Genomic DNA, 52,893 nt, shown 5'->3' with positions numbered 1-52,893 from the left:
AATGCCAGAGCAATTTCTTTTTACCAAAGAGAAGGGTTCATTATTCAATGTGAAGATTTGGATGAAGATACTGGTGAAAAAGAGTACACTATGCTATGGAAACGAAAATAGAAATCGGAAGTTGGAGGGATAATGAAATGAATATAAAAGATTTTAAGTGGACGAGAGAACCTGATGATTACACGCTGACAGATGACAAAATTGAGATTATTACACAGCCTGGAACTGATTTGTGGCAAAGAACTTACTATCATTTCCGCAATGATAATGCTCCGGTTTTGCAGATAGAAACAGAGGAAAAGTTTTTTTCATTTATGGTGAAAACAGATTTTAAGGAAAGCCATCATCGCTTTGATCAGTGCGGTGTGGTTATGTATCTTGACAGTGAGAATTGGTTGAAAGGTTCTATAGAATATGAGAATGACAATTTTCAGCACCTGGGAAGTGTTGTGACAAACAATGGATATTCAGATTGGGCAACTACGGAAATTGATGCAGAGATTAAATCTATGTGGTATCGTCTCAGTAGACGTGAAGATGATTATTGCATTGAATGTTCTGAGGATGGCATACGGTTTAAGCAAATGAGGATTTGTCATATGTGGGCTGGTGCAGGAAAAATCAAATTTGGAATTTATGCATGCAGTCCGGAAGATTCATCGTTTAAAGCGGTATTTACAGATATGAAATTGACGGAGTGTCAATGGAAAGCCCACGACGGTCAAAAACCGGATGAGATGTAGCAGAATGTATTTGATAAAAAAACCAATATGAAAATAGTTAAAGTTTTTCAGTTTGTGTAACTGAGAAAAATGAAAATTGCGGAGGTGGATTTGTTGAAGGAAAGTACATATCAAACTCCTTGCGGAACAATTCACTATTGGTCAAGTATTCTGAGTTTGGATACAACGACGCTTGTATTTCTTGCGGGGCTGACTGCTGACCATAGACTGTTTGATAAACAGGTTGCGTACTTCGATGGAAAATATAATATTATTGTATGGGATGCACCGGCTCATGCCTTTTAATCATAAAACCAATTATAATCGGTCAATCAATGGGAGGATATGTAGGCCAGGCTTATGCACAATTGTATCCTGACCGGCTGGCAGGTTTTATTTCCATTGATTCAGCACCGCTCCAGAGAAACTATGTGACAGCAGTGGAGATCTGGCTTCTGAAAAGAATGGAACCAGTATATGCACATTACCCATGGAAGTTGCTTTTGAAATCCGGAACAAAGGGAGTTGCAACTTCTAATTATGGCAGAAACCTGATGAAGGAAATGATGCTGGTCTATGATGGTGATCAGCATCGTTATGCACAAATTGCCGGGCATGGATTTCGTATTCTGGCAGAGGCAATGGAAAAGGATCTGCCTTATGAAATCAAATGTCCTTCCCTGTTGATATGTGGTACAAAGGATCATGCCGGTTCATGCATAAGGTATAACAGAGAATGGCATCGAAAAACGAAAATTCCTTTAAAGTGGATTGAAGGGGCCGGTCATAATTCTAATACAGATAAACCGGAGATGATCAATAGTTTACTAGAAGAGTTCTTCTCGAATATTTTATGACAGGCAACCTAAAGTTATTTGAATTGAAAAAGTTGGAGGATACACGCATGAAAATTGTAATCATTAATGGAAGTGCCAGAAAAGGAAACACGCTGACAGCAATCAATGCATTTATAAAAGGAGCGTCAAAAAAGAATGAAATTGAAATCATTGAACCCGACAAACTCAACATTGCACCATGCAAGGGATGTGGTGTCTGTCAATGCTCTAAGGGATGCGTCGATAAGGATGATACAAATCCTACAATTGATAAAATTGCTGCCACAGATATGATTCTTTTTGCTACGCCAGTTTATTGGTGGGGAATGTCAGCACAATTGAAATTAGTCATTGATAAGTGCTACTGCCGTGGATTGCAGTTAAAAAATAAAAAAGTGGGCACGATTGTTGTAGGTGGTTCTCCCGTAGACAGTATCCAGTATGAGCTGATTGATAAGCAGTTTGACTGTATGGCAAAATATCTTTCATGGGACATGCTTTTCAATAAATCATATTATGCAACAGCCAGAGATGAACTTGAAAAAAATAAGAATTCCATGAACGAACTTGAGGGAATCGGAAAAAATTTATAAAGTACACTCCAAATTCAAGTTTGTAACGAAGGTATTTGCGATGAAAGGAATTAAGATTGAGTTATTGGGGATTGCAATAATACCTTTAGGAATTGCTGTGACAACAAATAATTTTTGGGGATATGTCCTAGGTGTTCTTGGATTTGGCGTCGCTGTAGTTGGCTGTTTTCTAAAAGATAATCACTGATAACTTCTTGTTTGAAAAATTGAGAAAACGTAATATTGAACAAAAAGAAATGCACAGTTCTTAGCTTATCGTGAACTGTGCATTTTTGTAAATAAATACTTTTAATTAGCCGATTACGGCATCCTCTGCTGTAAAATGTTCCAGAGAGTTTTCTTTTACCTGAATGCAGATATAAGTAATTCCAGAAATATCGGATGCAAAAAACTGACGCTTTGCAGTAGGTGTGATTTTTAGCCAGTCTCCAGTTGAAAGGCTAATTTCTTCTTCATCAATTATGGCTTTGCCGTTACCTGAAAGAATTCCATAGATTTCTTCATTTTCTTTATGAGAATGAACAAATGGGACATTTGCTCCTGCAGGTAGTTCGTTTAAACTGATTTCTGCACCTGTTAAAGATAACTTTTCATGCAGCTCAATTCGGTTTTCCTTTCCAATAGTTGTTTTTGTGTAATTTGCCATAATAACCTCCATAGTTAATTTGTAGTTTCTGGTTGCTTGGTATTAGTATAGTGTGAGACACATACAAAAACAAGTACGCACCTTTTTGTAACTGTACACTCAAAAATGAATGTGTTACAATAGACTCGGAGGTGAGAATTATGCGAGCAAAAGAAGAATTACCGGAATGCCCAGTTGCAACAGCAGTATCTCTTATCGGAGGAAAATGGAAACTGCTGATTTTGCGTAACTTAAAAGAGCGTCCATGGAGATTCAATGAGCTACAACGAAGTATAGATGGTATTTCACAAAAGGTTTTGACAGATAGTTTAAGACAAATGATGAGTGATGGGCTGGCATATCGCCACGATTACCATGAGCAGCCACCGAAAGTTGAATACGGCTTAACGGAACTCGGAACAAAAATGCTTCCAATTGTTAATTCACTTGCTGACTTTGGTAACTACTATAAATCAATTATTGAACAGAATTAAGGACGTTAGTATTTGAAAAGCTTGAACAATTACAGTTGATATTTCACATATTTTAGGAAATTTAATAACTGTTATATTTGATTATCAAATTCTTCGCAAACCCTTGAAAATACTAAGTTTGTAGCAAGTGAACTTTCCCTTACTCTTTCCCTTGTGTTACATTCTCCCATTGGTTTTTATGAACCTTAATATGGGAAAAATTAAGGGAAAGAAAATTTCATAACACAATATAACATATAACAATAACGACATGGTGAACTGATTGAAATGTTTTCGATATTTAACTTTATAACTGATTATCAAAAGAAAATGGAGATAAGATACGATGAGAACAATTTATGCAGAATACAACATAAACCACGATAGTATTGATGTTTACACAAGTGCCGGATATATGCTTCGCATTGATTGCTGGGAAGCTGAAAAAAATTTAAAAACCACATATGGATCAGAATGTGCGCTTACTTCATTGGCTGTGGATGAGCCTTTGGAATATGCAAGATTATATCTTGATGGCAATTTACAGATGTGGGTGGATGCAGAAGATTCATTAGAACTTTATTAAGCAAGAAGTGAAATATTGTTGTAGATCTATCTCATTTCTTGAGGGTTCTTAAGATGCAAGATGATTGCTAATACGCATTTTACAATAGAGTTTAATTTTTAAAACTGTATGGTGGAAAGCAAGTCTGAAATGGCTTGCTTTTTGCTTTACAACGAGGGTGGTTACTGTATAATGAAATATGAAGTAAAAAGCAGTAATTTGATATGAAGCAATAAAGGAAATACATGATGGAAAAATATAAAATTCTAATAGTTGAAGATGATGTTGATTTGAGAGAGGGACTTTCCTTCTCCTTTTCTGGTGATGGATATGATGTGACAGAGACAGGGACAAAAAAGGATGGTTTACAAGAAATCGCAAACGGTGGTTATGATATTGTATTTTTGGATTGTAACCTGCCGGACGGAACGGGCTTTGAACTCTGTAAAGAAGTTCGTAGCTACAGCAATATCCCAATCATTATGCTGACTGCTCGTGATACAGAAATGGATGAGATAAAGGCTTTAGAATTAGGGGTAAATGATTACTTGTCAAAACCATTTTCTCTGGGTGTATTAAAAGCAAGAATGAAGCGGATACTTCAAGAAAAATCTGAAAGTACAAAGATTGTTACAGGTTCATTAAGCATAGACCAGAGTACTTGTAAAGTATATAAAAGAGGTTCAGAAATCTCTCTTAGCAAATTGGAATACCGTCTGTTGGTGTATTTGATTGAAAATAAGAATCATATCCTTTCTAAGGAGCAGATTTTAGAGAAGATATGGGATAGTGATGGAAAATATGTAGATAACAATACGGTGTCTGTGAATATCAGCAGGCTTCGTACAAAGATAGAGGATGATGTATCGAAACCAAAATGGATTCAAACAGTTCATGGAATCGGATATATCTGGAAGGAATAAAGAGATGTGGATTACGATACTTTTAGCAGTGCTTTTGTGTTTGTCGATTGGATATAGCATATATCAAAAAAGAAAAACATATCGCCTGATTGACCGTTTGCTGGACAGTGTGTTAAATCGGGAAATGATTGCAGCTTCTGATGTGGAAGAAGGAGAATATTCTGCCCTTGTCAGTAAAATCAAGCAGATACAGGAAGTGCTTGATAATCACGTGAATAGTGCCGAACAAGAAAAAGAGCAGGTGAAAAGTCTGGTATCTAATATGTCTCATCAATTAAAAACGCCCTTAGCGAATATTTCTCTCTATGCAGAAATCTTAAGTAAAGAGGAAATTACATCAGAACGGAAAACATTGTTTTCTGAAAAAATGCAACGACAGATTGACAAGCTGAGTTGGATTGTGGAGTCTTTATCGAAGATGGTAAAATTGGAGCAAAATATTGATGGCTTTGAAGGAAAAGCAATAGGGATCAAGCAGACGATTTTAGACGCAGTAGATACGCTTTATGAGAAACTGGAAAAAAAGGAAATCAACTTTACATTGGAACCATTTGAGGACAGATTACTGTATCATAATCGAAAATGGACAGCAGAAGTATTTGTAAATTTGTTGGAAAATGCTGTTAAGTACACCGATAGAGGAGGAACTATTTCCATTTGTGTAAAAAGTTATGATTTATACACAGAGATTCAGATTGCAGATAATGGGCGTGGTATCCGGCAGGAGGAAATGACCGATATATTCAAACGATTTTATAGAAGCCCAGAAGTTGAGAATATGGAAGGTTCTGGGATTGGTTTGTATCTTTCTAATCTGATTTTGGAAAAAGAAAAAGGATATATGACGGTAGATTCCGAGTATGGAAAGGGAAGCTGTTTTTCTGTGTTCTTACAAAACTGTAAGAACTAATCATCCGTTTGTAAAGAAATTGCAAGATACGGCAGTTATACTGGATGTATCAAGAAAAGAGGAGTGATGACGGATGAGTATTTTAGAATTACGAAATGTTGAGAAAATATATGGAGAAAAAGATAATCAGGTAAAGGCACTACGGAATATCAATCTAAAAGTAGAAGAAGGCGAGTTTGTTGCCATTGTAGGCACATCTGGTTCAGGTGGTCATGTTAAAATAAGACTAAGTTAGCAGATTCCTTATAAAATAAGGGCTCACGCCAATTTAGTCTTTTTTCTATTATACCATAAAGGGTAGAAAATTCATAGACCGGGAATGAATTTCTCATAGTAGAAATGAGAAGGCAGGGGCTCTTAAAGATAGAAACCTATTGCTACTGGTCCTGTCAAAATTATATCCATTCTCACAGGCGGTCAAGTTTGTGAAAAACCATTCGGTTGCAATACATTGTAAAAAAATATGTTAAGGACTAGGTTAGTTAAAAGATTCTGTTAGCTGGCTTGGTCCTTTTTTCTTGGGAGGACGGAGCGATGATAAAAGTGATTATGATTGTTGTAACAGCTATTTTCCTTAGTTCCTGGTATGCGTGCCTGGTGGCAGGCAAAAGAGCAGATGAAGAAATAAGTGCTTTGTTTGAAAAAGAAAAGAAGCAGGGAAGTGAGGAATAAACGAATGAATGGAGGTATCTATAGCACTGGAAATGAAATCGTAGATGAAAATGCAAAACTGAATATATCTGGAAATATCATTCCGCAGGTGTGGTATCGGACAATCATCAGAGAAAGTGGAAAGCCAAATCTAACAGCTATTATTATACTGGCAGATATTGTGTACTGGTATAAGCCTACAGAAATCAGAGATGAAGGAACCGGACAGGTTATTGGGGTAAGAAAGAAATTTAAGTCAGACCTTCTTCAGAGAAGTTACCAGCAGATCAGCGAACAGTTTGGGATTTCTAAAAAAGAAGCGACAAATGCAGTGGTATTTTTAGAGAAGCTGGGTGTGGTAAAACGGGTATTTAGAACCATTTCCATGAATGGGATTGTTGTAAATAATGTTCTGTATCTGGAATTGATCGTAGACCGGTTAAAAGAATTGACTTATCCAGAAGAAACAGGAGCAGATCCGGTTTCTTTTGAAAAAGGCAAAGGGAAATCCAAAGCAGAGAAAATCAGTTCCCATACAGCCATAGAGGAAGAGATACATTTTGTAGAAGAGAGGGCTGTCCCTTTCCAAAGGGAGAGGGTATCACCATTCAAAGAGGGAGCATACCTTGACAGGGAAACAGAGCTCTGGATACCCAAAGAGGGACCTCAGACTGATAGCGGGCATACAAATACAGAGATTACTACAAAGACTACAGCAGAAAGTACCCAAAAGAATACAACAGAAATAGGGAATGGGTATAGAGATAATCCTATCTTATCCTATCAGGCAGCAGAAGAACAGTTCAAAGATCAGATTGATTATGATGCGATATGGATAGACAGACCTTTTGACAGAAAACTGCTCAATGAGATTGTAGGGCTTGCAGTAGATGTTTTGACGTCCAATGCAAAGACCATAAGGGTAAATCAGGAAGAACGACCTCTTGGCATTGTACAGGGAATGTATAAAAAGCTGGATAAGTTTACCGTAGAGTATGTGATAGACTCAATTAAGCAGTGTACAAGGAAAGCTAATAATATCCGGGCAGTGCTGCTTACCGCTTTATACAATGCCACATTGACAGCAAACAGCTATATATCCAATCTGTTTGCTTATCAGGAAGCTATCCCTCAGACGTAAGGAGCGTGATAGAAAGTAACAAAATTAAGAAAATTCAGGACAGCTCATGGATATACACAGAGAGAACTTGCGGCTGTCTTGGGTATCAGTCTTCGGACGTATCAGAGGATTGAATACGGACAGCAAAAGCCAAATGTCTATGTAGTTGTCCTGCTTCAGCGGCTATTTCAAAAAGATATTAGTGAGATTATGGAGGAATATACAGAATGAGGGAAGAAAGGTTTCGTATTCAGTGCCCCAAACATTTTCTGGTTGGAGATTCAGAGCATTTTGAAAAATCTTCACAGGAAAAGGATTCGGATTTTGTAGTAGATTATGCTCCACCGGAAATATTTGAAGCCGGGATTGTTTTACAGGAGATGGGGACGGAAGGAGAGACCTATTGCACAATGTATGTCTATTTTGCCCCAGAGGAACACATGCCGGTTTATATGGACAGCATGAAATACGACTTACAAAAAGTATCCATTCGGAAAATCTTTGTTGATACCGAAGAATATCTCATAAAAGTAAATGAGAAGACAAAAAAGTTTTGTGCAGGTGAGGACGGTTGTTGGGGTTCCTATACAGAACTTTACCGGAGAGAGAACGGGGAACGTCAGACGGATGCAGTGATTGTTTTTCTGTGTATGCCAGATGAAATGAAGTTTCAGGAAATGGAAGCGGTGATGGGGGAACTGTTTGACAAACTTCCTGTGATAAACAAAGAAAAGAAAGAAGCAGGTCAAGAACCAAAGAGAACAAGATAAAATACAAACTATAACTTTCAGGAGGATAAGAACGTGGAAACTAAAATGATTATTGGAATTGATCATGGAAACCGTAACATGAAAACTGCAAATACTGTATTTTCAGCAGCAATCCAGCCTTTGCAGGCAAGGCCGGACAGCCTGGAACACATTCTGGAATACCAGAACCAGTTTTATTATGTGGGTGGGAAAGTACCGGAAAAGGAATGCGTAGATAAGACAGAGAATGAAAACTATTATCTTCTTACCCTTGCAGCACTGGCGCAGGAAATGCGCTGCCGGGGACTGACAGACGCTTCCGTAAAAATGGGAGCTGCCCTGCCACCCAGAAGATTTCAGCAGCAGAAAGAAAATTTTAAGAAATATCTGTTAAAGACAAAGGAACTGCATTTCCGCTATGAAGGAGTACATTATCATGTGTCTTTGGAAAATGTGTTTGTTTTTATGCAGGGGCATGTGGTGATCCATACGCTTTTAGAAGCGGTTCCCGGTTATTGCCTTTTAGTAGATATTGGTGGAGGGACTACCGACCTGGTAGAGTTTGTTGACGGAATGCCGGACGGGAAGTATTCGATTTCGGATAAGGCAGCTTTGTATTGTATCGGAAAAGTCAATGAGGAAGCCATTGCAAAAACAGGGGCAGGGGTACCGGCATACATTACAGAAGCATTTATGAGGACAGGAAGCTATGACTGCCCGAAGCAGTATCAGGAAGTGATTATAAACTGTTTGAAATCCTATGCAGAGGAAATTTATGGTATCATACAGGCAAATCATTATAATCTGGACCTGACCAAAATGGTATTCATGGGAGGTGGTTCTTCCATTGTGGAGCATTTTGGAGCTAATGAGGGAAAAGATGTACAGTTTGTGACGGATATACATGCCAATGCAAGGGGCTGTGAAGAAGCAGTGAAAAGTATTATCCGGGCAAAACAGAGGAAAATGCGGACGGCATGATAGGAAGTGAATGCTTATGGATACGGAAAAAGTATATACTACTTCACTGCGGCTGTATAAAAACAGGCCGGTACATCATCAGGCATACCGATATCTGAAGGAGTATAACAAAGATATTTTCAAGACGAAAGACGATTTCATAGCAGAAGCAATCGTTTATTTTGCAAAATACCTGCAGCAGGAAGAAGATGTACAGCAGATGAAACTATTAAATACCCTTCTGGAGAACCAGAAAGAACAATTTTGTAAAATCGTAAAAGAAGCGGTTTCAAAGGCACAGGAAGAAGCCTTTGAGAAGCGGGGTGTGCTGGAAAAGACCGTTCAGGGAGAACTTTCTGACGGTGGAACGATAGCAGAGAACAGGGAAAAGGAAGAAGCCTGTATGGAAAAAGATTTACGGTTTGCGGAATTTTATGGGGCATTTGAAGAATAAGGAGGAAAAAGATATGGCAGTAGGAAGAAGTGTATGGGAAGTTGTAAAAGGGATTTTCATTGCAGTGGGGAAACTGCTGTATCTGACAGGGAAACTGGTGATATGTTTGTTTCTGCTGGTTCTGCAGCTTGTTTTGGCAGTGTTCCATGCAGGAAGCAGGGAATAGAAAGGGGATTGACGGGTGCATTGGATACGGGACAGACCGTATACAAAAGATAGAAAAAAGAAGATAGAAAATGGAAAGCAGGCTTGTGTGGCCTGCTTTTTTTGACGAAAAAATGAAAAGGAGCAAAGCTATGATGAAAGGAAAAAAGAAAAGGCTGCTGGCTGGGACGCTGGCACTTCTTCTTAGTTGTTCTACGTTACTCAATACAGGGATCACCGCACTGGCTTCTGAACAGTCTGAGGAACATGCACAGATACAGGAAGTAAAACAGGAGGAGGCTGCTTCAGAAACATTACCGGAGTTGGAAGAGGTAAAGGAGCAACTAACAGAAGAAGAACTGGTGTATGCAGAGGATCTTACCATAAAAGCAGGAGAGTCCTTTGACCTGGAAACAGATTACAGGGGTTTTCAGAAAAATGATGAAAAAGTAAAGGTAACGTTTCTGAAAGCAGAAGGGGACTCCGGCAATTCTTTTGATTTCAATACCCCAGGTTCTTACCAGGCATTTTATCGTGTTGATCCGTTAAGCGGAAACCCTTCCTATCAGATTATGAGAAGAATTGTGGTAGAAGCAAGGGAAAACAGTACACAGGAACCCCAGGGAGAAGTAAGCCAGCATACCGAAGATGGCTCCGGTGAGGACGGTGAGGCGGACCCTGACCCGGAGATACCGGAGGTACTGACGGAAGAACCGGAAATGCCAGATGCAGGGGCAGAGTTGATTGATCTGACACCAAAAGAGGATAAGGGAATGTTCTTATCGGTTGTTCCGGCAGCAATGGAGCAGCAAAAAGGAAGCAATGTACATCTGGTACAGGGAGAGAAAATCCCATACCCTTCTAACGTGGGGAACTATTCTACTTCCTATTTCACCGTAAATGGCCATGTGGCATATTGTCTGGAGTCTATGAAGGCTTCCCCGCCGACCTCGGATTATGTAGCCAATGAATTTGAAAGCAACCCGGAATTACAGAAAGTCCTTTATTATGGATATGGCGGTCCCGGGGACATTACTGGGGAGTATATGCCCTCTTTTGACTGGAAGACAAAGTATATTTTTACGCATTTAGCTGCCGCTTATTCTTATTGTGGCATGGACGGTTTTTATGGCTGTACCTTTGAAGATATTAAGGCAAGCGGTGTGTGGGGATATATCCAGCATATTTACAGCCTGGAAGCACCTCCGACAGCAGCAATCACGTTGTCCCCAAAGGAAGCAAAGGGTTATGAAAGTGGAAAGGAACAGCGTACCGGAGAATTTACTTTAAAAGGTGACCATAGAAACTATATTACTTTAAAAATGCCAGAGAATGTGACTTATCACAGTGGAAGTACAAAACAGACAGGAACCGTAAAGATCAATGGAAATACCACATTCTATTTCAGTGCTCCCAAAACTGTAACTGGTACATGGAACAGTGGTAAGCTGAAAGGACAAATGGGAACTCAGTGGAAGACCTTAGTATTGTCTACGGGTTCTGGTTCTCAGGATATTGGGTATGGGGCATTTTTTGAAGAAGAAAGTGCTTCTGTGGAATTTACGGTGAAGTGGCTAGACCTGGCAAGGGTAAAGGTAACAAAAAAAGATAAGAACAGTAAAGTAAATCTGTCCGGCGCTGTTTTTGGTATTTATTCAGACAGTGCATGTAAAAACCTTCTTGTACAGATGCCGGCCACAGACAGCAATGGTACTTCTGAGGTGGAACTTCCGAAAACCCAGGATACGGTATATTTAAAAGAAATTTCTGTTCCAGAAGGATATAAGCTGAATACAGAGTCTTTTAACGTGAAGCTGGAAACAGGAAAAACAACTTCTGTTGCAGTGACGAATGAGGAACAGAAAGGAAAAATCACAATCCGTAAAAAAGGTGAGGTTCTGACCGGAGTAACCGGAGAAGAGGGAAACCTGACTTTTGTATATGGAAATGCGGACTTTGCAGGGGCAGAATATAACATTTATGCGGCAGAGGATATTTACAGCCAGGATAAAGTGACGAAGGTGCATAAAGCAGGGGATCTGGTAGAAAGTCTGACAACAGGGGAAGATGGAAGCGCTGTTTCCAAAGAATTGTATCTTGGAAAATATAAGGTTGTAGAACAGAAAGCACCGGAAAATCTGGTGATTGGGAAAACAGAACAGGAACGTACCCAGTTTGTAACCTTGTCCTATGCAGGACAGAATGTAGAGCTATCCCAGGGGGAAACCGTTTTTACCAATGCAAGACCGGAGATTTCCGTAAATGTAGTGAAAAAATCGAAACATGATGATGTTACCCTGGAAGGTGCGACGTTTGGCTTGTATGTAGAAGAAGACCTGACAGCAGCAGACGGAAAGGTCCTTGTAGAAAAAGGAAGCCTGGTGGAACGTGCTGTTTCCGACAGGGAAGGAATGGCTGTGTTCCATGCAGATATTCCTTTGAATTTCCATTACAGTGTAAAGGAAATCCAGGCACCGGATAAGTACTATATGACAGATGAGGTGTATCGTTTCTTCTATGAATATAAAGACGACAGCACCTACACATATACTTTTTCCCATGATTTTAAAAATGAGGAAGTACGGGGAGAAGTTCATGTAAGTAAGATTGACCAGGATTCCCAGGGATTTATTTCCCAGGGTGACGCAACCTTAGTAGGGGCAAAATACGGATTATATGCTGCACAAGATATTGAACACCCAAATAAGAAAGATGGGATTGTCCATAAAAAAGGGGAACTTGTAGCGCAGGGTACGATTTCCAGTGAAGGAACCGTAGATTTCAAAAACCTGTATCTTGGAAATTATTTCGTAAAAGAAATAGAGCCGGCAGAAGGGTATCTGTTAGATGAAACAGAGTATCCCGTAGAGGTTTCGTATGAGGGACAGGAAGTACAGATTGTACACCGGGAGGTGACTGTAAAGGAAACTGTAAAGAAACAGGCCTTTCAGCTTATCAAGATCTCAGAAGACGGGGAGCAGACAGAAACAGAACTGGTAGAAGGAGCTGGATTTAAGGTATTCCTCATCAGTGAGCTGTCTGGTGTAAAAGACGGAAGTTTGAAGCCGGGAAATGGTTCTTATTATACCCCGGAAGATTTTATCACCTATGATTACAGCAAAGACGAAACAGCTTCTTATTGGGAGAATGGTAAAAAGATTACGGTACCAGAGCTGTTTACGGATAAGAAAGGATATTTAAAGAGTCCAGAACTTCCTTATGGAACCTATGTGGTGTTTGAGTCTACGGTTCCGGAAAATTTAAAAGGGATTCGTCCATTTATTGTACAGATTTCGGAAGACAGCCGGGAACCCCAGGTATGGCGTGTGTTTGATGACCGTCCTTTGCAGTATTACTTCAAGATTGTGAAAAAAGATGCCCAGACGCAGAAGCCGGTGCTGGATAACAGTGCAGCTTATAAGATTTATGATGTGGAAGCAGAAAAATATGTGGAAATGATCGTAAGATATCCAAAAAAAGAAGTGGTATCTGTGTTCAGGACCAACGAAGAGGGATACCTGATTACACCGGAGCAGTTAAAATGTGGCACTTACCGGATTGAAGAAGTGGAAGCACCGGAAAATTATGTACAGGTAGGATTTGAAAATGTCCTCTTAAAAGACGGGAAGGAAGTTCCGCTGAATGAAGTTGCAGACGGGGGAGCTTACCAGGAGGCAAAGAAAGCGCCGATCACCATTACCGTAGATTCTGATACCGTACACCAGGTAGAGGAGGAAACTGGTAAATTTATTGTTGTCATTGAACAGTATAATGATGAAGCAGTAGGAAGTCTTACAATCCATAAAAAAGGAGAAAAACTTTCTGGTGCTTCTAAAGTAGAAGAAAAGTTCCTGACAAAGATGAAAAACGGTGTAGCAGGTTTCGTAAATCAGGTAAGCAGTTTCTTCACTGGGGAAGAGGTCATGGAAAAAGAGAAAGGTTATGAATTTGACTATGAAGAGGGAAATATGGAAGGTGCAGAATTTGCCATTCATGCAAAGGAAACCATTTATACCCCGGACGGACAGAAAGACGAAGCAGGAAACCGCATTGTAAAATATGAAAAAGATGCCCTGGTAGCTCGTATGGTGACAGATAAAGAAGGAAAGGCAGTCCTGAATAATCTTCCTATCGGAAAATACTATGTAGTGGAAGAAAAAGCAGGTCAGAACTGCGTGCTTGACTCGGAAGCAAAAGAATTTGAAATTGCATATAAGGGACAGGAAGTAGCAGTGGATTATGTAACAATGGAACTTACCAATCAGCGACAGAAAGTTTCCCTGAGTCTTCTGAAGAAAGACGCAGAAACCGGAAAACCGCTGGAAGGAGTGGTATTCGGGCTGTATGCGCAGGAGGATATCAAAAATGCTGCCGGGGAAGTAGTTGTAGAAAAAGATGCCCTGATTGAACTGGGAACAACAGATGAAGAGGGCAAGCTGGTATTTCAGGCAGATCTTCCTCATGGAAAATACTATATTCAGGAAGTAGAGCATAAGCCGGGATACCTGCCAAATGATGAGGTGTATTCCTTTGATGCGTCTTATACAGACCAGACCCTTGAACTGCTCGCTTTTTCAGAAGAAATTTCTAATCAGCCTACCATTACGGAATTTACAAAAGTAGATTTAACCGGTGGACAGGAAATTGAAGGTGCAAAAATGCAGATTTTAGATCAGGACGGAAAGGTGGTAGAAGAGTGGGTATCTAAGAAAGAACCCCATGTAGTCTATGCACTGGAACCAGGAGAATATGTACTGCATGAAGAGCAAGCGCCTACGGAACAGGGATATGTCCGGGCAGAAGATGTGAAATTTGTTGTGGAAGAAACAGGGGACATACAAAAAGTGAAAATGGAGGACGACCATACCAAAGTTTCAATTTCCAAAACAGATATTACAGATGGAAAAGAAATTGAGGGAGCGAAGCTGCAGATTCTGGATCAGGACGGGGAAGTGGTAGAGTCCTGGACCACAGGAGAGGAACACCTGATTGAGTACCTTCCGATAGGTACTTATACTCTGCATGAAGAAGCGGCAGTTGACGGATATATTGTGGCCAATGACGTGGAGTTTACAGTAGAAGAAACGGGAGAAATCCAGAAAGTAAAGATGGAAGATGAGCGTGCTATGGGACAACTGGTTATCGTAAAAACGGATGCAGACAGCAAAGCGGCTCTGGAAGGAGTAGAATTTGTTCTGCTGGAAAAGGAAACCGGAAAAGAAGTAGGACGTTTGAAGACTGGAAAAGATGGAAAAGCAGTTTCAGAACTACTTCCAATTGGAACTTATGAAAATGGTGTTTTCAAAGAACCGATCACCTATGTGCTGAAAGAAACTGCCACCTTAAAGGGATATGAGAAGACGGAAGAAGAGTGGGAAATCGTATTTACCTATCAGAATGATAAAACACCAGTCATTGAAGTGGTAAAAGAGATCCAGAATAAAAAAATACCAGAAACACCAGGTACCGTAAAACCAGGACCAAAAACGGGTGATGATACAAACTGGTTCCTGCCTTTGCTGGCTCTTGGTGTAAGTGCAGGTATGGTAGCAGGCCTACTTTATTACAGAAAAAGACATAAAAAGGCATAGAAAATAAAAATCAGTTTTTAAACTTGGGAAAGGGCGGCTGCGGCTGTCCTTTCTTTGGCAATATGAGGTGAGAAGCATGGAAGAGAAAAAAAGAATACGGTTTATTGACAGCCATTATCATACCCTGTTCAGCATAGCAGACGGGGACTCCATAGAGATTGTATATCCAGATGGAAAAAGGGAAGAACGGGTTTGTACCTATATTGATGAATACCACACACAGGTAGGGGCAAGGGTGTTCCATATTTGTGAATTTGCAGAAATCATGGAAGCAAATGGAAAATCATATTGCCCGGCAGAATGCAAGGAAAAGGAAGAAAGAAAAGAGGCAGTCAAAGGGGAGAAGAAAACCGGAACTATCCGTATGGAAAGGAGCAGGCGTTGAGGATAGGGATTATAGATGCAGATCTTTTATACCGGAAAAGACACCGGTTTCCTAACTTGGCATGTATGAAACTTTCCGCTTATTGGAAGGAGCAGGGATTTGAAACAGAGCTTCTTTTGGATTACAGCCAGGCAGGGGAATATGACCGGCTCTATGTATCAAAAGTGTTTACGGATACCTTTGTGCCGGAACATATTTTGACGAGGGAAACAACCGTTTATGGAGGGACTGGATTTTTTTACGATAAAGCACCGGTACTTCCAGAAGCGATTGAACACCATACACCGGACTATCATTTGTATGACCAGATGGTAAAAGAACATAGCGAAGGAGAGAAAAAGAAGAAAGAGTTCCAATTTTATACGGAGTATTCCATTGGTTTCCTCACCAGGGGGTGTTTTCGGAAGTGCAGTTTCTGTGTAAACAAAAACAGCACCGGTGCAGCACCAGCAAGCCCATTGGAAGAATTTTATGACCCGTCCAGAAAGAAGTTATGCTTTTTGGACGATAACTTTTTTGCCTGTGCAGGGTGGGAAAAAATCTTTTCCAGTGTCCTGGAAACAGGCAGGCGGTTTCAATTCCGGCAGGGGCTGGATCTGAGGATTATGCAGAAAAGGCAGATGGAACTTCTGGCATCTGGAAAATTGGATAATGGTATGATTTTTGCCTTTGACCATATCAAAGATCAGGAACTTATTGTAAGAAAATTGGAACTTTTGCGGGAAGTGATCCCAGTTTCTTACCAGAAAATTAAGCTGTATGTACTGTGCGGTTATGACTGGGAAGGGACCTGGAAAGCAGATTTTTGGGCAAAGGATATTCGGGACGTTTTCATACGGATTGAGATTTTGATGCGGTATAAGTGCCTGGCTTATCTGATGCGCTATGCAGCATGGGAACAGGCACCGGAGGTTTATAAGGGAATGTATATCAACCTAAGTCGTTGGTGTAACCAGCCGGCCCAGTATTCGAAAAAGAGCCTACGGGAATTTTGTACCGGACAGGGAGAGTATAGTTCCTGTTTCCGCTACCTGACTGCTTTTGAAGCTCTGCACCCGGAAATGGCACATTATCTGGATATGAAATATGAAGAGGTGCAGTATGGGAAAATTTACGGCTGAAGAAATTCAGATTGCAAAGGCAGTGGATTTAGTGGATTTGGCGGAGCAGATAGGGATTCCATTGAAAAGGAAAGGCAGGTTCTATCAGGCAGTGGGTATGGACTCTGTGATGATCTTCAACCGGTCTTCCTGGTGCCGGTTTAGCCAAGGGGTAGGTGGCAGCACCATTGACTTTCTGGAATATTTCAGAAACATGGATTTTGTGGAGGCAGTCAAATATCTGCTGGAGTTTGCCGGATATATCCGTACTGAAACCATGCAAAAATTTCAACCGGAAAGACAGACTGAAAAAATAGAAGAAACAAAACAGAGAAAAGACATACCGAAAGAACCTTTTGTACTTCCTTCAAAATCAGAAACCAGCCGCCGGTTATATGGCTATCTGATAAAACAGCGGAAGCTGTCAAAGCAGATGATTGATTTTTGGGTAAAAAAGGGGATTTTGTATGAGAGCGGAACGTACCATAACCTGGTTTTTGTGGGAAAAGATACGGAAGGTATCCCACGTTTTGCCAGCCAGAGGGGAACCCTGGATAAATATGGAAAACCCTTTAAAGGAGATGTTACGGGGAATGACAAAACTTATGGGGTTAATCTGGTAGACCAAAACAGTGATACGCTCTATGTATATGAGGCGGCCATTGATGCCATGTCCGATATGGAACTGCGGGAAGACTATCAGAACAATATCCTGGTACTTGGAATGCTTTCCGATGGTCCTTTGGAAAAGTTCTTAAAAGATTATCCTCATATCAGGAAGATACAGTTCTGTTTGGATAATGACCTGCCGGGAAGACAAGCGGCAAAAAAATTGGCAAGAAAATATACCCTTATGGAGTATGAGGTTTTTGTACGTCTTCCACCTATGGGAAAAGACTATAATGCTTTTTTGCAGTATAAAAAGGAAAACCAAGAGCTTTCCAGCCTGGTAGAAAAGGAAAGGCCGCTTCTTACTGAAACAAAAGGGACAAACATACAAAAGATAGAAAAAATGGTAGGACACAGGAACATAGTACCATACCAGATAGCACAGGCAAGATAGGAGGGTATTCTTTTGGAAAATAGCTATGATGAGGAATGTTTCAAAAAATGGGAGATCGACGAATGCGAAGCGGAGATGGAAAAAGTAGTGCAGTGGATAGGAAAGAGGAAACTGCATGGACGTGTACGGGTTGCGTTTATCGAAGAGAGCTATGAGCGGCAGGGATACCGCATGGGGATACCCAAGCAGGCGTATGTGTCCAGGGTGCTGGCAAACATCAGGAAAGAAGAGCGGTGAGAAAGAAATAACCAATCCGAAAGTGGGGGTGTTAGGAAAGGAGGTGGTGCAGACCAACAGAATTTTTGACAGAAGGATAAACTCTGGATACGGGAAGGGGTGATTCTATGATTGTAAGGTAATGCCAGATGGATATTTCGTTTGTAGCTGTGGATTTCTCATGAAGACTATAAAAAATTTAGGAGACAGGAGGAAATAAGTGAGTAATCCTAGGTAAAATGTGTAGCTACACCTCATGAAATATGAGGAATGAAATATAGTTTGGTGAATTTTTGTGAGTTTGATAAATATGCAGCAAAGAGTTATTGTGCGATTCATGGTACAAGTGAAACATTGAATCTGGGAGATATTACAAAAGTGGACGAAAGGGAGATTGAACCGTTTAACATGATTTGTGGCGGAAGCCCCTGTCAGGATTTTTCCCTGGCAGGCAAGCAGGCAGGCGCAGTTTGGAAATGCCGAAGCTGCGGGTATGAGTATAACCCTCTGCAGGTACATTATTCCAAAAGGGACGCCTGCGGCATGTGTGGTTCCCATGATATTGATAAAACACGTTCTTCCCTTCTGGTGGAGTGGCTCCGTATGATACGGGGTGTCAAACCAATATGGGGAATTTATGAAAATGTAAAAAATATTGTAGGAAAAAAATTCCGGGATACCACATTCCGGTTGTTTGAAGAAGAACTGCATGAATACGGATACCACACCTATTGGAGTGTTCTTAATGCAAAGCATTACGGAATACCCCAGAACAGGGAACGGGTATATCTGATTTTGATACAGAAGGAAATGGATAATGGAACATTCCAGTTTCCAGAACCGCTGGAGTCCTTCCAGTGCCTTATGGATATTCTGGAGGATACGGTAGAGGAAAGATACTACTTATCCCAGGAAAAAGTACGCCGCTTGATTGAAGATATGGAAGAGAGAAAAGCGCTTTTGTTTGAGCCGGACGAAAAAAGCCTGAAGGCTTTTCGGGAAAACCGGGTAAAACGGGCCGGAAATATCAAAGGGGTGTTTGAACAGACTGGACGGGTTTATCTGCCAGACGGGTGCTGCCCTACGGTAACTGCCTGTGGTGGTGGCGGACATCAGCCCAAAATTCTTCAAGTGGGAGATATTCATACCGGCTATGGTTCAAGCGGGGTTATTTATTCCCCTTTAGGAAGCAGCGGTGCGGTTTTAGCAGGGCATGACCAGCCAAAGATTGTAGAAAAATGTCCAGGAGCAATCCGGGGCAGGTATGACCCGGAAGGCCGGATTGTGCAGACTTTGGAACTGGGAGAAAAAGAAGTCTGCCATACCCTTACTTCTGTACAAAAAGATAATATCATTCTGGTACGTCAAAAGACACAGAAAGGTTATGAGGAATGTTTGGAAAATGGTGTTGTAAATCTTAGTTATCCGTCTGTGGAAAAACGGGGAAGGGTACAGGAGCATGGGGAACTCTGCCCTACGCTTACGACATCAAATGGGATACACCGTTTAGAGTCTTTGATCCGTATCCGGAGGCTGACACCTTTAGAATGCTTCCGGCTTATGGGCTTTTCCGATGCGGATTTTTGGAAAGCAAAAGAAGCAGGCATAAGCAACAGCCAGCTTTACAAACAGGCAGGAAATTCCATTGTTGTTGATGTGCTGTACTATATTTTTCTGGAACTATACAAAGCCATGCCATATCTGTTTGAGGATATTCGGCTTTCTTCCTTTTTCAGTGGGATTGGAGCTTTTGAAAAGGCATTGGAGCGTTTGGAAGAACAGGTAAACCAATAATTTCATAAGAGAAACCCAAAGCGGCAAATGGTCCATAGAGAGTCTTCCCATACTTGTTGGAAAGAGAGAAATTGCGGAAGAAGAAGCAGCCAGCAGGGAGTCTGTGCAAAAGCGTTGATAGCAGAATGGAAGAACTGCTGCCACATCAGACACAGGAGGCTGGCAGATTTGCTAACAGAACTGGGGTTTTGTTAGCAGAAATAGAAGTAGGAAGTGGAAAAACCGATAGCAGATGTTTGGAACTGCTATCGGTTTTTCCCTATATGGAACGCAGGTCTGCTATCAGTATCTGCGTTTTGCTATCTATTTTATCCGGGGTATTAGGGGGTGCCCCCTAACAAGATGGGATTTTGTACGGTAAAATCCGTATCTTGCAGAGGACTGGCATAGCCAGTCCGGACGCCGGGAAGTTATACAGTGACCGATAGCAGGTCTTAGGAGTTGACAGCAGATAGCGTTGAAGTAGAAATCGGTAGATGAAATCTGTGATAAAGATAAGGAAAGGGGGAGCATGAAAAAAGAAACAATGAAATGTAGAAAAGAAATCCGGCTGTATCGGTGGGAGCTGGAAGAGTTACAAAAACAGGCAGAAAAGATGGGGCTTTCTGATTCCCAGTATCTTCGTATGCTGATTACCAACCGCCCCAGGGATTACCCGGAAATCCGCAAGGAACTGGAACGCATGAACCAGGAAATCAACCGGATTGGTGTAAACATCAACCAGATTACCCATAACAATAACAGCGCCCTTTATTCCAGGGAAGATAAACACCGTCTGTATGTGTTTTTGAAGCAGATAAAAACACTGGTAAGCCAGGTGCAGGAAAGGCTGTAGGTTATGGCAATTACAAAGTGCCTGCACATGAAACAGGCAAAAACGGGTTATCCGGCAAAACATCTGGCAAACGGTCTTCGCTATATTATGAACCCGGAGAAAACAGAACATGGCCGCTATGTCTGTGGACATAACTGTATTCCTGAACAGGCATTATCCCAGATGGTAGATACTAAACGTCATTTTGGAAAGCTGGATAAAAGGCAGGGCTACCATTTCATTCTTTCGTTTGAGGAAGATGAGGTTTCGGAAGAAGAAGCCTTCCAAGTGGTAGGAGAGTTTGTGGCAGAATTTCTTGGGAAGGATTTTGAAGCGGTTTATGCAGTCCATAATGATACGGACCATATTCATGGGCACATTATTTTTAATTCAGTACGCTGTACTACGGGATATAAATACGATTATAAAAACGGGGATTGGGAAAACAGTATCCAGCCTCTGACCAACCGGATATGCAGGGAGCATGGTTTATCTGTGCTGGAGCTGGAAGAAGTAAAGGAAAAACGCAAACAAAAAGGACAGGAAGAAAAATCTCTTTCTGAACGGGACAGGCGGATCAGAAGAGATGTGGACCAGGCATTACAGGACGCAGGTTCTTATGAGGAATTTCTTGAAAATCTTTCCAGCATGGGATATGAGTTGCGGGGGAGAAAGCACCTTTCTGTTCGGGAACCCGGAGCAGGAAGGGCAAGACGGCTTGACCAGCTAGGGGAAGAATATACAGAGGAAAGGCTTCGGCAGCGTTTTGGACGCCTTCCAATCCCGGAAATGACCGGAGAGGAGATACCGATAGAATGGACGTATGTGTTTATCCCATACCGGGAGCGGCATTTGACCAGATACCAGAAGGAACGTTTTCTTCGCAGGTACCGGCAGGGGAAACCAATGGCAGACTCTAAAACCTGGAAATACAGGGCAGCAATCCATGAATTGAAAAAATTGCAGGAGGAATTTGATTTTCTGGCAGCTTATCGCATACAGGATAAGGCGCAGTTGAAAGCCATTTCTGATGCAACAAAGGAACAGCTTTGGGAAAACAGCAGGGCAAGAAAGCAGCTACGAAAAGAAATGGTTCCTTATGAGGAAATGCTTCTGCTTCTCAATAAGCTGCAGGAAAAACAGATGGAAGCAGAACTTTATCAGGAAGGGTATCAGGAATTTTTTCAAGACCACCAGACATACCAAAACCTTCTTGGGCAGTTAAAAGAAATGGGATATTCCTTGTCTGAGGCAGAACAGACAGACGCTTATTTCTTTGAGAAAGAGGAGCGTTTGCGGATTGAACGGAAAAAAATCTTAAAAGAAAAAAGGATTGCAGAGCGTCTGCGTGAAAAAGCAGAAGAAAAAGAAAACTTGGAAGCACAACAGAAGGAAAAGAATAGGGAAACGTCTGCAAGGGGCAGAGGAAAAGGAGGGTAAATGACAGTAGAAGGACAACGGTATCTGGAAGAATGCCGGAAAGTTTTAAAAGAAGAACAGATGGACGCAGTTTCTATGGGGCTGGATTTTGGTCTTCCTGTTTCGGATATCCAGAAGGTAGTTAAGAGTAACCAGGAAGCCCCGGTGATGAAAGCAATCATCATAGGGCTTATGGAAGGGATTGGGGAAATCGACTTTTTATGTGAAGGAAATTATAACCAGTTCCAGGTACGGGAAATCGTAGAAGGCTTAAAAAACGGGCTGGATCTGGAAGAGGTGAAAACCTATGCCGGAAATGAACTGCCGGCCAGTCGTATGCGGACCATGCGGATACAACTGGAAGAGTCAAAGGTAAAAAAAGAAGTTCCGAAAGATGAAGAAATGCGTTCTTATATGAAAAATCTTATGGGGATCATGGAACAATCCATTCAGCAGTTTCGGGAAAGCAATGACCGTTTTACAGCTTTGTCCTCTCTGGTAAAGGAGCATGTTGTTGAAGAGAAAAATCAGGAGATTAAAGACCTGTATGAGAACCTGCAATACAAAGATAAAAATATACAGGAATTAAGGGAAAAGCTGGCAAAGAAAGAGCAGGAAATTCAGGATCTGAAAAAAGAAGCAGAAAAATACAGGGAAAAAACAGAAGCTGTTTCCAGGGAAACAAAAGTGGTATTGGAAGAAAAAAGCATACAAACAGCAGAAGGGCTGCAAAAAAGTAAGCGCCGGCTGCTTGGGATTGCCATGCTTGGGAAAAAAGTACCCAAAAGTGTTGTGGAGAAGATCCTGGAATATAACCTGTCCGCAGAACAGTTGGAAGAAATCCGCCAGTGCGTAGAAAGTGGGCTGGCAGATGCAGAAATCCTTCAGGTGATGGAGAACAGCCCTTCACCAGAGAGAATGAAAAAAATGAGGGAAATTATCCTTTTGATGCGGAAACGGAAGGCGGGTGTGTAAATGGCAGAACTTGAACATGTGGTAAAAACATTTTCCCTTTTGGAAGCTGCCGAAAAGGAACAGCCCTTTCTTACCAGGGAGCAGAAACAGGATTTGTACCGTATTGCTTTTCATAAGGAGTCTATGGAAGAGGTAGAAAAAATTATTTTGCAGTTACAGGCGCCTCATGCAGGAAAGGAAGAAAAAGAGCGTATCCTTTCTCATTACCTTGAACCGTTTTTTCAGGTTCCGGAAAATATTTTGCAGATTGAGAATTATATTTTTCAGCTTCAATATATGACCTATGAAAAGGAAAAAGCAAACCACATGCTGGAGGCTCTCTTAAAACAGGAAAATATCCAGTATGACCTGGAAGCCATGCTTACAGAAGGAAAAATAAAGGCGGCTGTTCCAGTAAAAAAGGACAGGGCAATGGGATAGGAGGGAGAGCATGAGTGAAATACAAGATGCGGCGCAGATCATTAAAGTTTCCTTTGAAGGCGCAGAAATCATTCTGAAAATGGGAAATACAGGCTGGCAGTTTGTAAAAGATATTTGTGCGGTATTTAAAAAAGTTCTGGACCAGGAAAAACTGTCAGGGAAAACTTCTGTACAAAAGCTCCTGAAAATGGGAGGCGATTTACAGGTTTTCCGTTTTGAAACAAAAGACCTGGAGCGGGTAAAAGCCCTGGCAAATAAGTATGGGATTTTATATTCCATTTTGCCGGATTTGAATGAGAAGGACGGTATGAGTGAAATTTTGTTCCATTCCCAGGCAGCGCCCCGTATTCAGTCCATGATGGCAAAAATTGAACATTCCAATATTGGGACGTTAGATGAATACTATGAAAATGCAGAGCCGGATAAGGTAGAGCAGTTGGTAGAAGAAGTAAAAAAGCCTGCCCTGCCGGAGCCGAAGGAGTGTGAACTGGTTGCGCGGGAGCTGGCGAAAAACCAGGTGGAGAAGATCAGTGATGTCCGTTCCCGTCTGAATATGACCTGGCTTCAGATCTGGCCGATTATCTGCTACATGGAAGAACAGGGGATTTTGGAGAAAGGGAAGGAAGGTACGGTGACACTGACCAGGACACCGGAACAGGTTGAAGAATTGGTAGATTCCCAGCAGTGGAAACAGTTGTTTGGGGAAGAGGAAGCCAAAAGACGCAGCACTGGAAGCAGCCAGGAAACAGAAGAAAAGATGCAGGTCATTCGGCGTATCCAAAAGGAGAAACGGAACAATCCAGGTGTGAATGCCATTACCATAGACCAGAAGCTGGTATATGAAGAAACAGAGCATCATATCAAAACCAGGATTCCGTACCGTAAGAATGAATTTATCTGGCTGGACAAATCGGAAATTAGCTGGATTAATGACCATAAGACGATTTTTGCAGGTTTGGAAAAGAAAAAGGAGTATGCAATTTTAGACCTGGAGGACCGTTTTCTTAGAAAAACTTCGGGGGAAGATTTATATAGGGAAAGCTATGATCCGGTACACAGGGAACGTGCCAGACAGGAGCAGGAAAAGATACGCAGAAGAAGGGAGCAGAATTACAGGAAGACACAACAGAACCTGGAAGCAGGGAGAAGAACCATACAGGGGCAAAGGAGGTAGAGAACCGGAGCAATTCAGAAAAAGAAGAAACAGTCCTGGGGCATGTATCTCATTGGCGGTGCAGCTTCCGGCTATGGAGGTTATCTCTTAAATGTGTGCTATCAGCCCGGAAAGGATATCAACTATTTTTTTAACCGTCTGGATCATGTGATGGCAGCCCCGTTTGCCAATTATTGGAACGAAACTTCCTTAAAAGCAATCATTCTGGGGATTTTTGTATATGTGATCGGTATGGTCATGTATGTCACCAGCCGGAAAAACTATATGCCAGGTCAGGAATTTGGTACCGCTGTTTTTGCAGATCCGAAAAAGGTAGCAAAGCAGTTTGCGGATAAAGATGAACACAATAATCTGATCTTATCCCAGAATGTCAGGCTGTCCATGAATACCAGAAAGACCAGGAGAAACCTAAATGTCCTGGTAATCGGAGGAAGCGGCGCTGGAAAAACTTTGTTCATGGTGAAACCCAATCTCCTTCAGTTAAGCAGGGCTTCCCAGATCATTACAGACCCCAAAGGGGAAATTTTAAGATGCTGTGGAGGTATGCTGAAAGCGCATGGATACCGGATACGGGTGCTGAACCTGGTGGAAATGGAGCAGTCTAATGGATATAATCCATTCCGCTATATCCGCTCTGAAACAGATATTGTAAAACTGGTTACCAATCTGATCAATAATACCACACCGAAAAATGCACAGCCCAGTGATCCATTCTGGGAGAAAGCCGAGTCTTTGTACTTGCAGGCCATTTTTCTTTATGTGTGGCAGGAGTGTGAAATGGAGAAAAGGAATTTCCGTATGGTTTTGCAGCTCTTGAATGAGGCGGAAGTCCATGCAGACGGTTCCCCTTCTGATTTAGACCGGCGTTTCCGCAGACTGGAGAGAAAAAAGGGAAGCAATCACCCTGCTTTAATCCAGTATAATAAAGTGGTACGGGGTGCCGGAGATACGGTAAGGAGTATCATCATTTCCGCAAATGCAAGGCTGGGATTGTTACAGAACCCACAAATTTTGCGGATTCTGGATCATGATGAAATGGAGATAGAGGAGATTGGGATTGGTGTTGATGGGGATAGAAACCGGAAGACCGCACTTTTTTGTGTGACGCCGGATTCGGATAAGAGTTATGCCTTTTTAATTGGTATGCTTTATTCCCAGATTTTCCAGGAATTGTATTACCAGGCAGACTTTCATTACAATGGAAAACTTCCCATTAACGTGAATTTTATGCTGGACGAATTTGCCAACGTGCCATTGCCAGATGACTACTGCAGCCTACTTAGTACCATGCGTTCCAGAAATATTTCCTGTATCATTTTTATCCAAAACCTTGCCCAGATCAAGGCTTTGTTTGAGAAAACCTGGGAAACCATACCGGGTAATTGTGATTCCCTGGTATATCTTGGTGGGAATGAACAGTCCACGCATAAGTATATCAGTGAGTCCCTGGGAAAAGGAACCATTGATAAAAAAAGCAGTGGGGAAACCAAAGGCCGGCAGGGGAGCAGTTCCCGGAATTATGATGTGCTGGGGCGTGAACTTTTAACACCGGACGAAACCCGAAAGTTGGATAACTCAGAGTGCATTTTGTTAATCAGGGGTTGTGATCCTATTATTGATAAAAAATACAATACTTTTGCACACTCCAGATTTTCGGAAACAGAAGATGGCGGGGCTGCGCCTTATATCCATGACAGAATGGCTGCCCAAAAACAGGCAGTACAGATTTTAAGTGAAGAATCCCTGGATTATTATAAGAAGAAAAAGGAACAGGGAGAAGATGTTCAGATTGTGGAACTGTCTTTTGATGAAATTTTTTCTTATGAGCCTATTCCTAAGAAGATTTTTTCGGAGGAAGAGCTGAAAGAGAACCAGAAGAAGAGAACGGTAGAGGAGGTGAGGCCGCCGAAGAAAACGGAAAAACCGGTACAGACAGAGGAAGAAAAACTTTCTGCATTATTGGAAAGCCATGTTTATAATGAGGAACAGTTGGGAGAAATCATGCTTGCCATTGGTGCTGGAATTTCGTATGATAAAATCCTTCAAATCGCAGATACAAAAAACAGTGCTGAAAAGATGAAGGAAATCCGTAAAAAATTTACAAGAGAAACAGCCTCGGATTAAAGAAGGCAGATTTTTGGAAACCTGTAGTTTTTGCATTACGCAGGGCAGGTTTTTAAAAATCTGTCTTTTTGCGTAATGTGGTATCAATCACATGAAAAGGAGTAAAAAGATATGAAGATCAAAGAGGTTATCAGAAAGAAACAGAACCGCTTGAAAAAATCTCTACTGGGAGTCCTGGCAGTAAGCACTGCCACTGTTTCCCTGTTTCCCCAGACTGTCATGGCTTCCGGGGTAAGTGACGTAACACAGCCGCTTATGAATTTAAAGACACTGGTGATCAGTATTATTGGTGCGGTGGGTGTGATTATCCTGGCAAAAAACGTGATGGAATTTGCACAGGCTTACCAGCAGCAGGACAGTTCTTCTATGAACAGTGCCATTAAAGGAATTGTTGCAGGGCTTATTATGGCAGCTATTTCCTCCGTTCTTACTTTCCTGGGAATCAGCTAAAACCGTTCTTCTTTTTGAGATAAACAGATAAGAAGAGAGGTGAAGTGATGTTTAATTTAGGAGAGGCGATCCTTGCACTTTTGGAAATCGTGTTTGGATTTTGGAATAATCAGGTCAGCCTCGTATTTGAACTTTTAGGACAGTCCCCTACCGGGTTCAAAGGGGGCGGACCCTGGGGGATCATTGAAGGGATTGAACCCCTTTTTGTTGGGATAGGCTCTGCCCTGGTAGTCCTTTTTTTCGTCATTGGGTTTTGTGCAGAGTCGGTAGATATCCGGGAAGAAATCCGGTTTGAAGCAATCCTCCGTATGTTTATCCGGGTTGCCATTGCACAGTGGCTGGTATCTTATAACATTACCATTATGAAAGCCCTGTTTACTTCCTGTGGAAACCTGGTGGGGCATTTGGGACAAAACCAGAGTGTGGAGTTATCCATTGACCCGGCGCAGGCAGAAGTGATCAAAGATTTAGGATTTGGAACCAGTATCGTGTTCCTGATACTTGCTGTTTTCCTATCTTTAATCGTTATTATCTGTGGGTTCTTCCTGCTGTACAATGTTTATTTCCGCTTTTTGAAAATCATGGTAATTGTACCTTTTGGGGCGATTGCCAGCAGTACCCTGGCTGGAAACCGGGGGCTTAGTAATACCTTTGTAGCCTATATGAAATATTTTATCAGTGTCGTTTTTGAGGCAGTCACAATGGCACTGGCAATCCTTTTGTGTAACCAGTTTATTTCCTCCGGACTTCCGACCTTTACCGGAGATTATGAGGACTGGGCCAAAACCTTGATTTATTTGGGGGAAATGACCTTTACGGTTGCGCTGACGGTAGGCACTGTAAAAGGGGCGCAGAACCTGACTTCCAGGGCACTGGGATTGTAGGAGGAAAGGATTGTGCAGGAAAAAGGGATACAGATGACACTATTTGAATATTTTCAGGACGCAGAATGCTTTAGCCTTAAAGAAGCAGTGGCTTGTGTAGAACAGGTAAAAGAGGTAAAAGAACCCAGTATCCGGGCAAGAATTTATGAGGGAATAGAAAAGGGGCTTTTTTCCAGGATAGCCAAAGGAGTCTATACGGTTACCAAAGAACAGGACGGAGAAGAGGTAACTTGTATGCTGGTTCAGGGAAATGGCAGGGATTTGAGCTTTTTAAAAGATAACAGTATAGATGCCATTATTACAGATCATGCTTATGACCTGAAAAAAAGCCTGAAAGGGGGAAATCGGGATTTTGCGGCCTATGAATGTTTTCAATATACGCAGGAAGACTTTGATGAAAAATACCGGGTGTTGAAAAAAGGGTGTTTTCTGGTAGAGTTCATGCCGGAAGAAAATGGGGAAAATTATGAATACCTCTATCAGATGAAAAAAATGGCGAAAGAAGCAGGGCTTGAATATTATGCAAAAGTCGCCTGGAAAAAAGGAGATTTCGTTGCCAATACGGGAAGAAAATCTAAAAATACGGAAGAGATTGCATTTTTTACGAAAGGAAAAGCCAGGAATTTACGCCCAGATGCGAAAAAGGATAAGGCGGAGCCAGGAATATCCCACTATATGTCAGGCGCCAGGGGAATGCTTCCAACGGTCTTTGACATTGAACCGCCAGGGAAAAACTCCCGTATTCATCAGGCAGAAAAACCAGTGCAACTTTTGCAGCAGATCCTTGGATTTGTAACAGAAGAAAAGGAGTGGGTACTGGATCAGTTTGCAGGTTCGTTTTCCCTGGGGGAAGCAGCACTTTCCAGTGAACGGAATGCAATCTGCATTGAAATTAATGAAGAATATTTTGAAAAGGGAAAAGAAAGGCTTCTGTCTGCAAAGAGCAGGAGTCGGTAGGAAAGGAGGATATGTAAATGGAACAGGAAGAAAAACTCAGCCTGGATTTTGGCAATGGGGAGATCTATGAGGTCTGGCTGGAAGTTGCAACTTATCCGGCTGATAAAAACATCAAAGTTTGTGTGTTTACGGAAAAAGAGGAAGAGATATGGAAACTTTTTGAATTGACCACAGATATGGGAATTCCGCTGGAAAAGAACCAGACCTTTTTGCTCCCAGGCTATGATCTGGAGCAGATAGTAGAATTTATCAAAAAAAACGCGATTGGACAGTTAAAAGAAGAAATCTGCTGTTCTGGCTGTATGGAATATCCACTGTTTGAATTTCAGGAAGAAACTTTAAAGAAATTGGACCCGGAGGGATATGCAGCCTATGAGCAGGCATACCAGGAACGGGGAGAAGTAAAGAATCCAGAATTTCAAAAGGAAATCAAAACAGCGGATTTTCAATGGGCGTATGGAACCGAAGAACTGGCATTGCGGGTAGATTATTATGCAATGAACCAAAACCTTTATGTGGAGCTGTATAGCCGGGAAGATGGGATGTGGGAACCGTTTTCAGATTTGACCGTAAACCTTCCCGGATATTGCCTGGAGCCTGGAACTGCCTGTATCAGCGGTGATTTTAGTAAGGAAAATATCCAGTTTATTCAGGAGCATGGATTGGGAACACTGCTTCCCTGGAAAGCACAATCCGGTATGGGGCAGTATGCGGTGGTGAAATTTCATCTGGAGGAACTGCGTAAGTTTGACCAGGCTGGGGTTGCCGCCTTTTGCAATCAGCATGGATTACAGAAAACCATGCAGGAAGAGCGAAGACAGAGTAGATAAAAAACAGAGACAGGAGGTTATGTATGGAGATTGAATTAAGTGAGGACCTGCAGCATTATAAAGAATCCCTGGTTCTAGGGCTTACAGCAAAACAGTTTTTGTTTTCGGCGTTGGCATTGGGCGTAGGAACTGGGATTGTCCTGCTTTTGTATGAAAAAATCGGGATTACTTTGAGCTGTTATGTGGCAACCCCTTTTGTTGTACCTCTGGCACTGACTGGGTTTTATAACTATCATGGGCTGACATTCTGGCAATTTGCAGGGAAGATGATTTATTTTTCCTTTTTTAACCGCCCTTTGGTGTATGGCTCTACGGAATCGGTGCAGGAATTGAAACAGATTTATATGGAAACCTGTCAGGAAGAAGAACGGGAAGTACAGCAAAGGAAAAAGGAACAGAAAAAAGAGAAGAAAGGTGGTGATGTAAACGTGGTGAAAAAGAAGGCAATCCGTATGGGGATCGTAACGGTAGTGATGATTGTACTTGGTGCGGCAGCAGCGGTGTGGTATAAGATGTACCGTTGAACAGAATATTCAATCAAGGCGTGAAATAGCGCCTGCTCTCCATTTCAGGAGAGGGATACACAGACATGTAGCGGCAGATGGAAGCTGCTGTGTTTGTGGCCCCATCTGCCTGAAAGGAGGAAATTAGAGATTGTCAATTTTTTCAGATAAGTTTGACCAGTTAAAAAAAGCAGATAAAGCAGTAAAATCCCCGAAATATCTTCAGGAAGTCATGGGGATTGGGAGAATTGCAGAAAATGGCATTTTTGAAGTAGGGAAGGGGGTATATTCCAGGACATACCGTTTTTTGGACATTAATTATGTAACCGCAGGTGCAGAAGAACAGATGCGAATCTTAAAGCAGTATTGTAAGACGGTAAATGCCATTGATGTATATTTTCTTATTACCATTTTTAATCGGAACAAAAACATGCAGGATTTCCGGGAGCATGTACTTTTCCAGGAAAAAGGAGATGGTTTTAACTGGCTGCGTGGAAGTTATAACCAGATTATTGAAAAGCGCATTGTAGATGGAAGGCAGGGGATTGAACAGGAAAAACTGCTGACTGTATGTGTAGAACGGAAATCCTACGAACAGGCAAAAGCATTTTTTGCCACTTTTGAAGCGACCTTAAAACAGAACTTTGGAGAACTTGGCTCCTGCATTGAAGAATTAAATGCAGAAGAACGGCTGCGGGTACTTTTCAATTTTTACCGTATAGGGGAAGAGGAACAATTTTCCTTTGATTTCAGACAGGCATTAAAAAAGGGCGGTGATCCTAAAAATGATATTTCACCAGGGTATATGCAGTTTTACCCAGGTTATTTTGAAACGGAACGGAAAAAATGCAGGGCATTATTCATTAAAAAATATCCTTCTTCTTTATCGGATACCTTTTTAAATGAGATTACCAGCCTTCCGGTTCATAGTATTACTACAATCTGTATTGTACCAGTACCAAAAGAACTGGCAAATAAGGTTCTTCAGAAGAAATATCTGGGCATTGAAAATGATATTTTAAAGCAGCAGAGAGTCCGTAATAAAAATAACGACTTTTCCAGTGACATTTCTCATATCAAGAAAGTCCAGAAGGAGAAGATTGTAAATCTTATGGACGACGTGCGGGAAAATGACCAGAACCTGTTTTATACAGGGGTGAATTTCCTGATCATGGCAGAGGACAAGAAGGAGTTAGACAGTGTAACCGAAACTATTAAAAATATCGGCAATGGACGCATGTGCCAGATTGAAACCCACTATTATCAGCAGAGGGAAGCTATGAATACCATACTTCCAGTGGGAAACCGGCAGATCAGCACAATGCGGACCATGCTCACCAGGGATATTGCAGCCCTTCTTCCCTTTAATGTACAGGAATTAAACGAAAAGTCCGGCGTCTGCTATGGCATTAACCAGGTTTCTCATAACCTTTGCATTGGAAACCGGAAAAAACTGGCAAATGGAAATGGAATGGTATTCGGTGTTCCCGGCTCCGGAAAATCCTATTTCAGTAAGTCGGAAATGCTGCAGGTGTTCTTAGGAACAGATGATGATATTATCTGTATCGACCCGACACTGGAATATTTTGATATTGCAGAAGCCCTGGGAAACCAGGCAGCAATCATTAACCTGTCTACCTATACAAAGAATTACATCAATCCTTTGGAGATGGACGTTTGGGCGCTGGATTTAAACGATTCTCAGGGATATATCCGGGATAAAGGGGAATTTATGCTGGGGCTGTGTGAACAGTGTTACGGGGATAATCTAAACAGTCGCCATAAATCCATTATAGACCGTTGTGTACGAAAGTTGTATATCGACATTGCAAAGGCAAGGGAAAAGCATATCCCTACCATGTCAGAATTTTATGAGTTATTGTTGGAGCAGCCAGAAGAAGAGGCAAAGGACATTGCTTTATCGTTGGAGCTGTTTGTAAATGGCTCTTTAAATATTTTCAATAACCATACCAATGTGAATGTACAGGCAAGGTTCATTGTCTATGGTACCAGGGACCTGGGGAAAGAGCTGGGAGCCATTTCCACTCTGGTCATGCTGGAAAATATCAGTGCCAGGATTGCAGAAAACGCAAAGAAAGGAAGGGCAACCTGGCTTTATATAGATGAGTTCCATACTGTTCTTGACCGGGAGTATAGTGCGAAATTTTTGTTCAGCCTCTGGAAAAAAGTGAGGAAGCAAGGGGGACTATGCACAGGAATCACCCAAAATTTGGTTGATATGCTGCAAAACTATACAGCCATGACCATGCTTGGAAACAGTGAGTTTATTGCCCTGTTAAAGCAGTCCAATGTAGACAGTCAGGAATTATCCACTGCAGCAGGAATTCCAGAAGCACAATTAAAATATGTAGATAATTCTCCTTCCGGTACGGGGATCATTAAGTATGGAAATACCTGTATTCCATTTGATAACCGTATGGAAAAAGAAGCCAATCCGCTGTATGCGCTTTTCAATACCAACCTTCACGAAAAGGCGTTGCAGACAAAGCAGGAGTAATGTAATCTGAAAGGAACTTTTTCTTTTATCTGTAAAGGAAAAGGTATGACAGACGAGAAAAAAATTAGGCAACAGCAAAAATTATAAGTCGGTAAAGTAGAAAAAGGATAGGACAAAAAGAGTGCAGTTCTTTTATCAGGCACTCTTTTTGTATATCATGGGAAAGGTGGCAGAATGGCTGAAACATATCAAATAGAAATGAATTTAGAGCAGTTGGAAAGACTTTTAAAAAATCTGCCGGAGGGAATTATGCTGGAGATTTGCTTTGGAAAGGAAGAACATGGAGAAGACACATAAAATAGATGTGGTAAGTATACGCCTGGTGGAAGAACCTCCTCTATACAGTAGCAAAGAATTAAAAAATCCCTGTGATGTGGCAGAACTCTTTCAGGATTTTTTAAAAGATTGTGACCGGGAAATGTTCTGTATTTTAAACCTTCGGACAAAAGGACAGGTAATCAATCTCAATGTAGTGGGTGTCGGGACTCTGAACAGTGTATTGATACACCCGAGGGAAGTGTTTAAATCTGCAATCCTGTCTAATGCCAGCAATATCATCCTGGCACGTAACCATCCTTCGGGAAATCCGGAACCTAGCAGGCAGGACATGGACATGACAAAAAGATTGGCAGAAGCTGGGCGGCTTCTGGGGATTGAAGTGCTGGATCATGTGATTGTATCAGATGACCGGTATTTTAGCTTCCGGGAGGAAAAGCTATTGCCGGAATATTTCCAGATGGATGGGATAGCTGCGGAGCAATCCTTTCCGTATGCAAAGAGTGAAAGAGAGAAGGTACGTTAATGGGATTGACGGATTAATACGGGAACCATATAATGAGTACAATGGAAAATTTGTTTATAGAAACAAACACGTTGATGGAGAATGTAAAAATTCTGTGATTAGCGTTTAAAGTGTGTTATACTAGGAGGAGAACGATGGGATTAAAAGATGCGAAAGAAGGAAAACTTCTATATCATTTAACAGAATTAAAGAATCTGGAATCTATTATTGATTTTGGCCTTGTGCCGAGAAAGATTCTAAGGGAGAATACGGTAACATTTGGAGATGTAGCAGATCCAGAAATTATACGCAAGAGGGAAAGTCTGGGATTGGACGGATACATTTCATTTCATTTTCATCCATATTCAGCTTTTGATGTGGCTGTAAAGAAAACTCATGCGGGAGAGGAAATGATCTATATCTGTATTACCAGAAATTTGGCAAGGCGCAATAATTTCAGCATTTTACCTAAGCACCCATTGGCATTGGAAGGATGCCAGTTATATGATTATGATGAAGGTTTTGAAATGATCAACTGGGATATTCTTACCAGTGTGGGGCAAAATGACGTGGAAGCCAGAAATATAAAGATGGCGGAATGCCTGAGCCCATTGGTTATTCCTGTTGATGCATTCCAGTGCATCTATGTTTCATCTGAAGAAACTAAAAACAGAGTAACAAATTTACTGAAACAGAAAGGCGTTATCTTTCCACCGCCATTTATTACGGTGATGTCCCAATGGTTTGAATAACGAGAGGAGGTGGTTGTGTTGATTAAATACACAACTGGAGATATGTTTCAGTCTGGTGCAGAGTGTTTAGTTAATACAGTCAACTGTGAAGGCTATATGGGAAAGGGAATTGCGTATCAATTTAAACTGAAATTTCCGGAAAACAATAAAGCCTATATAAAAGCATGTAAAGACAAAACACTTCATGTCGGAACAATCCATACTTTTGTAGAGAATGGCATTACAATTGTAAACTTTCCGACGAAAGATAAGTGGCGTGAAAACTCTAAAATAAGTTATATAGAAACAGCACTGGATGTTCTGGTAGAAAGGCTTCCGAAACTGAATGTAAAGTCCGTAGCGATTCCCCCGCTGGGATGTGGTAATGGTGGTTTGGATTGGCAGACAGTAAAAGAACTGATACAAAAGAAATTAAAACCAATTGCTGATGATTTTACGGTTTTGATTTATGAGCCACAGAGAAATTATGTGCAGAAAGCAGCTACTGCACCTAAACTTACAGCAGCCAGTTTAGTCTTGATGAAACTCAAAATGGGACTGAAACGTTGTACAAAACTTCGTCTTCAAAAAGCGGCGTATTTTATGAATTTATATCTGGAAGAACCTTATTTTTCCTTTCAAAAGTATAAATATGGTCCATATGCCCATTCCATTGATATTGTTGGCAGAAATATCGGAGAGTATCAGAGTTTTTATGGATTAAATGATACAGAATCGACGTATCAGTTAGCTTATCAGGTGATATGCAGTGAAAAAACAACAAAGCTATTGAACCGCCTTTCTCCTGCAATTGAAAAGGCTGTTGCTTATGTAAATGGGATAGAGAGCGACCATGAACTGGAAGGACTTGCAACAGTAACTTATTTAGTCCAGACTTTTTCAAGAATAGATGCCAGCCAGATCGTATCTGAATTTAAACAGTGGTCAGATGACAAAGCAACCCGTTTTACTGAGGATGAAATAAAGAAATACATTGACTGCTTGGAGCAGATGGGTGTGATAGAACGGGATATTATGGGAAACTATTGCATTTCAGAGTATCTTTCTTACAGATAAACAACAATTAAAAAAGAAAATAGGAAGTAACACGAAGAGCATTATCGCTAAAAACGGTAGTGCTTTTTTTGTGCATAAAAAGGAGGTATTGCTACGTGGAAAAAGGTGAGATGGGCGAGAATGCCACCGGACGTTTGGCAACGTATTATGTGGCAGAATGTATGGAATTTAACCGCTATGGAGAATACAGGGAGGATATCCACAGTGCAGAAGAGGCAGTAAAGATCTATCAGAGTATTCCTTCTGAAAGGTTGAATGCAGGAAAAGGAATTGGGCTTCATGTGGAGGAAGAAGATGGTATTCCATTGGAATTTTCCCTGGTTTATAACGGAGAGTTGGATGTGGATCTTTTGAGAGATATCTATGATCCAAACCAATACCCAGAGGTTTTTATAGCTGCCAGGGAACTGAGTGCTTATCTTCCGGAAACAAAAGTCATTGATACCAAAGGGCTTTTAAAAGAGAAAACCTTGGAGGCTACTGTTTTTGCAGATGAAATGATAAAACTGGAAAAAAATCTTGACCCTGATTTTTACCATACCTTTTATCCGAAAGAAGCAGAACATAAGGAAGCTATTATATGGAAAGCCTTATGTCAAGATGGAAAAGAGGAATACAGCAGGTGGCTGGGAAGCAAGATATTTGAGCAGAAACCAGAGCTGAAAGAACAGGCAGACAAACTAAAGACAACATTGGGACAGGTAAAGCTCATTCCGCCTGTGGACTTGAAGCCTTTTGTGTATGTACGGATCAGTGAACACCTGGACATTCCTTCTGAGGAAGCCATGCCATTAAATAAAGCGGTAGAATTGTTCGGAAAGTTGGACCGGCAGGCTGTGGAAGAGAAAGAGATGGCAGGTTATTATAAAACACACTTTGAAATCTGTTTTCTCTCAGAAGGTGAAATTATATCTTATACTGGGCGGCAGGACTTTGGTGACGGGGAAGGAAATCTGCTGGATCATGTAAAAGCATTTGCAGATTATTATCTCCATACAGAAGAAGGGCAGCAGCTTATGAAACAGACCGCAAAGACAAACGCAGAATGGGAAGATGAACAGCGGGAAATGAAATGGGTATTGGAGGAGATGCTTCCTGCCCTTCAGTATTTCTGCAACCTGGAAAAACTGGAAACAGCGGTTTTGGAAGAACAGGAAATAGAAAAGAAAGTCCCTTTACTGACACAGGGGGACGCATCACGAAAGGCATACCAGGAAGCCATGCTTGCGTATGTCCGGGAAAGCAGGATTGCACTAAATACAGGGGAGGAGTTGCCCCGTATGCCGGATATCCGGGATTTTGCAACTGCCTGTCCGGATAAATCATACAAAGAACAGGTTATGGAAGAAATACGACAGGAAGCAGAGTCATACGGTATGACCGTAGAAGCGTATGCAGCAAATGGATATGAGCCGCCAAAAAGGGGCGGCAGATAAAAGTAGGAAAGGAGGCGGAGTTTTGGCCATGTAAAAGATATCTTCCCTCCTGAAAAAAATTGGATTTAGAAAAAACAGCAATAGAACGTATCCGCACTGCCAGCCAGATGTCCCTGCAACATTATGGGCTTCCTTTGGTAGTGACGGACAGTGGAGGAAAAGACAGTGCCGTATGCAGGGAACTGGTACGGCGTTCCGGCGTGCCATTTGAACTGATGCACAACCTGACTACTGCAGATGCCCCACAGACTATTTATTATGTGAGGGAACAGTTTCAGAAGGCAGAACAGGCCGGTATAACTTGTAGTATCAATAAACCTTACTATAAAGGGCAGCGGATAACTATGTGGAGCCTGATCCCCATGAAAATGATCCCTCCTACCAGGACTATCCGGTATTGTTGTGAGGTTCTAAAAGAAAATGGTGGGGCTGGGCGTTTTATCACCACAGGTGTCCGGTGGGCAGAAAGTCGAAAGCGGAGGAAAAACAGGGGGATTTATGAAAACTTTGTCCCAAATGGAAAAAAACGTGCCATTATTTTAAATAATGATAATGATGATACCAGGCGGCTCTTTGAATCATGCCTGTCAAGGGGCAAACACGTATGCAATCCCATTGTTGACTGGAGTGACCAGCAGGTCTGGGAGTATATCCAGGCAGAGAAAATACCCATGAACCCTCTTTACGAAATGGGATTTCACCGGGTTGGCTGTGTAGGCTGTCCTATGGCAGGAAAACAAAGATACCGGGAGTTCCGCATCTTCCCGACCTATGAGAGGGCATACCGGCGGGCTTTTGCTAAAATGCTGGAGTTAAGGAAAGCTGCAGGAAGGCAGTGCAATTCCCGCTTATGGTCAGATGTAGATGCTTTTTTCCGTTGGTGGATGGAAGATCCTGGTATCCCCGGACAGTATGAATTGTCCTTTCATGAAGATACCATGAGATTTATTATGACTATTTGTAGTGGAAGGGAGGAGGAATTATCGCAAAATATCAATTATCTTTTGGACTGCAGTATGAAGCCTGGATGCTGGAAATCCGTATTCCGGACTGGCTGGAGTTTCCTTCTAAGGAGCAGGCACTAAAATATGGTGAGCAGGCTGAGGTTTCCGTTTTCTTAAAAGCGGAAGCTATTTTTTTGCTCTTTGATGGCAGTAAGGAGAAGATTTTACCGCAGCAGACGGAACTTTATCAGTTTTCCTACCTGAAAGAAAAGACTTATGACAGACTGGGACCGCCGCTTTCCCCGGAAGACATAGACCATTTGGTAGAAGTGGGGGAATTGGAGCAGGTACTGTTCAGTGAAAAATATATCCTGACAGAAGATGATTACCAGGAATTTTCCGGAAACCTTATGGAAGCCTTTCAGGAATTGGAAAAGGAGTACGGACCACCACCCAGAGAAAAGGAACAGGGGTATCTGTTTCAGGCGCTCTGGTATCAGGCAGAAGAATTAAACCCCGGAGAGGGGGACTGCTTTGGAGATTAAGGTAAAAAAAGAAAAAGAGCCGGAGCTGAAATTAAAAAAAGAAGCCCAGGTGACGGTGCATAAGAAAAATCCGATTTTATCTGCAAAGGAAAAGAAAGCTGCTTTTACCTCTAAGCCGGTGGCCGATCTTTTAGGGCAGAGAAAGAAAAAAGAAGGGGCAGAAAAAGGGAAACAGCCGGAGCAAGGCAGAGAAGCGCTGTTTGAAAAACAAAAGGAAAAGAAAAAGCAGGCCGGGAAAGAGGCAGCAATCCGGGGAACTGCAGAAGATAGAAAACAAAATGGAAAGACCAAAAGTACCGTATCTGTACCGGGAACCTTACAGCCGGATCAGATGAAACAGGGGGCAGCACCAAACAGCCAGCCCTCTGCTGGTTTCCGGGCAAAGGAACAGTACCGGAGGGAACAGGCTGCAAAGCTGGCGGAAACAAAAAAATCTTCCCTGGCGAAGCAGACTGCCATAAAGGGTGTACGCCGGGGAGAGGCTGCTATACTGACCCAGTTAGAGGGTGGGGAAGAAGTCAATGATTCCCTTTATGTCATGGGGACAGCAGCAAAACCGGCAGAAAAGCTGTGGAAGGATCGGAATTATAGAAAGGCAGAGCAGGAATTAAAGGTAAAACAGGCAGATGGGAAGATCACCAATAAGCAGTTTTACAGAGAAACAAAAGCAGTGAAAAAGAAACAGATGGAGAAACAGAAAAAGCAGGCAGTCCGGCAGAGAAAAATCCAGTATATGATCAATAAGCTCACCGGAAATGGACAGCAGGACAGTTTGGCACAGGTGGCAAAAGATATTGTAAAGATGAAAGCCTCTGTATTTATGCTGAAGGTGGTCCAGTTTGCCGGGGCGCTTTTAGCTCCGCTGTTCAGTATTCTGCTTGTGGTGGCAATCCCTGTGGTGATTATCTTTTTCCTTTTATACTGTTCGCCACTTGGTGCGTTCATGCCCAATCCGTCTGAGGAGAACCCTACCGTCCGGGAAGTTTTAAGCGGTTACTACATGGACTTTAATACAAAACTTGGACAAAATGGGGAAGATGGGGCAGTTACCTATCTCCATGAGAAAAACGGAAATTATGTGAGTAATTATTATGATACTTTAATGGTTTATATGGTGAAGTATGGAACCGGGGATATAGGTGTGGATATGGATCAGCGGCATAAGGACAAGCTGAAGGAAATCTTTGATGAAATGAACAGTTTTGAAAACACGACCATAACCACCACCATAAAGGCAGGGGAAAGTCTGGGAAATGTTGTAACCAGCGGCTATTGCCAGTGCAGTATCTGTTGTGGGCAGTGGGCAGGAGGACCGACAGCCTCCGGTGTCATGCCAAAACCGGACCATACCCTTGCAGTAGATGCACAAAATCCCTTTGTCCCTATGGGAACCAGGATCATTATGAACGGGATTGAATATACCGTAGAAGATACCGGGGCATTTGACCGGTATGGAGTACAATTTGATGTTTTCTGTGCGGACCATGCAACTGCGTCTGCCTGGGGACATCAGACTTTTGAAGCGTTTCTGGCAGATGGGGACGAAAATGAGATTACGGTAACAAAGAAGGGCTGCTATGTTAAGAACCTGAATTATGAGGACTATATTGCACTTGGAAAGCTGACAGAAAAAGAAGAAGAACTGTTAAGGGAAGTCATGAGTGAGGAATTTAGAAATGAGATCCCTTCCTTTGGTGTAGGAAGTGACGTTGCAAATCTGGCACTGACGAAGGTAGGCTGCAAATACAGCCAGGAACACCGGTATGAGGAAGGATATTATGATTGCAGTTCCCTGGTACAGCGGCTGTATCAGGAGGTAGGCATTTCCCTTCCGGCGATTGCCTCTACTCAGGGAGAATTTATGGTAACACATGGGCTGGAAGTTACAGAAGGCGAACTGGAGCCGGGAGATCTGATTTTTTATTCTTATGAGCAGAATGGGCAGTTCCGCAATATTTCCCATGTGGCAATTTATGTTGGTAATGGCAGAATGGTACATGCAGCCAACAGCAGACGTGGGGTAGTGAATGACCCGTTCAATCCGTCGAACATTGGGCTGTATGGAAGACCCAGCCGCTTGCAGTAAGAAAGGAGAAGCATGGACGAAAAAGAATATGAAGTGACCATAAGAGAAGTCCTGGAGAAAAAAGTAAGATACCGGGGCAGGAATGAACTGGAGGCAACTGCAAAAGCAGAAGCAGATTACTATGCAGAAAAAATCGTGCTGGGGGCAGATGATTTTTCCTATCGTGATATTTCTGCAAAAGAACTGGTACCTGTAAAAGAAAGAAGGAACAGCAGATGAAGCATATCACAAAAGTACGGGAACTGTATGAGGAAACCATACACTGGATTTCAGAGTCGGAGGATTCCTGGAAAAATTTCCTTTCCTGCATGGGGCGTCTGTATCAGTTGGACTTCTTAAATACCTGTATGGTATATGCCCAGCGCCCAGATGCTTCCGTTCTTGCAGGATATGATGCCTGGCTGGAAATGGATTTGCCGGTTGCCAGAGGAAGTAAAGGAATTGCAGTATTTCCTTCCAAAATTTTCGGGGAAGGAGTTACCCATGTTTATGATATTCAAGATGTAAAGGGACAGGGAATCCGGCCCTGGAACTGGCAGGTGAATGGGACAAACCGCAGGCTGCTGGCAAGGGAGCTGTTCCCGGAAATCTACGAACAGGAAAAAAAGTTTAAAAATTCTTTAGACGCCTTTACAAGAACAAATGTTTGGTTTATGATAGAAGAGGAAGATGAAATTTTAAAATCCTTGCAGAAGCTGGCTGTCCTTACCGGAGAGGGACAGGAGGTAAAAGAAAACCAGATTACAGAGTTTCTTGTAAATAGTGTCTGTTATGCGGTGGAAAGCCGCTGCGGTATCCGAGATGACACCCTGGATTTTTCTTTTATCTGCGGTTTTTCAGAGAATGAGGAGGTTCTGTACCGGACAGGGCGGTTGGTATCCCATTTATCTGGGCGGATTGTGTTACAGATTGCAAGGACCATGAAGAACATAGACCTTGAAAGGAGGCAGTATTATGGAAGGGATCGCAGGAATCCAGTACAGGGAAATGAATGGCATACAGATACCAGTCTTAGAGGGCGTGATGAGCGAGGAGAAGATGCTGGCGTCCCTGAACCGTTACGGCAGGATCGCAGCACAGGAAATGAAGAGAACGGACCAGGCACAATACGAAATGATGCTCCTGTCCGGGAAACTGATGGAGAAACTTATGAAAATCCAGACAGAAGCGGAGGAATACCACGAGAAACTGGCAGAAAGTCTTTTGAAGACCTGGACCAGAGAGGACAGGATAGACCCTTACAACACGTTGGAAATGACCAACCTTCGGATACAGGCGGATATGGAAGCGCAGAAACAGGTTATGGAGGAGATCATTCACCCCAGGATCGGATAAAACAGGAAAAAACAGAAAAGGATACAGGGAAAGGAACTGCTTCGGCGGTTCCTTTTCTGTCTGGGGAGATAGAACCTGCACAGCCGGAAAACTGGCAGAAAGAGAAAATCCTTCTGGAAATGACAGAGCAGGAGATACCATATAAAATTTATGAGTTTTACCGGAACAATCCAGAGGAAACAGAACGGGAAGCCTATCTTTATGAATTGTATGGAGATGTAAAAAGAGAAGCCCATATAAAAGACGGTATCCTGATTGCAGAAAGCGGTTCCAGCGGTTTGTATATCCTTTGGAGTGAGGGAACTTCCATGAAGGAGGCGTTCTGGTACTGGGACGAGGTTTCTTTGGAAATTGGAAAACGGATTGAAAAAGGAACCTATCTTCCTCTGTTATCCGTATCGGAGGAAGCCTTAGAAAACGGGGAAGATATAGAGGAAGAAACCTTACAGCCAAAGAAGGCGCAGGAAGTGATTGAGGAAAAGGAACCAATCCCATTAGAAGAGATTGGCATAGCCTTTTATAAACAGAATATCCAGGCGGATATTTTAAAGAAAATGCTCTGTCTGGTCTATACGACCAATCAGCTACCGGAAGAAAAAGACCATTTTTTGAAGACGCTTTTGCTTCGGGAAGCACCGGAAGGCCAGCCTTATTATCTGGTGCGGACAGAACATGGAAATTATGAGCTTTGTATTCAGGAAAATGGGATTAAGATCACCCTGCCGGAAAGCCAGGATTTTCTGCAGGAACTTTCCTGGGATCAGTTTGGCGGGCTTACTGCACATCTGGTAGAGGAAGACCAGATTGCCTATACCGAAGATGCAGAAACCTTAGAGCAGCAGGAAAATATGTACCGTCTGCTCCCCTGGTTTCCGGCATTATGGGAAGAATATAGTGAAATTCTTAAAAAGGAAGAGCTTTGGCAGGAAGGAAGAACCTCTGTCCAGACAGAAGATAAGGTAGAAGCCGGAGATTATTATTACCCAGAAGGGTGGCTGCAGTTTACCGGTGGGGATAAAAGCCGGTATCAGAAAAATATCCGGGCAATCCGTATCTTAAAAACACTGGAGCAGGAAGAGAGAAACGCCACAAAAGAAGAACAGGAAATTCTTGCGGGGTATGTAGGGTGGGGCGGGCTGCCAAATGCTTTTAACAGTAAACGCCCGGAGTGGAAAAAAGAATATCAGGAATTGAAGGAACTGTTGACCGCAGAAGAATACGCCCAGGCAAGGGCCAGTGTCAACAGTTCTTTTTATACGCCGCCGGAAGTCGTGCGGGGTGTTTATAAAGCCTTGGAGCAGTTTGGATTCCAGAAGGGAAAAATTCTGGAACCGGCTATGGGGATTGGAAACTTTTTTCATGGTCTTCCGGAAAATATGCAAAAATCCCAGCTTTATGGTGTGGAGATTGATGCCATAAGCGGAAGGATTGCACAAAAGCTCCACCCTTCAGCCAGTATCCAGATCAAAGGATTTGAAAAAACGGAATTTGAGGATAACAGCTTTGATGTAATTGTGGGAAACGTGCCTTTTGGGGATTTCCGCTTGTACGATCCCCGATATAAAAAGATGAAGCTGAAAGTCCATGATTATTTTATCCGGAAAAGCATGGACCTCCTTCGGCCAGGAGGCATTTTGGCAGTGGTAACTTCAAAAGGGACGTTGGATAAAAATGACAGCGCTGTGAGAAAAAATCTGGCAGAACAGGCAGACCTTTTAGGGGCAGTCCGGCTTCCGGCAGATTCTTTTGGAAAGAGCGCCAATACCGCAGTTACCAGTGACCTTTTGTTTTTTCAGAAAAAAGCAGAGCCTTCGATTGGGGAGCCGATCTGGACTTATACAGGGCTTACGGAAGACATGGTGCCGGTGAATGAGTATTATCTGGAACACCCGGAAATGATGCTTGGGAAAATGGTCTGGTTTGAACAGTTTTTCGGGAAAGATTCCAAATATACAGCCCTGGTCAATGAAGCGGAAGACTTTGACCTGGAAAAAGGAATTTTGGACGCAGTTGGAGAGCTTCCGAAAAACTGTTATGAAGAAAGCATAGCAGAAAAAAAGAAGGAAGAGCAGGACGTCTTAGCTGCTTCTCCAGAGATACCTAATTATACGTTTACGGTGATACAGGACGAAGTATATTACCGGGAAGGGGAGTCTTTATACCGGAGCCAGGCAAAGGAAAGTGTGAAGCGCCGGATACGTGCCATGCATAAAATCCGCCTTCTGGTGCGTGAAATTTTACAGATACAGCAGGAAAATTGTTCCGATCAGGAATTGAAAAAGGCACAGGAACAGTTAAACCGTTTATATGATGCCTTTGTGAAAACGCATGGATATTTCTGTGACCGGACAAATAAAATGGCTTTCCGGCAGGACAACGATTATCCACTGCTTTCTTCCCTGGAAGTGGTTGATGAGGACAAAAATGTAACAAAAGCCGATATCTTTTATAAAAGGACCATACGCCCCAGAGATGTGATAGACAAAGTGGAAAATGCTCAGGAAGCACTGCATATCAGTCTGTCAGAATATAATCGGGTGGATATTCCCTATATGCTCTCCCTTTATCCGGGAAACAGGAAGGAACTGATCCGGGAATTAAAGGGGTTAATCTACCAGAACCCGGTACTGGCCAAGGAAGACGACCCAAATGCAGGGTGGGAAACCGCAGATGAGTATTTAAGTGGCAATGTGCGGCAGAAGCTCCGTATTGCCAGAATCTATGCACAGAACAATCCTTTGTTTGCAGATAATGTGGAAGCATTGGAAAAGGTGCAGCCCAAAGACCTGACAGCGCCTGAGATCAGTGTAAAACTGGGAACAACTTGGATTGAAAATGAGGATTACGAACAGTTTATATATGAGCTTTTGGAAATACCGGAGAATAATCAAAGAAACTATTGCACTCATATTGGCCACGCCCTCAAGGTTGAGCGCTTAGATGCAGATATGTCGTACCATATTGACAGGGGAAACTTTTTTGGAGGAACCATTCGTACCAGGGAAACCTATGGTACAAGATTTATGGATGCGATCAGCATTATCGAGGAATTGTTAAACAGCCGGATTGTGACTATCAGGGACCGGGTGCAGGAAGGGGAAAAAGTACGTTATGTAATTAATCGGAAGGAAACCATGCTTGCCAGGGATAAGGCGGAGCAGATAAAAGAAGCCTTCCGGGACTGGATTTTTAAGGAACCAAAGCGCAGAAAAAAATATGTGGATTTTTATAATGAAACCTTTAACTGCGACAGACAACGAAGCTATGATGGCTCTTATTTAAAACTGCCGGGACTGAACCCCCTGTTAAAGCTGCGTCCTTATCAGAAAAATGCTGTAGCAAGGGCATTGCTGTGTGGAGGAAATACCCTGCTTGCCCATACAGTAGGTGCCGGTAAATCTCTGGAAATGATCTGTATCTGTATGGAAATGAGGAGACTGGGGCTGGCAACGAAACCCCTTCTTACCGTTCCTAACCACCTGACGTTCCAGATGGGGGCGGAATTTTTGCGGGCTTATCCAGATGCGAAAATCCTGATTACCAGAAAAGAAGATTTTCAGAAGGAAAACCGCAGACGCATGATTGCCAGAATGGCAACTGGGGATTATGACTGTATTATTATCGGCCATACCCAGTTCCAGAGAATTGCCATTTCCCCTGACCGGCAAAGAGCTATGATCGAAGAACAGGCAGAGCAACTGGTAGAAGCTATTAGCCGGGCAAGGGAAGAAGATGGAAAGAACTGGTCTATAAAGCAGATGGAAAGCAGGAAGAAAAAACTGTTGCAGAAAATCGAAGAACTGAACAATGAAGAAATCAAAGATGACGTGATGTACTTTGAAGAAACCGGCGTAGATGCCTTATTTGTAGACGAAGCACACCTGTTCAAAAACTGTGCGAAACGTTGTCGCACAAGGTAAGTCTGATAAACTTACCGAAATCGACCGACAGAAATCACTTAGAAATAAGAATGAACTGTTAGAACTTAAATCTCGAAATCAAGGGAGAATTACCCTTGCCACACAGAAACAACACTGATGATAGCATATCAAAGCTATAGGTGGTGTGCGAGATAATACTTCACTATGCGAGGTGGCTGTATCCACCCACGTATAAAGCGTGAAGAAGTCGTAACTTGAAGTCCTAAGTCCTGCGGGATATGGAATATATAGTGCGGTCTTCCGAAGACTATGGTTACACGTAGAAGAAGCTATGCAGCATCGTAAGAGTAGTAGGCGTCCGAAAGGACGAAAGATTAGGGAAGAGTGTATTGCTGGTTTTTCAATACATTCCTGTATGAATGAAATATCATACAGAGTACACAACAACTATGTTTCAAAGTGTATTTGTCCCTACGGTGTAAGGTAGCAACCTAAGGTCTTCAAGTAGTTAAATCTACAAAAGGATAGAGATTTAGGAACGTTTGAGAGCTTGTGTGGGAGCTGTACAGAGTGATGAAAACACAAGAAGTCAGCAGTCCCATAGTAGTCTGAGATTGGGAAAGCCAGTCACAAGAGTTGAAATACTCATGGCGAAGGGGACTAGTCAAACTAATTTACAAATTTCACAAAATAAGAAAAGAAAAACTCCCTGAAATATGGGTGACGAACTGCGAGGTGATAGCCTTGTGCATTTGAACGTCAGATTTTCAACAGAAGCGGAATTAAAACAGACCTTAGATTTTCTTTATGTAAAATCGAAAGAAGGAATCTCTTTCACAGGTCTTATTGAAGCAATGGTAAATGAAGTTACTATTGTTACCGCAATTCATAACATTAAGTCTAATAAAGGCAGTAAAACGGCTGGCATAGACCAGATGAAAATGGACAAATATCTGCAAATGCCAAAAGAGGAACTAATTGCACTAATAAGAGATAATTTCAGTAATTACAGACCGAAGCCAGCAAAAAGAGTATATATCCCGAAAAAGAATGGAAAGAAACGCCCACTGGGTATTCCAACAGTTTTGGACAGAATTATACAGGAATGTGTGAGAATTATTATTGAGCCTATATGTGAAGCAAGATTTTATCCGCACAGTTATGGATTTCGACCTTACAGGGCACAGAAACACGCTGTCAGAGATATTATCAATGTCATCAATGCTTCTACTTATTCAAAAGACCAGCCTGTATGGGCGGTTGAAGGAGATATTAAAGGGTGTTTTGACAATATCGACCACAGAATCCTGTTACAGAAGATATGGCGTATTGGAATCCACGATAAAAGAGTGATTAAAATCATACAACAGATGTTAAAGGCTGGATATTTAGAAAGCGGTGCTAGGAATGATACAAAACTCGGCACAATGCAGGGCGGAATTTTATCTCCATTGCTGTCAAATGTATATCTGAATGATTTTGACTGGTATGTAGGAAGAATGTATATGGAACCCCACAGGAAATGCAAACATAAGTGTAATGATACACGACGATTGAAATGGTTGGGAGTAACTCCAAAGTACAATTTTCGTTTTGCAGATGATTGGGTTATCTTAACATCAACAGAACAGGAAGCATACCGATTAAAACGTGTGATGACAAAATATTTTAGAAATAAAATGAAACTGGAATTATCACAGGAAAAGACGTTTGTAACAGACCTTAGAACGGAGGGAATCCATTTCCTCGGTTTTGTGGTCAAAGCGGAGAAAAAGAGGAAAACCCCTGACCCCCAAACGTGGACGGAAAATCTGGTGGGTAAACCATTACCAGACATGGAGCGATTGAAAGATAAAATACAGAAGATTGCTGACGAAGTCCGAGTGATTGGAGAATCCACAGAAAGGAACGTACAGGCGGCACAGATACAGCGTGTGAACTCCATGATAGTGGGGCTGGCACAGTATTTACAACCCTCAATATGCTCTCATGCTCTTCATGTCATAGACAGAAGAATCAATAACACAGCATTGGCAGTATGGAAAAAGAGATTTCCCAGACACTACAATAAGTATCAAATACCAATGGAAAAGCTCTGTAACCTACCGCATAGGCATGAGGGATACAAAAGTAAAACATTTGCTGTTCCGATTGAGGGAGAATGGTTTGGAATTACTATGGCGTTTATTACCCATAGTAAGTATGAAAGCAAGCCATTCGACCAACGCATGACACCTTATACGGAGGAGGGCAGACGAATTTACAGTTATTTCCGTAGCAGAAGCAAGCCTCTTCCATGTGATAGACCGTCAGTGAATACCGCAAGGGATATACAGCTTTCGGTCTATGCAAAGACCGTATATAATTTTGAATACTTCATGAACAGGGAATATGCGTACAACAGAGATAAAGGCAAGTGTAAGTGCTGTAAGAAACCGCTGTTTTTAGATAACAAAAAGTATTGTTATCACGTCAAAGGGGAACTTCCGTTAGGAAAAGTAAACAAAGTGCAAAATCTTGTATGGCTATGCAATGACTGTTATCGAATGGTCAACAACGGTCCGATACCGCCAAACATAGATGAAAAGGTATTAAAGAAGATTCAAAAGTATAAACAAAAGTGAAATTTGTAAGCACGATATGTACTGTGAGGGCATAAAGTGTTGAACCCCGATGGAGGGTAGTAAGTTAGTTTGATGGTACGCCGGGTGCGATGAAAGTTGCACGCCCGGTGTGGGGTGGGGGAAAAGGTGGAGATAACTTCAAAGCCTTACCTATCACTATTGGAAGTTTTTACAAAAATGAACAATGTTGCGGGTCTGGGTTCCAGCGGTTCCCAGAGGGCTATGGATATGCGTATGAAGATCCAGTATATCAACGAAAAAAATCAGGGAAGGGGTGTCATTATGGCAACAGGAACCCCTCTGTCAAATTCTATGGTGGAACTCTATGTGATGCAGTTATATCTACAGGAAAGGCGGCTTCACGAAAAGGGGATTTACCACTTTGACGCATGGGCTTCTGTGTTTGGGGAAGTTACCAGCTCCCTGGAACTGGCACCAGAAGGTACCGGTTACCGGATGCGGACCAGGTTTAATAAGTTTATCAACCTGCCGGAGCTGATTCATCTATTTAAAGAAGTGGCAGACATAATCCTGCCTGACATGCTGGATATTAAGCGGCCAGAATTAAAGGACGGAAAATATAAGATCGTAGTATCGGAAGCCTCTGATTATGTGAAAGAACGTATGCAGGAAATGGTGAAAAGGGCTGAAGCAATCCATAGAGGTGCAGTAGACCCCAAAGACGACAATATGCTCCGCATTACCGGGGAAGCAAGACTTTTGGGCACAGATCCCCGGCTTTTGGATAGTCATGCGCCAGTGGATACGGATTCAAAACTGAATAAAGCAGTAGAAAACATTTATCAGGAATATGTACAGTCCCAGGAACAGAAAGGAACGCAGATTGTTTTTTCGGATATCGGGACACCAGGACCAGGAAAACCGTTTACCGTCTATGATTATCTGAAACACGAACTGATTGCTAAAGGTATTCCAGAGGAAGAAATCTGCTTTATCCATGATGCAAAAACAGATGAACAGAGAGACCGCATGTTTTCAGATGTCAGGGCTGGCAGAAAGCGTATCATTATAGGAAGTACCGAAAAACTGGGGGTAGGAACCAATATCCAGACAAGAATGGTGGCGGCCCATCATATCGACTGCCCCTGGAAACCCTCTGATATTGAACAAAGGGAAGGACGTATTATCCGACAGGGGAATGAAAATGAAGAAGTGAATATTTACCGCTATGTAACAAAAGGTTCTTTTGATGCATATTTATGGGGCATTGTTGAAACCAAACAACGATTTATCAGCCAGGTATTTACCAGTCGGGAGCTGGCAAGGATCTGTGAGGATATAGATGAAACCGTATTAAATTTTGCAGAGATTAAGGCGGTAGCTTCTGAAAATCCTTTGATTATGGAAAAAATACAAGTAGATAACGAAGTGGCACGTCTGAGAATCCTGAAAACAGCACATGAAGGGAAAAGGTTTGCCTTACAAGATGCCGTTACTTTCCAGTATCCAAAAAGGATACAAAGCCTGAAGAAAGAGCTGCAAGCCCTTCAAAAGGATCTGGAATGTAGGAACCAGGCTATGGAAGTACAGCCAGGGTTTGCAATCACCCTACAGGGAAATGTTTATGAGAAGCATAAAGAAGCTGGGGAAATTCTGCGTGCAATCGTAGATAGTGTTACCGCTTTTACAGAACATGAGGTTGGCACTTACAAAGGCTTTCCACTATTTGTTGAAAAAAATATGACGGAACAGATTCTGTATATCCGGGGAGAATCGGACTATATGGTAGAATTAAAAGAGAGTGATTCTGGCAATATGGTCCGCTTGGAAAACCGGTTGAATGCCCTCGACAAAACAATAGAAGAAGTCCAAAGAAAAATTAAAATCTGTGAAAATGAAATAAAAAATGCAAAGCAGGAATACGAAAAGCCCTTCCCGTATGAAGAACTTTTAAAAGAAAATATTACCAGGCAGATGGAGATAGATGCAGAATTGGAAATCAAGGACCAGGAGGAGTGTGTGGAAGTACAGGAGGAAACCCCAAATCTTCCATGCCAGAAAGCGGTCCGATAACGAAAAGTAGAATAGAGAAAGGAAGATCACAATATGGAATATAATATCAGAGTATATAAACCGGAATTGAAACAGGAAGAAGGGAAGATCAATAACCTAAAAGGATTTGCTACTATTACCTTTGACGATGCCTTTTGTGTAAAAAGCATTGCAATTAAAGAGTCCTCTAAGGGAAATCTGTATCTCGATATGCCCCGATACAGGGATTATGAAACAGGGGAGTATGTTCCTTTTTACCGGTTTACCGATAAAGAATTTCAGAAGGAAGTTCTGGATACGGTAAGGGAAGCCTATGAAAATATGACAGAAACCAAAATGGACTGTAAGGGTAGTTGGGGAGAGGAAGAGCTGTATTACAATCTGAGTGTAAACCCGGTACAGGGAAGTGATACATTTAAGGCAGATGTAGCCATTCGTCTGCAGGATGTGCTTGCAATCCAACAGCTTCATGTGATCCAGGCGTGGAACGGAAAAACCTTTGTAGGTATGCCCCAGAAAAATTCTGCAAAAGGGGAGCGGGAGGACATTGCCCATGCAGTCAATGCAGAATTTAAGGCAGAGCTGGAAAGTACAATCATGGACGAATACAATAAAAAGCTGGAATATGCAAAAAGCCAGAAACAGCAGCAAAGAAACGGAAGGTAAGAAACGTACAGAAAAATATGTGGTGTTTTCTGATAAAGAGTGATACAATAAAGAAAATATCATATTAGGAGGAGCAGATATGCCAAGACGCAAAAAAATGGAGAATATATCTCTGGAGGAACAGCTTGTAACTGTAGAACAGAAGATCAAAACAACAGAGGCAGAATTAAAAGAACTGCGTCTGAAAGCAAAAGACCTCAGGAAGAAAATCGAAGATAAACAGAAAGATGAGATATTTAGCGCATTGATTGCTTCCGGAAAAACTGTGGAAGAGGTAATGAAGTATTTAAAATCTGGTAATGAAGAAAAGGCTGAATAAGATAAGAGAAAATGCCGTTACGGGTGATGATAAAAACCTGTAGCGGCATTTTTTATGGTCATTAAATCAGTAGTTGGTGGACAAAAGTAACTATTATCTGCATTGAGTGCTATACATCAAAACATCTAATACATATGGATTAGGAATAACGCAGGAGGTGAAGACATAAATCAATGATTTTAGAGAAAACAAGAAGTCCTACAAAAGCATATTAAACATAATTTAAAATGAATAGTGAAATGACCGTAAATTTAAAAATTGCAGAAATAGTTGATATAAAGTGATTACCGTGGAGCCTTTTGGTTATGGACTATCTGACCAAGTAGATACAGAAAGAAGCATAGAGAATATCATAGAGGAATTATATACCTGTCTGGAAGAGATTGGTGTTCACCAATATTATCTGATGGCACATTCTATCAGTGGATTGTATTCCCTGTATTATGCCAATACTTATCCAGAGAAGATTCATGGTTTTATAGGAATAGATTCTTCTGTACCAAAGCAAAATGAGAATGAACCTTTTAATACAACAAAATTAAATTTCTTGATGGCTTATTTAAGCAAAGCAAAGAATGCGTTGGGAATCAGCTGACTGCTTTCAGTTGGAAATCCGGAAAAAGCTATCTATGCTGATCAGAATTATTCTTATTTACAGGAAGACTTAGAAGTTTTTCGGATACTTTCCCTTGATACCACTTATAATAAGACTGTAATGAATGAATTAAAGCAGGTAGAAAAAATCTGAAGATAGTACGGGATATGAAATTCCCAGAAGAAGTACCAGTGCTGAATTTTGTTTCGGAAGATAATTGTGAAATTTTTCCAGAATGGGAAAAGTTGCATAGAAGCGTGATGGGAGACAATCAGGAAAAGAAATTGGTAATGTTAAAAGGGGGACATTATCTGCATTTTGAGCAGAAGGAACGGATTGTTTCTTTTGTGAATGGATTTGTAGAGTAAAAGTTTTATATTTAACTGAAGGGGCATTGAAAATAGGTGACAAATCACTCATTTTTTCAATGCCCTTTTAGGAATTTGGATATTTCGGAAGTAGTATTGCTTAAGAGAGGAGATTATTTGTATTTTGAAAAGAAAAAACAGCTTGTTGAGGAAATAGATATTTGGGCAAAATGACGGAAATGTTTATTACAAGACAAAACATCAATGGAACAGTCACTTAATGAGTATAAGATATAAAGCGGCTGCTCTTTGACAGAAACAATGACAGAATACTCTTCTTTTATGTCAAAGAGGGAGTATTATGCCATTAACTTCTTTAGACCTTTCTTTTTCCTTACAGAAACGGGACAGGTTTCACCGTTATTCATATGAACAATTAGCTCCTTAAAATCTATGTCTGTAATATTGTCTTTATTGATAATATAGGATGTGTGACATCTATAGAAACGATAATCTAATTGCTGTTCAATGTCTTTTAATTGGCCAGTGAATTCAATGACTCGTTTTTTTGCATGAAGAACAATTTTGTGAATATTAGGAGATGTTTCAA

51 protein-coding genes and 3 pseudogenes (1 of these 54 cut by a window edge) are annotated in these 52,893 nt (G+C 41.8%); 52 read left to right on the top strand and 2 right to left on the bottom strand.

From position 1 onward, the window contains the following. The 6 genes and pseudogenes from LJE11_RS20255 to LJE11_RS05235 all read left to right on the top strand — a co-directional run. Positions 1-111 (top strand): annotated as a pseudogene (locus tag LJE11_RS20255) (GNAT family N-acetyltransferase); the annotation flags it as partial. Positions 112-137: 26 nt separating this feature from the next. Beyond that, positions 138-743, top strand: coding sequence for a DUF1349 domain-containing protein (locus LJE11_RS05250; RefSeq protein ID WP_021650112.1), 606 nt, complete (start codon positions 138-140; stop codon positions 741-743). A gap of 93 nt (positions 744-836) precedes the next feature. After that, a complete protein-coding gene (locus tag LJE11_RS20040) occupies positions 837-1,028 on the top strand; it encodes an alpha/beta fold hydrolase (RefSeq protein ID WP_270410938.1) in 192 nt (63 codons plus the stop codon). Between the two features lie 29 nt (positions 1,029-1,057). After that, positions 1,058-1,579 (top strand): alpha/beta fold hydrolase, encoded by a 522-nt coding sequence (locus LJE11_RS05245; RefSeq protein WP_306505399.1) that lies wholly within the window; start codon positions 1,058-1,060, stop codon positions 1,577-1,579. A 47-nt stretch (positions 1,580-1,626) separates the two neighbouring features. Then, positions 1,627-2,151, top strand: coding sequence for a flavodoxin family protein (locus LJE11_RS05240; protein ID WP_173702357.1), 525 nt, complete (start codon positions 1,627-1,629; stop codon positions 2,149-2,151). Between the two features lie 40 nt (positions 2,152-2,191). After that, on the top strand, positions 2,192-2,338 hold the full coding sequence (locus LJE11_RS05235) for a hypothetical protein (protein ID WP_008373708.1): 147 nt from the start codon (positions 2,192-2,194) through the stop codon (positions 2,336-2,338). Positions 2,339-2,443: 105 nt separating this feature from the next. Here LJE11_RS05235 and LJE11_RS05230 read toward each other — a convergent pair whose 3' ends face one another. Further along, entirely contained in the window at positions 2,444-2,797 is a 354-nt protein-coding gene (locus tag LJE11_RS05230; RefSeq protein WP_118613724.1) for a cupin domain-containing protein, read from the bottom strand. 140 nt (positions 2,798-2,937) lie between these two features. Between LJE11_RS05230 and LJE11_RS05225 the strand changes: the two genes are divergently transcribed. From LJE11_RS05225 to LJE11_RS05000, 46 genes and pseudogenes are all read left to right on the top strand, one after another. Further along, positions 2,938-3,270 carry a winged helix-turn-helix transcriptional regulator gene (locus tag LJE11_RS05225; RefSeq protein WP_020993870.1) on the top strand — a complete coding sequence of 111 codons (333 nt, stop codon included), beginning with the start codon at positions 2,938-2,940 and terminating at the stop codon, positions 3,268-3,270. Positions 3,271-3,595: 325 nt separating this feature from the next. Beyond that, positions 3,596-3,835, top strand: a complete 240-nt coding sequence (locus LJE11_RS05220; RefSeq protein WP_020994096.1) for a DUF6061 family protein — start codon at positions 3,596-3,598, stop codon at positions 3,833-3,835. 227 nt (positions 3,836-4,062) lie between these two features. Beyond that, positions 4,063-4,737 carry a response regulator transcription factor gene (locus tag LJE11_RS05215; RefSeq protein ID WP_008707461.1) on the top strand — a complete coding sequence of 225 codons (675 nt, stop codon included), beginning with the start codon at positions 4,063-4,065 and terminating at the stop codon, positions 4,735-4,737. A 4-nt stretch (positions 4,738-4,741) separates the two neighbouring features. After that, the gene (locus LJE11_RS05210) at positions 4,742-5,647 is read left to right on the top strand and encodes a sensor histidine kinase (RefSeq protein WP_055066700.1); all 906 of its coding nucleotides are present in this window, start codon (positions 4,742-4,744) and stop codon (positions 5,645-5,647) included. Positions 5,648-5,720: 73 nt separating this feature from the next. After that, a pseudogene (locus LJE11_RS05205) lies at positions 5,721-5,855 on the top strand (ABC transporter ATP-binding protein); the annotation flags it as partial. A 326-nt stretch (positions 5,856-6,181) separates the two neighbouring features. Next, a complete protein-coding gene (locus tag LJE11_RS05200) occupies positions 6,182-6,319 on the top strand; it encodes a hypothetical protein (RefSeq protein WP_161276450.1) in 138 nt (45 codons plus the stop codon). A 4-nt stretch (positions 6,320-6,323) separates the two neighbouring features. After that, positions 6,324-7,439: a DUF6017 domain-containing protein gene (locus LJE11_RS05195; RefSeq protein WP_227295608.1), complete on the top strand. Its 1,116-nt coding sequence runs from the start codon at positions 6,324-6,326 to the stop codon at positions 7,437-7,439. 33 nt (positions 7,440-7,472) lie between these two features. Then, positions 7,473-7,649: pseudogene (locus LJE11_RS20250) on the top strand (helix-turn-helix transcriptional regulator); the annotation flags it as partial. Beyond that, on the top strand, positions 7,646-8,188 hold the full coding sequence (locus tag LJE11_RS05185; RefSeq protein ID WP_025577432.1) for a hypothetical protein: 543 nt from the start codon (positions 7,646-7,648) through the stop codon (positions 8,186-8,188). The pseudogene LJE11_RS20250 and the gene LJE11_RS05185, both read left to right, overlap by 4 nt. Positions 8,189-8,221: 33 nt before the next feature. Beyond that, positions 8,222-9,148 carry a ParM/StbA family protein gene (locus LJE11_RS05180; protein WP_025577434.1) on the top strand — a complete coding sequence of 309 codons (927 nt, stop codon included), beginning with the start codon at positions 8,222-8,224 and terminating at the stop codon, positions 9,146-9,148. A 16-nt stretch (positions 9,149-9,164) separates the two neighbouring features. Beyond that, positions 9,165-9,581 (top strand): hypothetical protein, encoded by a 417-nt coding sequence (locus LJE11_RS05175; RefSeq protein ID WP_025577436.1) that lies wholly within the window; start codon positions 9,165-9,167, stop codon positions 9,579-9,581. 13 nt (positions 9,582-9,594) lie between these two features. Beyond that, positions 9,595-9,747 (top strand): hypothetical protein, encoded by a 153-nt coding sequence (locus LJE11_RS05170; RefSeq protein WP_155512673.1) that lies wholly within the window; start codon positions 9,595-9,597, stop codon positions 9,745-9,747. A gap of 130 nt (positions 9,748-9,877) precedes the next feature. Beyond that, positions 9,878-15,316, top strand: a complete 5,439-nt coding sequence (locus LJE11_RS05165) for a SpaA isopeptide-forming pilin-related protein (RefSeq protein ID WP_172677213.1) — start codon at positions 9,878-9,880, stop codon at positions 15,314-15,316. A gap of 76 nt (positions 15,317-15,392) precedes the next feature. Next, positions 15,393-15,701, top strand: a complete 309-nt coding sequence (locus LJE11_RS05160) for a hypothetical protein (protein WP_070098922.1) — start codon at positions 15,393-15,395, stop codon at positions 15,699-15,701. Then, entirely contained in the window at positions 15,698-16,822 is a 1,125-nt protein-coding gene (locus LJE11_RS05155; RefSeq protein ID WP_029676832.1) for a hypothetical protein, read from the top strand. Before LJE11_RS05160 ends, LJE11_RS05155 begins: the two co-directional genes overlap by 4 nt. Then, positions 16,803-17,864 (top strand): DUF3991 domain-containing protein, encoded by a 1,062-nt coding sequence (locus LJE11_RS05150; RefSeq protein ID WP_025577440.1) that lies wholly within the window; start codon positions 16,803-16,805, stop codon positions 17,862-17,864. The genes LJE11_RS05155 and LJE11_RS05150 overlap by 20 nt, the downstream gene beginning before the upstream one ends. A 12-nt stretch (positions 17,865-17,876) precedes the next feature. Next, positions 17,877-18,101 carry a hypothetical protein gene (locus tag LJE11_RS05145; RefSeq protein ID WP_025577443.1) on the top strand — a complete coding sequence of 75 codons (225 nt, stop codon included), beginning with the start codon at positions 17,877-17,879 and terminating at the stop codon, positions 18,099-18,101. Between the two features lie 249 nt (positions 18,102-18,350). Then, positions 18,351-19,874: a DNA (cytosine-5-)-methyltransferase gene (gene dcm / locus LJE11_RS05140; protein ID WP_025577444.1), complete on the top strand. Its 1,524-nt coding sequence runs from the start codon at positions 18,351-18,353 to the stop codon at positions 19,872-19,874. 511 nt (positions 19,875-20,385) lie between these two features. Further along, positions 20,386-20,709: a plasmid mobilization protein gene (locus LJE11_RS05135; protein ID WP_072448023.1), complete on the top strand. Its 324-nt coding sequence runs from the start codon at positions 20,386-20,388 to the stop codon at positions 20,707-20,709. A 3-nt stretch (positions 20,710-20,712) separates the two neighbouring features. Beyond that, entirely contained in the window at positions 20,713-22,128 is a 1,416-nt protein-coding gene (locus LJE11_RS05130; protein ID WP_227198745.1) for a relaxase/mobilization nuclease domain-containing protein, read from the top strand. Next, positions 22,129-23,082, top strand: a complete 954-nt coding sequence (locus tag LJE11_RS05125) for a hypothetical protein (protein WP_072448027.1) — start codon at positions 22,129-22,131, stop codon at positions 23,080-23,082. Continuing rightward, positions 23,083-23,502, top strand: coding sequence for a hypothetical protein (locus LJE11_RS05120; protein WP_117688068.1), 420 nt, complete (start codon positions 23,083-23,085; stop codon positions 23,500-23,502). A gap of 10 nt (positions 23,503-23,512) precedes the next feature. Next, positions 23,513-24,676, top strand: coding sequence for a PcfB family protein (locus tag LJE11_RS05115; protein ID WP_173900152.1), 1,164 nt, complete (start codon positions 23,513-23,515; stop codon positions 24,674-24,676). Between the two features lie 42 nt (positions 24,677-24,718). Continuing rightward, positions 24,719-26,800, top strand: coding sequence for a VirD4-like conjugal transfer protein, CD1115 family (locus LJE11_RS05110; RefSeq protein WP_227198746.1), 2,082 nt, complete (start codon positions 24,719-24,721; stop codon positions 26,798-26,800). Positions 26,801-26,911: 111 nt separating this feature from the next. Beyond that, a complete protein-coding gene (locus tag LJE11_RS05105) occupies positions 26,912-27,250 on the top strand; it encodes a hypothetical protein (protein WP_227198747.1) in 339 nt (112 codons plus the stop codon). Positions 27,251-27,297: 47 nt separating this feature from the next. After that, entirely contained in the window at positions 27,298-28,134 is an 837-nt protein-coding gene (locus LJE11_RS05100) for a hypothetical protein (protein WP_025577460.1), read from the top strand. Between the two features lie 12 nt (positions 28,135-28,146). Next, positions 28,147-29,091: a DNA-methyltransferase gene (locus LJE11_RS05095; RefSeq protein WP_025577461.1), complete on the top strand. Its 945-nt coding sequence runs from the start codon at positions 28,147-28,149 to the stop codon at positions 29,089-29,091. Positions 29,092-29,108: 17 nt separating this feature from the next. Beyond that, entirely contained in the window at positions 29,109-29,921 is an 813-nt protein-coding gene (locus LJE11_RS05090; RefSeq protein WP_081019432.1) for a DUF4313 domain-containing protein, read from the top strand. A 23-nt stretch (positions 29,922-29,944) separates the two neighbouring features. Continuing rightward, entirely contained in the window at positions 29,945-30,445 is a 501-nt protein-coding gene (locus LJE11_RS05085) for a PrgI family protein (RefSeq protein WP_025577465.1), read from the top strand. A gap of 130 nt (positions 30,446-30,575) precedes the next feature. Then, complete coding sequence (locus tag LJE11_RS05080) at positions 30,576-32,942, top strand: VirB4-like conjugal transfer ATPase, CD1110 family (RefSeq protein WP_025577466.1); 2,367 nt, start codon at positions 30,576-30,578, stop codon at positions 32,940-32,942. Between the two features lie 174 nt (positions 32,943-33,116). Beyond that, complete coding sequence (locus tag LJE11_RS19775; protein WP_255610470.1) at positions 33,117-33,239, top strand: hypothetical protein; 123 nt, start codon at positions 33,117-33,119, stop codon at positions 33,237-33,239. Continuing rightward, complete coding sequence (locus LJE11_RS05075) at positions 33,223-33,744, top strand: JAB domain-containing protein (RefSeq protein ID WP_227295606.1); 522 nt, start codon at positions 33,223-33,225, stop codon at positions 33,742-33,744. Before LJE11_RS19775 ends, LJE11_RS05075 begins: the two co-directional genes overlap by 17 nt. Before the next feature lie 134 nt (positions 33,745-33,878). Further along, complete coding sequence (locus LJE11_RS05070) at positions 33,879-34,475, top strand: DarT ssDNA thymidine ADP-ribosyltransferase family protein (RefSeq protein ID WP_227295604.1); 597 nt, start codon at positions 33,879-33,881, stop codon at positions 34,473-34,475. Positions 34,476-34,493: 18 nt separating this feature from the next. Next, positions 34,494-35,531: a type II toxin-antitoxin system antitoxin DNA ADP-ribosyl glycohydrolase DarG gene (darG, locus tag LJE11_RS05065; RefSeq protein ID WP_025577471.1), complete on the top strand. Its 1,038-nt coding sequence runs from the start codon at positions 34,494-34,496 to the stop codon at positions 35,529-35,531. Positions 35,532-35,626: 95 nt separating this feature from the next. Further along, on the top strand, positions 35,627-36,967 hold the full coding sequence (locus tag LJE11_RS05060; protein WP_025577473.1) for an LPD25 domain-containing protein: 1,341 nt from the start codon (positions 35,627-35,629) through the stop codon (positions 36,965-36,967). 107 nt (positions 36,968-37,074) lie between these two features. After that, positions 37,075-38,052, top strand: coding sequence for a phosphoadenosine phosphosulfate reductase family protein (locus LJE11_RS05055; RefSeq protein WP_081703183.1), 978 nt, complete (start codon positions 37,075-37,077; stop codon positions 38,050-38,052). Beyond that, positions 37,995-38,456, top strand: a complete 462-nt coding sequence (locus tag LJE11_RS05050; RefSeq protein WP_025577477.1) for a hypothetical protein — start codon at positions 37,995-37,997, stop codon at positions 38,454-38,456. Before LJE11_RS05055 ends, LJE11_RS05050 begins: the two co-directional genes overlap by 58 nt. Beyond that, positions 38,446-40,542, top strand: a complete 2,097-nt coding sequence (locus tag LJE11_RS05045) for a C40 family peptidase (RefSeq protein ID WP_227295602.1) — start codon at positions 38,446-38,448, stop codon at positions 40,540-40,542. The genes LJE11_RS05050 and LJE11_RS05045 overlap by 11 nt, the downstream gene beginning before the upstream one ends. 12 nt (positions 40,543-40,554) lie before the next feature. Then, the gene (locus LJE11_RS05040; RefSeq protein WP_021651176.1) at positions 40,555-40,761 is read left to right on the top strand and encodes a DpnD/PcfM family protein; all 207 of its coding nucleotides are present in this window, start codon (positions 40,555-40,557) and stop codon (positions 40,759-40,761) included. Then, positions 40,758-45,797: an N-6 DNA methylase gene (locus tag LJE11_RS19770; protein WP_255655366.1), complete on the top strand. Its 5,040-nt coding sequence runs from the start codon at positions 40,758-40,760 to the stop codon at positions 45,795-45,797. The genes LJE11_RS05040 and LJE11_RS19770 overlap by 4 nt, the downstream gene beginning before the upstream one ends. Positions 45,798-46,504: 707 nt before the next feature. Beyond that, positions 46,505-48,382, top strand: a complete 1,878-nt coding sequence (gene ltrA, locus LJE11_RS05025; protein WP_025577485.1) for a group II intron reverse transcriptase/maturase — start codon at positions 46,505-46,507, stop codon at positions 48,380-48,382. Between the two features lie 177 nt (positions 48,383-48,559). Continuing rightward, on the top strand, positions 48,560-50,416 hold the full coding sequence (locus tag LJE11_RS05020) for a helicase-related protein (protein ID WP_195548485.1): 1,857 nt from the start codon (positions 48,560-48,562) through the stop codon (positions 50,414-50,416). Between the two features lie 33 nt (positions 50,417-50,449). Then, the gene (locus LJE11_RS05015) at positions 50,450-51,061 is read left to right on the top strand and encodes a septation protein SpoVG family protein (protein WP_025577491.1); all 612 of its coding nucleotides are present in this window, start codon (positions 50,450-50,452) and stop codon (positions 51,059-51,061) included. 79 nt (positions 51,062-51,140) lie between these two features. Continuing rightward, on the top strand, positions 51,141-51,380 hold the full coding sequence (locus LJE11_RS05010; protein ID WP_025577492.1) for a hypothetical protein: 240 nt from the start codon (positions 51,141-51,143) through the stop codon (positions 51,378-51,380). A 280-nt stretch (positions 51,381-51,660) separates the two neighbouring features. Further along, positions 51,661-51,975 (top strand): alpha/beta fold hydrolase, encoded by a 315-nt coding sequence (locus tag LJE11_RS05005; RefSeq protein ID WP_172730314.1) that lies wholly within the window; start codon positions 51,661-51,663, stop codon positions 51,973-51,975. A gap of 167 nt (positions 51,976-52,142) precedes the next feature. Continuing rightward, complete coding sequence (locus tag LJE11_RS05000; RefSeq protein ID WP_025577496.1) at positions 52,143-52,343, top strand: hypothetical protein; 201 nt, start codon at positions 52,143-52,145, stop codon at positions 52,341-52,343. Positions 52,344-52,642: 299 nt separating this feature from the next. On the opposite strand, the gene LJE11_RS04995 is transcribed toward LJE11_RS05000, so the two are convergent. Beyond that, on the bottom strand, positions 52,643-52,893 hold the end of the coding sequence (locus tag LJE11_RS04995) for a LytR/AlgR family response regulator transcription factor (RefSeq protein ID WP_025577498.1). Its footprint extends 484 nt past the window's final position; 251 of the gene's 735 nt are visible here — the last part of the coding sequence; the start codon falls outside the window, past its right edge; the stop codon is at positions 52,643-52,645.

The organism is Blautia sp. DFI.1.216 (genome assembly GCF_020594215.1).
GTDB lineage: Bacteria > Bacillota > Clostridia > Lachnospirales > Lachnospiraceae > Blautia_A > Blautia_A wexlerae.
This window is presented reverse-complemented; position numbering and strand designations above follow the sequence as displayed.

Bases quoted from the DNA above. Each gene is read 5' to 3' on its own strand.
- LJE11_RS05110 (WP_227198746.1), top strand. From the start codon at position 24,719: ATGTATCTCATTGGCGGTGCAGCTTCCGGCTATGGAGGTTATCTCTTA.
- dcm (WP_025577444.1), top strand. From the start codon at position 18,351: ATGAAATATAGTTTGGTGAATTTTTGTGAGTTTGATAAATATGCAGCA.
- LJE11_RS05055 (WP_081703183.1), top strand. From the start codon at position 37,075: ATGTCCCTGCAACATTATGGGCTTCCTTTGGTAGTGACGGACAGTGGA.
- LJE11_RS05210 (WP_055066700.1), top strand. From the start codon at position 4,742: ATGTGGATTACGATACTTTTAGCAGTGCTTTTGTGTTTGTCGATTGGA.
- LJE11_RS05075 (WP_227295606.1), top strand. From the start codon at position 33,223: ATGGAGAAGACACATAAAATAGATGTGGTAAGTATACGCCTGGTGGAA.
- LJE11_RS05125 (WP_072448027.1), top strand. From the start codon at position 22,129: ATGACAGTAGAAGGACAACGGTATCTGGAAGAATGCCGGAAAGTTTTA.
- LJE11_RS05090 (WP_081019432.1), top strand. From the start codon at position 29,109: ATGGAACAGGAAGAAAAACTCAGCCTGGATTTTGGCAATGGGGAGATC.
- LJE11_RS05020 (WP_195548485.1), top strand. From the start codon at position 48,560: ATGAACAATGTTGCGGGTCTGGGTTCCAGCGGTTCCCAGAGGGCTATG.
- LJE11_RS05200 (WP_161276450.1), top strand. From the start codon at position 6,182: ATGATAAAAGTGATTATGATTGTTGTAACAGCTATTTTCCTTAGTTCC.
- LJE11_RS05050 (WP_025577477.1), top strand. From the start codon at position 37,995: ATGCTGGAAATCCGTATTCCGGACTGGCTGGAGTTTCCTTCTAAGGAG.
- LJE11_RS05215 (WP_008707461.1), top strand. From the start codon at position 4,063: ATGGAAAAATATAAAATTCTAATAGTTGAAGATGATGTTGATTTGAGA.
- LJE11_RS05085 (WP_025577465.1), top strand. From the start codon at position 29,945: ATGGAGATTGAATTAAGTGAGGACCTGCAGCATTATAAAGAATCCCTG.
- LJE11_RS05040 (WP_021651176.1), top strand. From the start codon at position 40,555: ATGGACGAAAAAGAATATGAAGTGACCATAAGAGAAGTCCTGGAGAAA.
- LJE11_RS05175 (WP_025577436.1), top strand. From the start codon at position 9,165: ATGGATACGGAAAAAGTATATACTACTTCACTGCGGCTGTATAAAAAC.
- LJE11_RS05100 (WP_025577460.1), top strand. From the start codon at position 27,298: ATGTTTAATTTAGGAGAGGCGATCCTTGCACTTTTGGAAATCGTGTTT.
- LJE11_RS05165 (WP_172677213.1), top strand. From the start codon at position 9,878: ATGATGAAAGGAAAAAAGAAAAGGCTGCTGGCTGGGACGCTGGCACTT.
- LJE11_RS05220 (WP_020994096.1), top strand. From the start codon at position 3,596: ATGAGAACAATTTATGCAGAATACAACATAAACCACGATAGTATTGAT.
- LJE11_RS05000 (WP_025577496.1), top strand. From the start codon at position 52,143: ATGAAATTCCCAGAAGAAGTACCAGTGCTGAATTTTGTTTCGGAAGAT.
- LJE11_RS05105 (WP_227198747.1), top strand. From the start codon at position 26,912: ATGAAGATCAAAGAGGTTATCAGAAAGAAACAGAACCGCTTGAAAAAA.
- LJE11_RS05195 (WP_227295608.1), top strand. From the start codon at position 6,324: ATGAATGGAGGTATCTATAGCACTGGAAATGAAATCGTAGATGAAAAT.
- LJE11_RS05160 (WP_070098922.1), top strand. From the start codon at position 15,393: ATGGAAGAGAAAAAAAGAATACGGTTTATTGACAGCCATTATCATACC.
- LJE11_RS05185 (WP_025577432.1), top strand. From the start codon at position 7,646: ATGAGGGAAGAAAGGTTTCGTATTCAGTGCCCCAAACATTTTCTGGTT.
- LJE11_RS05245 (WP_306505399.1), top strand. From the start codon at position 1,058: ATGGGAGGATATGTAGGCCAGGCTTATGCACAATTGTATCCTGACCGG.
- LJE11_RS05135 (WP_072448023.1), top strand. From the start codon at position 20,386: ATGAAAAAAGAAACAATGAAATGTAGAAAAGAAATCCGGCTGTATCGG.
- LJE11_RS19775 (WP_255610470.1), top strand. From the start codon at position 33,117: ATGGCTGAAACATATCAAATAGAAATGAATTTAGAGCAGTTGGAAAGA.
- LJE11_RS19770 (WP_255655366.1), top strand. From the start codon at position 40,758: ATGAAGCATATCACAAAAGTACGGGAACTGTATGAGGAAACCATACAC.
- LJE11_RS05120 (WP_117688068.1), top strand. From the start codon at position 23,083: ATGGCAGAACTTGAACATGTGGTAAAAACATTTTCCCTTTTGGAAGCT.
- LJE11_RS05235 (WP_008373708.1), top strand. From the start codon at position 2,192: ATGAAAGGAATTAAGATTGAGTTATTGGGGATTGCAATAATACCTTTA.
- LJE11_RS05010 (WP_025577492.1), top strand. From the start codon at position 51,141: ATGCCAAGACGCAAAAAAATGGAGAATATATCTCTGGAGGAACAGCTT.
- LJE11_RS05115 (WP_173900152.1), top strand. From the start codon at position 23,513: ATGAGTGAAATACAAGATGCGGCGCAGATCATTAAAGTTTCCTTTGAA.
- LJE11_RS05070 (WP_227295604.1), top strand. From the start codon at position 33,879: ATGGGATTAAAAGATGCGAAAGAAGGAAAACTTCTATATCATTTAACA.
- LJE11_RS05015 (WP_025577491.1), top strand. From the start codon at position 50,450: ATGGAATATAATATCAGAGTATATAAACCGGAATTGAAACAGGAAGAA.
- LJE11_RS05130 (WP_227198745.1), top strand. From the start codon at position 20,713: ATGGCAATTACAAAGTGCCTGCACATGAAACAGGCAAAAACGGGTTAT.
- LJE11_RS05225 (WP_020993870.1), top strand. From the start codon at position 2,938: ATGCGAGCAAAAGAAGAATTACCGGAATGCCCAGTTGCAACAGCAGTA.
- LJE11_RS05230 (WP_118613724.1), bottom strand. From the start codon at position 2,797: ATGGCAAATTACACAAAAACAACTATTGGAAAGGAAAACCGAATTGAG.
- LJE11_RS05250 (WP_021650112.1), top strand. From the start codon at position 138: ATGAATATAAAAGATTTTAAGTGGACGAGAGAACCTGATGATTACACG.
- LJE11_RS05170 (WP_155512673.1), top strand. From the start codon at position 9,595: ATGGCAGTAGGAAGAAGTGTATGGGAAGTTGTAAAAGGGATTTTCATT.
- LJE11_RS05240 (WP_173702357.1), top strand. From the start codon at position 1,627: ATGAAAATTGTAATCATTAATGGAAGTGCCAGAAAAGGAAACACGCTG.
- LJE11_RS05150 (WP_025577440.1), top strand. From the start codon at position 16,803: ATGGGAAAATTTACGGCTGAAGAAATTCAGATTGCAAAGGCAGTGGAT.